58 protein-coding genes (2 of these 58 running past the window's edge) are annotated in these 54,878 nt (G+C 60.3%); 31 read left to right on the top strand and 27 right to left on the bottom strand.

Annotation, left to right across the window (positions count from 1 at the left end; all coding sequences use genetic code 11):
- The 13 genes from mdcH to pilG form a co-directional block, all read right to left on the bottom strand.
- On the bottom strand, nucleotides 1-598 hold the 5' portion of the coding sequence (gene mdcH, locus FQ185_RS04225) for a malonate decarboxylase subunit epsilon (protein ID WP_149416389.1). 314 nt of this gene lie to the left of the window's left edge; the window shows 598 of its 912 coding nt (coding positions 1-598); the start codon lies at nucleotides 596-598; its stop codon lies off the left edge, out of view.
- A complete protein-coding gene (locus FQ185_RS04220) occupies nucleotides 595-1,215 on the bottom strand; it encodes a malonate decarboxylase holo-ACP synthase (RefSeq protein WP_149416388.1) in 621 nt (206 codons plus the stop codon). The genes mdcH and FQ185_RS04220 overlap by 4 nt, the downstream gene beginning before the upstream one ends.
- Nucleotides 1,209-2,012: a biotin-independent malonate decarboxylase subunit gamma gene (gene mdcE, locus FQ185_RS04215; RefSeq protein ID WP_149416387.1), complete on the bottom strand. Its 804-nt coding sequence runs from the start codon at nucleotides 2,010-2,012 to the stop codon at nucleotides 1,209-1,211. The genes FQ185_RS04220 and mdcE overlap by 7 nt, the downstream gene beginning before the upstream one ends.
- The gene (locus tag FQ185_RS04210) at nucleotides 2,009-2,851 is read right to left on the bottom strand and encodes a biotin-independent malonate decarboxylase subunit beta (RefSeq protein WP_149416386.1); all 843 of its coding nucleotides are present in this window, start codon (nucleotides 2,849-2,851) and stop codon (nucleotides 2,009-2,011) included. The genes mdcE and FQ185_RS04210 overlap by 4 nt, the downstream gene beginning before the upstream one ends.
- Entirely contained in the window at nucleotides 2,844-3,143 is a 300-nt protein-coding gene (locus FQ185_RS04205) for a malonate decarboxylase subunit delta (RefSeq protein WP_149416385.1), read from the bottom strand. Before FQ185_RS04205 ends, FQ185_RS04210 begins: the two co-directional genes overlap by 8 nt.
- The gene (locus FQ185_RS04200) at nucleotides 3,143-4,018 is read right to left on the bottom strand and encodes a triphosphoribosyl-dephospho-CoA synthase (RefSeq protein ID WP_149416384.1); all 876 of its coding nucleotides are present in this window, start codon (nucleotides 4,016-4,018) and stop codon (nucleotides 3,143-3,145) included. Before FQ185_RS04200 ends, FQ185_RS04205 begins: the two co-directional genes overlap by 1 nt.
- Nucleotides 4,018-5,688, bottom strand: coding sequence for a malonate decarboxylase subunit alpha (gene mdcA / locus FQ185_RS04195; protein WP_149416383.1), 1,671 nt, complete (start codon nucleotides 5,686-5,688; stop codon nucleotides 4,018-4,020). The genes FQ185_RS04200 and mdcA overlap by 1 nt, the downstream gene beginning before the upstream one ends.
- A gap of 229 nt (nucleotides 5,689-5,917) precedes the next feature.
- A complete protein-coding gene (locus FQ185_RS04190; protein WP_149416382.1) occupies nucleotides 5,918-6,376 on the bottom strand; it encodes a chemotaxis protein CheW in 459 nt (152 codons plus the stop codon).
- Nucleotides 6,369-12,269, bottom strand: a complete 5,901-nt coding sequence (locus tag FQ185_RS04185) for an Hpt domain-containing protein (protein WP_149416381.1) — start codon at nucleotides 12,267-12,269, stop codon at nucleotides 6,369-6,371. Before FQ185_RS04185 ends, FQ185_RS04190 begins: the two co-directional genes overlap by 8 nt.
- A gap of 50 nt (nucleotides 12,270-12,319) precedes the next feature.
- Complete coding sequence (locus tag FQ185_RS04180; RefSeq protein WP_149416380.1) at nucleotides 12,320-14,377, bottom strand: methyl-accepting chemotaxis protein; 2,058 nt, start codon at nucleotides 14,375-14,377, stop codon at nucleotides 12,320-12,322.
- A gap of 144 nt (nucleotides 14,378-14,521) precedes the next feature.
- A complete protein-coding gene (locus tag FQ185_RS04175; protein ID WP_149416379.1) occupies nucleotides 14,522-15,061 on the bottom strand; it encodes a chemotaxis protein CheW in 540 nt (179 codons plus the stop codon).
- Nucleotides 15,062-15,071: 10 nt separating this feature from the next.
- Entirely contained in the window at nucleotides 15,072-15,437 is a 366-nt protein-coding gene (gene pilH / locus FQ185_RS04170) for a twitching motility response regulator PilH (protein ID WP_008068134.1), read from the bottom strand.
- Nucleotides 15,438-15,493: 56 nt separating this feature from the next.
- A complete protein-coding gene (gene pilG, locus FQ185_RS04165; RefSeq protein WP_008152601.1) occupies nucleotides 15,494-15,898 on the bottom strand; it encodes a twitching motility response regulator PilG in 405 nt (134 codons plus the stop codon).
- 234 nt (nucleotides 15,899-16,132) lie between these two features.
- Here pilG and gshB point away from each other — a divergent pair, with 234 nt between their 5' ends.
- The 7 genes from gshB (at nucleotide 16,133) to FQ185_RS04130 (ending at nucleotide 22,164) form a co-directional block, all read left to right on the top strand.
- Nucleotides 16,133-17,086, top strand: a complete 954-nt coding sequence (gene gshB / locus FQ185_RS04160; protein ID WP_149416378.1) for a glutathione synthase — start codon at nucleotides 16,133-16,135, stop codon at nucleotides 17,084-17,086.
- Nucleotides 17,087-17,163: 77 nt separating this feature from the next.
- Nucleotides 17,164-18,063 (top strand): energy transducer TonB, encoded by a 900-nt coding sequence (locus tag FQ185_RS04155; RefSeq protein WP_149416377.1) that lies wholly within the window; start codon nucleotides 17,164-17,166, stop codon nucleotides 18,061-18,063.
- Between the two features lie 189 nt (nucleotides 18,064-18,252).
- Nucleotides 18,253-18,825: a YqgE/AlgH family protein gene (locus FQ185_RS04150; RefSeq protein WP_149416376.1), complete on the top strand. Its 573-nt coding sequence runs from the start codon at nucleotides 18,253-18,255 to the stop codon at nucleotides 18,823-18,825.
- Nucleotides 18,825-19,262: a Holliday junction resolvase RuvX gene (ruvX, locus tag FQ185_RS04145; RefSeq protein WP_005792259.1), complete on the top strand. Its 438-nt coding sequence runs from the start codon at nucleotides 18,825-18,827 to the stop codon at nucleotides 19,260-19,262. Before FQ185_RS04150 ends, ruvX begins: the two co-directional genes overlap by 1 nt.
- Nucleotides 19,263-19,360: 98 nt before the next feature.
- Nucleotides 19,361-19,864 carry a bifunctional pyr operon transcriptional regulator/uracil phosphoribosyltransferase PyrR gene (gene pyrR, locus FQ185_RS04140; RefSeq protein WP_149416375.1) on the top strand — a complete coding sequence of 168 codons (504 nt, stop codon included), beginning with the start codon at nucleotides 19,361-19,363 and terminating at the stop codon, nucleotides 19,862-19,864.
- Between the two features lie 27 nt (nucleotides 19,865-19,891).
- Complete coding sequence (locus FQ185_RS04135) at nucleotides 19,892-20,896, top strand: aspartate carbamoyltransferase catalytic subunit (RefSeq protein ID WP_149416374.1); 1,005 nt, start codon at nucleotides 19,892-19,894, stop codon at nucleotides 20,894-20,896.
- Complete coding sequence (locus FQ185_RS04130; RefSeq protein ID WP_149416373.1) at nucleotides 20,893-22,164, top strand: dihydroorotase; 1,272 nt, start codon at nucleotides 20,893-20,895, stop codon at nucleotides 22,162-22,164. Before FQ185_RS04135 ends, FQ185_RS04130 begins: the two co-directional genes overlap by 4 nt.
- A gap of 110 nt (nucleotides 22,165-22,274) precedes the next feature.
- On the opposite strand, the gene FQ185_RS04125 is transcribed toward FQ185_RS04130, so the two are convergent.
- Entirely contained in the window at nucleotides 22,275-22,706 is a 432-nt protein-coding gene (locus tag FQ185_RS04125) for an NINE protein (RefSeq protein WP_149416372.1), read from the bottom strand.
- A 250-nt stretch (nucleotides 22,707-22,956) separates the two neighbouring features.
- Here FQ185_RS04125 and FQ185_RS04120 point away from each other — a divergent pair, with 250 nt between their 5' ends.
- Nucleotides 22,957-23,574 carry a C40 family peptidase gene (locus tag FQ185_RS04120; RefSeq protein ID WP_149416371.1) on the top strand — a complete coding sequence of 206 codons (618 nt, stop codon included), beginning with the start codon at nucleotides 22,957-22,959 and terminating at the stop codon, nucleotides 23,572-23,574.
- Nucleotides 23,575-23,599: 25 nt separating this feature from the next.
- Here FQ185_RS04120 and FQ185_RS04115 read toward each other — a convergent pair whose 3' ends face one another.
- The gene (locus tag FQ185_RS04115; protein WP_149416370.1) at nucleotides 23,600-24,634 is read right to left on the bottom strand and encodes a type IV pilus twitching motility protein PilT; all 1,035 of its coding nucleotides are present in this window, start codon (nucleotides 24,632-24,634) and stop codon (nucleotides 23,600-23,602) included.
- Nucleotides 24,635-24,690: 56 nt separating this feature from the next.
- On the opposite strand from FQ185_RS04115, the gene FQ185_RS04110 reads away from it, so the two are divergent.
- The 10 genes from FQ185_RS04110 to FQ185_RS04065 all read left to right on the top strand — a co-directional run bounded on the left by FQ185_RS04110 (nucleotide 24,691) and on the right by FQ185_RS04065 (nucleotide 31,688).
- Complete coding sequence (locus FQ185_RS04110) at nucleotides 24,691-25,377, top strand: YggS family pyridoxal phosphate-dependent enzyme (RefSeq protein ID WP_149416369.1); 687 nt, start codon at nucleotides 24,691-24,693, stop codon at nucleotides 25,375-25,377.
- A 33-nt stretch (nucleotides 25,378-25,410) separates the two neighbouring features.
- Complete coding sequence (proC, locus tag FQ185_RS04105; RefSeq protein ID WP_149416368.1) at nucleotides 25,411-26,229, top strand: pyrroline-5-carboxylate reductase; 819 nt, start codon at nucleotides 25,411-25,413, stop codon at nucleotides 26,227-26,229.
- 24 nt (nucleotides 26,230-26,253) lie between these two features.
- Entirely contained in the window at nucleotides 26,254-26,841 is a 588-nt protein-coding gene (locus FQ185_RS04100) for a YggT family protein (RefSeq protein ID WP_149416367.1), read from the top strand.
- Complete coding sequence (locus tag FQ185_RS04095; protein WP_076029425.1) at nucleotides 26,841-27,137, top strand: DUF167 domain-containing protein; 297 nt, start codon at nucleotides 26,841-26,843, stop codon at nucleotides 27,135-27,137. The genes FQ185_RS04100 and FQ185_RS04095 overlap by 1 nt, the downstream gene beginning before the upstream one ends.
- Nucleotides 27,138-27,318: 181 nt before the next feature.
- Complete coding sequence (locus FQ185_RS04090; RefSeq protein WP_149416366.1) at nucleotides 27,319-28,458, top strand: homoserine O-acetyltransferase; 1,140 nt, start codon at nucleotides 27,319-27,321, stop codon at nucleotides 28,456-28,458.
- 7 nt (nucleotides 28,459-28,465) lie between these two features.
- Entirely contained in the window at nucleotides 28,466-29,086 is a 621-nt protein-coding gene (gene metW, locus FQ185_RS04085) for a methionine biosynthesis protein MetW (protein WP_149416365.1), read from the top strand.
- 26 nt (nucleotides 29,087-29,112) lie between these two features.
- Nucleotides 29,113-29,547, top strand: a complete 435-nt coding sequence (locus FQ185_RS04080) for a DUF4426 domain-containing protein (protein ID WP_149416364.1) — start codon at nucleotides 29,113-29,115, stop codon at nucleotides 29,545-29,547.
- Nucleotides 29,544-30,140, top strand: a complete 597-nt coding sequence (gene rdgB, locus FQ185_RS04075) for an RdgB/HAM1 family non-canonical purine NTP pyrophosphatase (RefSeq protein WP_149416363.1) — start codon at nucleotides 29,544-29,546, stop codon at nucleotides 30,138-30,140. The genes FQ185_RS04080 and rdgB overlap by 4 nt, the downstream gene beginning before the upstream one ends.
- Nucleotides 30,137-31,342 (top strand): radical SAM family heme chaperone HemW, encoded by a 1,206-nt coding sequence (gene hemW, locus FQ185_RS04070; protein WP_149416362.1) that lies wholly within the window; start codon nucleotides 30,137-30,139, stop codon nucleotides 31,340-31,342. The genes rdgB and hemW overlap by 4 nt, the downstream gene beginning before the upstream one ends.
- Nucleotides 31,343-31,364: 22 nt before the next feature.
- Nucleotides 31,365-31,688 (top strand): DUF3392 domain-containing protein, encoded by a 324-nt coding sequence (locus FQ185_RS04065; protein WP_033060485.1) that lies wholly within the window; start codon nucleotides 31,365-31,367, stop codon nucleotides 31,686-31,688.
- Between the two features lie 131 nt (nucleotides 31,689-31,819).
- On the opposite strand, the gene trmB is transcribed toward FQ185_RS04065, so the two are convergent.
- From trmB to FQ185_RS04045, 4 genes are all read right to left on the bottom strand, one after another.
- On the bottom strand, nucleotides 31,820-32,545 hold the full coding sequence (gene trmB / locus FQ185_RS04060; RefSeq protein WP_149416361.1) for a tRNA (guanosine(46)-N7)-methyltransferase TrmB: 726 nt from the start codon (nucleotides 32,543-32,545) through the stop codon (nucleotides 31,820-31,822).
- 9 nt (nucleotides 32,546-32,554) lie between these two features.
- Nucleotides 32,555-33,349: a thiazole synthase gene (locus FQ185_RS04055; protein ID WP_008068101.1), complete on the bottom strand. Its 795-nt coding sequence runs from the start codon at nucleotides 33,347-33,349 to the stop codon at nucleotides 32,555-32,557.
- A 60-nt stretch (nucleotides 33,350-33,409) separates the two neighbouring features.
- Complete coding sequence (gene thiS / locus FQ185_RS04050; RefSeq protein ID WP_165557463.1) at nucleotides 33,410-33,610, bottom strand: sulfur carrier protein ThiS; 201 nt, start codon at nucleotides 33,608-33,610, stop codon at nucleotides 33,410-33,412.
- Nucleotides 33,611-33,700: 90 nt separating this feature from the next.
- Nucleotides 33,701-34,072: a DUF423 domain-containing protein gene (locus FQ185_RS04045; RefSeq protein ID WP_149416360.1), complete on the bottom strand. Its 372-nt coding sequence runs from the start codon at nucleotides 34,070-34,072 to the stop codon at nucleotides 33,701-33,703.
- 74 nt (nucleotides 34,073-34,146) lie between these two features.
- Here FQ185_RS04045 and mtgA point away from each other — a divergent pair, with 74 nt between their 5' ends.
- The gene (gene mtgA, locus FQ185_RS04040; RefSeq protein ID WP_149416359.1) at nucleotides 34,147-34,869 is read left to right on the top strand and encodes a monofunctional biosynthetic peptidoglycan transglycosylase; all 723 of its coding nucleotides are present in this window, start codon (nucleotides 34,147-34,149) and stop codon (nucleotides 34,867-34,869) included.
- A 205-nt stretch (nucleotides 34,870-35,074) separates the two neighbouring features.
- Here the strand turns inward: mtgA and rpoH are convergent, their stop codons facing one another.
- From rpoH to ftsY, 4 genes are all read right to left on the bottom strand, one after another.
- On the bottom strand, nucleotides 35,075-35,929 hold the full coding sequence (gene rpoH, locus FQ185_RS04035) for an RNA polymerase sigma factor RpoH (RefSeq protein ID WP_007897890.1): 855 nt from the start codon (nucleotides 35,927-35,929) through the stop codon (nucleotides 35,075-35,077).
- Between the two features lie 113 nt (nucleotides 35,930-36,042).
- On the bottom strand, nucleotides 36,043-37,065 hold the full coding sequence (gene ftsX, locus FQ185_RS04030; RefSeq protein WP_149416358.1) for a permease-like cell division protein FtsX: 1,023 nt from the start codon (nucleotides 37,063-37,065) through the stop codon (nucleotides 36,043-36,045).
- On the bottom strand, nucleotides 37,062-37,733 hold the full coding sequence (gene ftsE, locus FQ185_RS04025) for a cell division ATP-binding protein FtsE (protein WP_064680267.1): 672 nt from the start codon (nucleotides 37,731-37,733) through the stop codon (nucleotides 37,062-37,064). Before ftsE ends, ftsX begins: the two co-directional genes overlap by 4 nt.
- On the bottom strand, nucleotides 37,730-39,253 hold the full coding sequence (gene ftsY, locus FQ185_RS04020) for a signal recognition particle-docking protein FtsY (protein WP_149416357.1): 1,524 nt from the start codon (nucleotides 39,251-39,253) through the stop codon (nucleotides 37,730-37,732). Before ftsY ends, ftsE begins: the two co-directional genes overlap by 4 nt.
- Nucleotides 39,254-39,597: 344 nt before the next feature.
- Between ftsY and FQ185_RS04010 the strand changes: the two genes are divergently transcribed.
- The 7 genes from FQ185_RS04010 (at nucleotide 39,598) to FQ185_RS03980 (ending at nucleotide 47,889) form a co-directional block, all read left to right on the top strand.
- The gene (locus FQ185_RS04010; RefSeq protein WP_149416356.1) at nucleotides 39,598-40,953 is read left to right on the top strand and encodes a pitrilysin family protein; all 1,356 of its coding nucleotides are present in this window, start codon (nucleotides 39,598-39,600) and stop codon (nucleotides 40,951-40,953) included.
- Nucleotides 40,946-42,436 (top strand): pitrilysin family protein, encoded by a 1,491-nt coding sequence (locus FQ185_RS04005; RefSeq protein WP_149416355.1) that lies wholly within the window; start codon nucleotides 40,946-40,948, stop codon nucleotides 42,434-42,436. Before FQ185_RS04010 ends, FQ185_RS04005 begins: the two co-directional genes overlap by 8 nt.
- Entirely contained in the window at nucleotides 42,436-43,035 is a 600-nt protein-coding gene (rsmD, locus tag FQ185_RS04000; protein ID WP_149416354.1) for a 16S rRNA (guanine(966)-N(2))-methyltransferase RsmD, read from the top strand. Before FQ185_RS04005 ends, rsmD begins: the two co-directional genes overlap by 1 nt.
- Before the next feature lie 112 nt (nucleotides 43,036-43,147).
- Entirely contained in the window at nucleotides 43,148-44,494 is a 1,347-nt protein-coding gene (locus FQ185_RS03995; protein ID WP_149416353.1) for a pitrilysin family protein, read from the top strand.
- The gene (locus FQ185_RS03990; protein WP_149416352.1) at nucleotides 44,487-45,959 is read left to right on the top strand and encodes a pitrilysin family protein; all 1,473 of its coding nucleotides are present in this window, start codon (nucleotides 44,487-44,489) and stop codon (nucleotides 45,957-45,959) included. Before FQ185_RS03995 ends, FQ185_RS03990 begins: the two co-directional genes overlap by 8 nt.
- A 99-nt stretch (nucleotides 45,960-46,058) precedes the next feature.
- Complete coding sequence (locus FQ185_RS03985) at nucleotides 46,059-47,054, top strand: hydrolase (protein ID WP_149416351.1); 996 nt, start codon at nucleotides 46,059-46,061, stop codon at nucleotides 47,052-47,054.
- A gap of 4 nt (nucleotides 47,055-47,058) precedes the next feature.
- Complete coding sequence (locus FQ185_RS03980; protein WP_149416350.1) at nucleotides 47,059-47,889, top strand: AraC family transcriptional regulator; 831 nt, start codon at nucleotides 47,059-47,061, stop codon at nucleotides 47,887-47,889.
- A gap of 129 nt (nucleotides 47,890-48,018) precedes the next feature.
- Here FQ185_RS03980 and FQ185_RS03975 read toward each other — a convergent pair whose 3' ends face one another.
- Nucleotides 48,019-48,873 (bottom strand): sulfurtransferase, encoded by an 855-nt coding sequence (locus FQ185_RS03975; RefSeq protein ID WP_149416349.1) that lies wholly within the window; start codon nucleotides 48,871-48,873, stop codon nucleotides 48,019-48,021.
- 33 nt (nucleotides 48,874-48,906) lie between these two features.
- A complete protein-coding gene (locus FQ185_RS03970; protein WP_149416348.1) occupies nucleotides 48,907-49,578 on the bottom strand; it encodes a TetR/AcrR family transcriptional regulator in 672 nt (223 codons plus the stop codon).
- A 147-nt stretch (nucleotides 49,579-49,725) separates the two neighbouring features.
- Between FQ185_RS03970 and FQ185_RS03965 the strand changes: the two genes are divergently transcribed.
- The 5 genes from FQ185_RS03965 (at nucleotide 49,726) to FQ185_RS03940 (ending at nucleotide 54,335) form a co-directional block, all read left to right on the top strand.
- Nucleotides 49,726-51,156: a coniferyl aldehyde dehydrogenase gene (locus FQ185_RS03965; RefSeq protein ID WP_149416347.1), complete on the top strand. Its 1,431-nt coding sequence runs from the start codon at nucleotides 49,726-49,728 to the stop codon at nucleotides 51,154-51,156.
- Nucleotides 51,157-51,184: 28 nt separating this feature from the next.
- Nucleotides 51,185-51,730, top strand: coding sequence for a twin-arginine translocation pathway signal protein (locus FQ185_RS03960; RefSeq protein ID WP_149416346.1), 546 nt, complete (start codon nucleotides 51,185-51,187; stop codon nucleotides 51,728-51,730).
- Nucleotides 51,731-51,790: 60 nt separating this feature from the next.
- A complete protein-coding gene (locus FQ185_RS03955; protein ID WP_149416345.1) occupies nucleotides 51,791-53,386 on the top strand; it encodes a GMC family oxidoreductase in 1,596 nt (531 codons plus the stop codon).
- 115 nt (nucleotides 53,387-53,501) lie between these two features.
- Complete coding sequence (coaD, locus tag FQ185_RS03950) at nucleotides 53,502-53,981, top strand: pantetheine-phosphate adenylyltransferase (RefSeq protein ID WP_074871700.1); 480 nt, start codon at nucleotides 53,502-53,504, stop codon at nucleotides 53,979-53,981.
- A gap of 102 nt (nucleotides 53,982-54,083) precedes the next feature.
- Complete coding sequence (locus tag FQ185_RS03940) at nucleotides 54,084-54,335, top strand: YfhL family 4Fe-4S dicluster ferredoxin (RefSeq protein ID WP_010466792.1); 252 nt, start codon at nucleotides 54,084-54,086, stop codon at nucleotides 54,333-54,335.
- A 130-nt stretch (nucleotides 54,336-54,465) separates the two neighbouring features.
- On the opposite strand, the gene FQ185_RS03935 is transcribed toward FQ185_RS03940, so the two are convergent.
- Both FQ185_RS03935 and mutM read right to left on the bottom strand, forming a co-directional pair.
- Nucleotides 54,466-54,789, bottom strand: coding sequence for a multidrug transporter (locus tag FQ185_RS03935; protein WP_149416343.1), 324 nt, complete (start codon nucleotides 54,787-54,789; stop codon nucleotides 54,466-54,468).
- Between the two features lie 53 nt (nucleotides 54,790-54,842).
- Nucleotides 54,843-54,878 carry the end of a bifunctional DNA-formamidopyrimidine glycosylase/DNA-(apurinic or apyrimidinic site) lyase gene (gene mutM, locus FQ185_RS03930; protein ID WP_149416342.1) on the bottom strand. Its footprint extends 777 nt past the window's final position, so 36 of the gene's 813 nt are visible here — the last part of the coding sequence; its start codon lies off the right edge, out of view; its stop codon occupies nucleotides 54,843-54,845.

Here is a 54,878-nt window from a genome sequence, read left to right as displayed (position 1 = left end):
CGGCCAGGGTTTTCGCAGGTGCGTCCAGCAGAGGGCAGTGGGACGGCACGCTGACGGCCAGACGTTTGGCCAGACCTGCACCGCGACCTTTGGCCAACGCGGCAACCGCCTTCATCGCGCCATCGCTGCCGGCAATCACCACCTGGTTATCGGCGTTGATGTTGGCCAGGTAAACCGGTGTCGCGTCGCTGTGAACCTGTGCCAGCAAATCTTCCACCGTGGCCAGATCCAGACCGATGATCGCGGTCATGCCATAGCCTTGTGGATAAGCCTGTTGCATCAGCTCACCGCGCAGGCTGACCAGATGCAGAGCATCGCTGAAGCTCAAAGCACCGGCGACCACCGCTGCCGGGTAAGCGCCGATAGAAAGCCCGGCCACGTAATCCGCCGCCAACAGCAACTGGCGTGAAGTAGCGACGCCGGCAATCAGCAGGCAGAGCTGAACAGCCCTTGTCGACTTCAGCGCTTCAGCAGAATCAAGAAGTAAAGTGTCTTCGCCGAGCACGTCACTCGCCTCGATCACCGTCTCGCGAGGCAAACGATGGAGCATGCCCGGCTGCTGCGCGCCCTGGCCCGGGAACACCAGCAAGCTGCTCACGCTGCTTGCTCCTGCGGGTTCCACGGATTGGTTACCAGACAGGCTTCAGTGGCGTTTTTTAGCAGGACCCGTTCCGAGGACCCGGCCCATTCGCGCAGGGCCACAGCGCCGTTTGGCGTTTGCAGTTGCATGTCCACCCAGCACACCGAGGCATCGAGACGTTTCACCAGTTCTTGCGCCTGCACACGATCCAACGGCTGCGGTGTACGCAGGATCAAGTCGAGATCGCTGCCCTCATGCAACGCCTGAAAACCGCTGGCCAATTCAAACCCGGCGCTGCCGCTGACACCCCAAACCCACTCACAGGAATCGAGCATCGACCGCAGTTGTTTGAGGGCGCGCACTGCCGGCAAACCCCGATCAATCGAGACATTGCAAAGCGCTTCCGGCCGGACTTGACGCTGGATCGCATCGACCGACATCACCGTTGCATAACGCTGCTCACGCAAACACCCACGCACGCCGACCGCGATCTGATCCGCCGCGCTCAACGCACGCCGAACCACCACCGGTTGACCCGCACTGATCGACTCGATCACCCACGAAGGTGCATCCGCGGGCAATTGCTCCGGGGTCATCCCCCAGAGCAGGTCGTGGGCCAGAAGCGTGTTCACCACTGCGCTCTCAACAGTTGGCGCACCTGGCTCGACGCCGCGCGGTTGGTGGCGCCCAAGCGGCTGCTCAGGTCTCGGCCACTGGTGGCGACATCACCAATCGCCTGGCTCAGGCATTCAGCCACCCGCGTCAGATCCGCCGCCGTCGGCTGCTCGATCTGTTCCACCGACAAGGTTTCCCACAGCAAACCAAGGGTCGCGTAACTGTCGATGTCATATGCCATCGGCGGCACGCTGGCGGCCAATGCTTCCAGCTCTTCGACGCTGCGCAAGGTCACCCGCGCCGCCGAAGCCTTGCCCATCGCATGAACCATCACGCCCGGATCGCGCAGGGCGATCAGCCGATTGGCCTGATAACCATGAGCCAGAAACGCCCCGGACATCGCTTTGCCCACCAGCAAACCGATCACTGCGTGACCGGCCAACCGGGCACGGGCATAACTGTCCGCAGCACCGGCCAATGCCTGATGAATCCCGAGCGCTTCTTCGCGCCGACCGTAAGCCTGACTCGGCACATCGACGATGGCGATCAAGGCACGTTTGTGCGGTTTGTCCAGATCGGCTGCGATGACTTCGTCCACCGCTTTGGCCAAACCCCAGCCTTCCAGCAAACCGACCTCGCCGTTTCGGGCGCGGACGAAACGGTTGTCGGGATCAGCCACCACCGCGATAAACCGCACGGGCTGCTCACCCAACACACCATCGGCAACCATCAACGATGCCGGCAAACCTTCGACCGGTTTCGCACCTGCACTCAAGGCGTTGAACCAGCTCAAGCCTCTCAGGGAATACGAACTCATGAGCGCTCTCCTTGATACAGATCGCGAACCGTTGACGGCTCGATTTGCGGCTCGGTGTCCAGACGGGCCAGCCGTTGCAGGAACCATTCGGCCTGACGGCTGCGTTGCTGTTTCGGTAAACCTTGCTTAAGCAATTCACTGACCTGCTGCTGAACCTGCGCCACGTCGTCAGCGACAAAACGATCCACCAGACCACTGGCGAAACGTTGCTCGCCACCGGTCAGGCTCCAGATAAAAGGACGATCACGGGAGTCGTATTCCTCAAGCCCGGCTTCCTGTTCGATCACTTGCGGGCCGTTCAGGCCAAGCCTCGCTTCCTGAGTTACCAGCAAATAGCTGCACAGCCCGGCGGCAATCGACATCCCGCCAAAGCAGCCAACGCTGCCCGCCACCACGCCAACGACTGGCTGGTACTGGCGCAGATCGACAATCGCCGCATGAATATCGGCAATCGCCGCCAGCCCAAGATTGGCTTCCTGCAAACGCACGCCACCGGTTTCCAGCAGCAGCACGGCGCGGGTCGCGATGCCTTTACGGTTGTCTTCGGCGGCCAGTTCCAGCGCACCGGCAATCTTCGCCCCGCCGACTTCACCGAGGCTGCCCCCCTGGAACGCGCCTTCGATGGCCGCGATCACCACCGGCAATCCACCGATGCTGCCCTTGGCGATCACCACACCGTCATCGGCTTGCGGCACTACGCCCTGACGCGACAGCCATGGCGACATGACGCGCTGAAACGGGTCGAGCAATTCGCGGAAGGTGCCGGCGTCGAGCAAGGCCTTGGCACGTTGCCGGGCGCCGAGTTCGACGAAGCTATGTTTGTTTAGGAGATCAGTCATGGCCGATCTCCTCAAAGCCTTGTTCCAGACGCAAGCGCACCACACCCGGCGTCGCCCCGAAATCGTGGATATCGATGGCCATCGCCGGCGGTGTCTGACCGTCGAACATTCGCGCAAACAGATGCTGCCAGCGTTGTTCGGCGCCGTTGACCGAGGTCTGCACCTTGATCGTCAGTTTGCCGGCCTGCCCTGGCTCGATCAGCACTTCCAGATCGCCCGAGCCGACACAGCCCACCAGCGTCCGGCCGTGTGGCGGCTGCCCGGCGGGGAATTCAAAAGATAAGGTTTCCATCAGAAAGCTCCCTGGATGAGGGCGTCGCCAGACTCGATGCGGTCGACGAACAGGCAGGCTGCGAGCAAATCGGCAGCACCGCCGGGCGAGGCATTCAACGCGATGAGTTGTTGGTCCAGCTCATGCAAACGGCGGCGGCCGGCGAGGCTGGCACTGCCGCCCGCATCGAGCACGGCTTGCGCGCCGAGTTGCATGGTCTGCAGGCCGTGTTCGCCTGCGCGGTAGAGCACGCAGGTGTCGGCCAGATTCGTCATGATCGCCAGCAAGGCATCGAGCCGAGCGTTCTGCTCGCCATGACCGGTGGAGCGGCTGCGTTTGAGTTGTGGCAGTGCGCGTTGAATTACTGCCGGGAAACCCAGCTGCGCTTCTTCACGCGCACCGCGAGCGCCGTAGCGTTGGGCGACTTGCGCGCCGTGGCTCAACAGACGTGGCGCGTAACGATCGTCGAGCAGGGCCAGGCGTGCGGCGCGTAATGCGATAGAACTTGCGGCGGTAGACTCAGGTTCCAGCGCGGCTCCAGCGACTAACAGGCCCAAAGCCCAGATCGCCCCGCGATGAGTGTTCACGCCATCGGTGGTGGCGAGCATCTGTTGCTCCCCTTCCCGACCGATCAGGCCAATGGCTTCGCGCATCGGTAATCCGATTTCGCCAAACTCGATGGCGGCCTCCGCCATTTCCTTGAACGCAGGCCACAGGGACAGCGCCGAGGCGTGCATCAGCCCGAGATGCAAATCGGTGTGAGCACCATTGCCACGACGATCAACCAGCGCCGGTTTCGGTGACAGATCCGCTTCGTCGATCAGCGCGTCGACTGCCATATCCGCCAGCCGTTCGGTCAGCGATAGAGGTTTGGGTTGCAGGTTAAATGCGTGCATTACCAGCTCCTGAACTTGGCGGGCGGGTTGTAGAGGCCACCGGACCACTCGACCAGATCGGCCACGCTTTTCGCTGCGAGCAGTTCGCGGGTGGCGTCGGTGCGGCGGATGCCGAGGTCTTCGGGCAAGGCGATCAGGCCTTCGCGGCGCATGCGGGCGGTGTCTTTCGGGTTGTGGCGCAGACCGATGACGGTGACTCCGGCCACGGCCGCGATCATTGCCTGACGCTCTTCCAGCGAACGCGCCTTGTACAAATAGGCGATGCCTTCTTCGGTCAGCAGGTGGGTGACGTCGTCGCCGTAAATCATGATCGGCGCCAGTGGCATGCCGCTTTTTCTCGCCACCTCCACCGCGTCGAGGGTTTCGACGAAGGTCGGTTTGCCGCCCTCCTGGAAAGTCTCGACCATTTGCACCACGAGTTTTTTGCCGCGTTCGAGCAGCGCTTCGGGAGCGTCATCGTGGCGCATATCGAGCCAGGCCGGTGTGCCGTGGCGGCGACCGCGCGGGTCATGGCCCATGTTCGGCGCACCACCGAAACCGGCCAGGCGGCCGCGCGTCACGGTGGAGGAATGACCGTCGCCGTCGACTTGCAGGGTGGCGCCGATGAACAGGTCCACCGCGTATTGCCCGGCCAGTTGGCAGAACATCCGGTTGGAACGCAGGGAGCCGTCGCGCCCGGTGAAGAACACGTCGGGGCGAGCGGCGATGTAGTTTTCCATGCCCAGTTCAGTGCCGAAGCAATGCACGCTTTCGACCCAGCCACTTTCGATGGCCGGGATCAAGGTTGGGTGCGGATTGAGGGTCCAGTTGCGGCAGATCTTGCCCTTCAGGCCCAGGGATTCGCCGTAGGTCGGGAGGATCAATTCGATGGCGGCGGTGTTGAAACCGATGCCGTGGTTCAGGGACTGGACGTTGTGTTTTTCGTAGATCCCGCGGATCGCCATCATCGCCATCAGCACGTGCACAGGCTTGATGTGGCGAGGGTCGCGGGTGAACAGCGGTTCGATGTAGAACGGCTTGTCGGCCACCACCACGAAATCTACCCAGGAGGCCGGGATATCGACGCGAGGCAGTTCGCTGACATCGTCCACCAACTGATTGACCTGGACAATGACGATGCCGTCGCTGAAGGCGGCCGGTTCGATCAATGCAGGGGTGTCTTCGGTGCTCGGGCCGGTGTAGATGTTGCCGGCGCGGTCGGCCATGAAACCGGCGGAGAGCACGACGTTGGGAATCAGGTCGACCACCAGCCGCGCATAGAGCTCGATGTAGGTGTGGATCGCGCCGATTTCCAGCAGGCCGTCTTCCAGCAGCTGGCTGATGCGCAGGCTTTGGGTGCCGGCGAAAGAGAAGTCGAGTTTGCGGGCGATGCCGCGTTCAAACAGGTCCAGGTGCTCGGAGCGTCCGACGCTGGGCATGATCATGTGCAGGTTATGCAGTTTCGCGGGATCGGCCTTGGCCAGGGAGCGGGAGAGGAAATCCGCCTGCTTCTGGTTATTGCCTTCCAGCACCACACGGTCGCCGGGCAGGATCAACGCCTCCAGCGCCGCAACGATCTTGTCGGTGGGCAACACCACACCGTCGGCGATACCCCGTACCAGCTCGAGCCGTCGCTGCTTTTCGCTGCGCCGCCGCGTCCATCGCGAGTCGGGGGATATTGTTGTTGTCATGACCACTCCACGGGTTCGCTGTCGTGGGAGTCACCTTAGGAGCGTTGGGTGGGGGACATCAATCAAGCAGAGAGACGGATCGTTACGGTCGCCGTAATGATTGACAGACGACTTTCGCTGCCAGTGCTGACGTCATCGCGGGCAAGCCCGCTCCCACTGGTTTTGCGAGTGACTCAAATACTGGGGGAGCGGGCTTGCCCGCGATGACGCCGGTGAAATCACCGCCGAATCAATTGGCGAGCCCGGCCTTTATCAACAACTCCTCCAGCGCCAATAAGTCAGGGACTTTGGCCACTTGCTCCCCCACCTGCACCGCCGCCTGTTCCAGCGAGCACAACGGCACATCCACATAGCTCAACTGACTGTCGAGCTTGTACGAGCGCGGAATCCCCTGCACCAGCAAGGCGATGAATTTCAAATCGGGCCGCCCACCGAGCGCATTGAGAATGACAATCCGCGCCCGCTCACCGATGACGATTTTCTGCCCACACGCCGACTCGAAACTGAGCAACGGAATCTGCCGGTTCCGCCACATGACCCGCCCGAGGTACCACGGCGGAGTGTCGAGGTCGAAGGCGCTGGGTTGGTAATCAATAAGCTCCGCAACGGCGACGTTGGGCAGGATCAGGTTGCGGTCAGCCAGGGGCAACAGCAGGCCGGTCAGGTTGCTGGTGCGGTGCTCAAGCATGGGTTTTGCTCCACAAGGCGATGCTTTCGAGCAGCACCGATTCCTGGTACGGCTTGCCGAGGTAGTCGTTGACGCCGATGGACATGGCGCGGTCGCGGTGTTTCTGGCCGGTTCTGGAAGTGATCATGATGATCGGCAGGTGTTGCAATCGTTCATCGCTGCGCACCTGGGTTGCCACTTCGAAGCCGTCCATGCGCGGCATTTCGATGTCCAGCAGCATCAGGTCAGGCAGGTGCTCTTCGAGCAGCAGCATGGCGTCGACACCGTCCTTGGCGGTCAGTACGTTCATGCCGTGGCGCTCGAGCAAACGGCTGGTGACCTTGCGCACGGTGACCGAGTCGTCGACCACCAACACCAGCAATGGCTTGTGCGGCTCGACCTCCGCGTCCTGAGTCGCTGACTGTTGCGGCACGCGGGCCTGCATCGCGCGAATAGGTGCCAGCAAATCGAGAATCAGCACCACCCGGCCATCGCCGAGAATCGTGGCCCCGGACAAACCCTGCACCGCTGCAAACTGCGGGCCGAGGCTTTTGACCACGATCTCGCGAGTGCCGGCCATGGAGTCGACTTGCACCGCGATGTGCCGCTCATTGCACTGCACCAGCAACACCGGCAGCGGCAGGCTCTGGCCCAGCAGTTTCGGACGGTGGCTGGTTTTCAGCAGTTCGCCGAGATAGCACAGTTCATAGTGTTGCCCGGCGTATTTGTAGGTCGGCGGATCGAGCCGGTAATGCCCTTCGAGTTCGTTGGGCAGCACGCGCACGATGCCGTCGATGGTGTTCAGCGGGATCGCGTATTGATCGTCCCCGCACTGCACCATCAGCGCGCGGTTGACCGACACGGTGAACGGCAGACGAATCCGGAAATGCACGCCTTGCCCGGGCACAGAGTCGATGCTCATACTCCCGCCCAGCTGCCGGACTTCTTCGTGAACCACGTCCATGCCGACGCCGCGCCCGGAAATCTGGGTGATTTTCTCGGCCGTGGAAAACCCCGGTTGCAGGATAAACTGCAACACATCGCGGTCGCTGAGGTCGTTGTCCGGGGCGAGTAATCCGCGCTTGATCGCCTTGCGCCGCACCGCGTCCAGCGGCACACCGGCGCCATCGTCGCGGATGTCGAAAATGATGTCGCCGCCCTCTCGCGACAGATCAAGCGTGATTCGACCTTGCGCCGGTTTACCTGCCGCGATACGCACCTCGGCGGATTCCAGCCCATGGTCCACAGCGTTACGCAGCATGTGTTCCAAAGGCGCGGCCATGCGTTCGAGGACGTTGCGATCCATCTCGCCTTCGGCATTGCCAACGATGAATTCCACGTCCTTGCCCAACTCGCTGGAGACCTGACGAACAATGCGCTTCAAGCGCGGCATCATCCGTTCGAACGGCACCATGCGCGTACGCATCAGGCCTTCCTGCAACTCGGTGTTGATGCGGCCTTGCTGTTGCAACAGGTTTTGCGCTTCCTGATTGCGCCGGTCGAGGGTTTCCTTGAGGTCGAGCAGGTCGGAAGCCGACTCGAACAGCGCCCGAGACAATTGCTGCAACAGCGAATGACGGTCCATTTCCAGCGGGTCGAATTCTTCGTAACCCAGGCGTTCGGCTTCGACTTGCTGACGACTGAGAATCTGCCCCTGGGTTTGCGTATCCAGGCGACGCAACTGATCGCGCATCCGTTCGATGGTGGTTTCCATCTCGTTCAACGCGACTTGAGCGTCGTTGGCCTGTTGTTCGATCCGGCCACGGAAGATCGACGTCTCGCCAGCCAGATTGACCAGGTCGTCGAGCAGTTCCGCCGAGACCTTGACCATGTCCGCACTGGCATCGGGTTGCAGCGCGGGCGGCTCGGGTTTAAGCACCGCAGGTGTCGCAACCGGCGCTTCGAGCACGGCCGGATGACTGAAATTCTTGATCGCATCGATCAGTCGATCGGCCGGCGGTAACGGCTGGCCAGCGCGGGTTGCGTCGAGCATCTGCGCCAGGCGGTCGTGGCTGCTTTGCAACAACTCGAACAACGCAGCCGTGGATTGCAGCACGCCAGCGGAGAGGCCTTCGTAGAGGAATTCCAGCTCATGGGCCAGGTCGCCGATCGGGGCGATTTCCACCATCCGCGCGCCTCCCTTGAGGGTGTGCAGGTCGCGCAGCAGGGTTTCCACTTCCTGGCGATTCGAAGGTTCGGCCTGCCATCGCACCAGCGCCGCACCGGAGTTTTCGATGATGTCGAAACCTTCCTCGAGGAAGATCTCCAGAAGCTCTGGATCATGGCCCGGTGAATCCTCAGCCCTGGCCGGCTCGGCCACTTCAACAGCGTTGGCATTGCCTTGGCGATACTCGCGAATGGCCTGGATCAGCTCACTCGGATCGCCCAATGGCTGTTGGTTCTGCAACTGTTCGAGCAACTGCGCGAGCCGGTCGTGACTCTGTTGCAGCAGGTGCGCAAGCGCTTCGCTGTGGGTGTAGCGGCGGTCCACCAGACCTTCGTAAAGACTTTCCAATTCATGGGCCAGGTCACCGACCGGCTCGATCTCGGCCATCCGCGCGCCGCCCTTGAGGGTGTGCAAATCTCGCTGCAAGGACAACAACGGCGCGGCATTGTCCGGGTCGCTCAGCCAGCGCTGCAAGGCCTGGCCGACGCTTTCGAGGATATCCACTGCCTCTTCGAGGAAGATCGAAACGATTTCATCGTCCAGCTCGACTTGGGTGGCAGTCTGCTCCAGTTCGGCGGTGGCGCTGCCCAGTTCGCGGATGCTCAAGGTTCGGCTGCCGTCGCTTCGAATCAGCCCCATTGCCGACGGATCAAGACTGGCGTCGAGCAACCCGTGCAAGGCCCGGATGCGTTCCGGTTGCGGGCTGACTTCCTGGCCGGCAGCCAGTTCGTCGAGCATGTTGATCAGCGCTTCGTGGGCACTTTGTGCCTCATGGAAAAACGCTTCGCTGACCGCCAGGCTGCTTTCTTCGACCGCACCATAGAGGTCGAGCAAGGCTTCGCAAAGCTCATCCACCGGGTGCAAATCAGCCAGGTGCGCGCCTTCGCCGAGGGTGGTCAATTCGTCCAGCAGCGCACTGAGTTCCTGACGCTCGCCGGGGTGCTGCTGCCAGCGCTGCAACAGGCTTTCGGCGTCGAGCAGGATGTCCATGCCTTGGGCGAGAAAGTTATTGATCAGCTGCGGATCGCGCTTGGTGCGCAGGCCGGTATTCGGTGCACTCAGCAAGGTTTGCAGACGCTCGGCCAGCAACGCCTGGGTGCGCTCGATCAACGAGCGGGCGCCGGGAATGTCCCCCAGCGGGTCGCGCGTGAGCTGTCGCAGCCCGAGACGAAACAGTCCTTCGGCTTCCAGCAGCAGCTCGACTTCGTCCAGGTCCAGGGCAATCAGGTGGGCCTTGTACTCCCGGGCCAACTGATCCAAGGGCGCGGCCAGCTCGGCAATCGGCAAGACGCCGGCCATGGAAGCGCTGCCCTTGAGGGTGTGCAATGCCCGCTGCAATTCGTCGTTGGCCTGCAACGGTACGTGTTCGGCTGCCTGGTCGAGAAAGCGGTTGAGACTGCTTAAATGGGTCTCGGCTTCTTTGCGGAAAATCTCCAGCAACAGCGGATCGAGAGCAGCAACATCTTGCGTGTCCTCATCGCTGGCAGGCGCATCACCCTTGGCCAAGGCATGCGCGCGGGCGGCCAATTGATCGACATCGTTGCGCTGACGTTGGGTATTAGCGGCAAATTCAGCCACCAGTTCCGGCAACAGGTTCAACGTCTCCGCCAGCAACTGCTGCACTGCCGCCCCGGGTGGCACGCTCTGTTCAAGCACCCGGTTGAGCAGGTTTTCCACGGCCCAGGCCAGTTCGCCAAGGATCAGCGCACGCACCATCCGGCCACTGCCTTTGAGCGTGTGGAAGGCCCGGCGTAGTTCACTCAAGTCCGATTTGTTGTCGGGATTGGCCGACCAGCGCGGCAGGTATTCACCCAGAATTTCCAGGACTTCGTCGGTCTCCTCGAGGAAGACTTCCCGCAGCTCATCGTCTACCGGCTCCTCGCCCACTGGCGGCGGCAACAGGCTGCCGGGTGTGGTCAGGGCTGGCGGATTGACCGCAGACACGGGGCTGGCGAGTACGTCGGCCAAGGTCTGCACGACCTCAGGATCGTCCAGCGCCTGAAGGTCCTGCATGACCTGCGCTTCACTGGGGCTGAGCACATCCTCAAGCACCGGCACCTGCTGCTCGCTGGGGAAAAAACCGAGCGCGGCCAGGCTTTTTTCCGCAACGTCGAGCAACTGTTCGCCAAGCGCTTCGGGGTCGTCGCTGAGGCGCTCCAGGTAATACTCGATGCTGGTGACGACGTCAGCCAGGCTGTCCAGTTCCTGCCAGCCGGGGTGATCCGGGTCCAGCAGCAGGTGCTCGCGGATGAAGTTGTTGCACGTCTCGATCAGATTCGCCGCTCGGCTTAGCGGAATCATCGCCAGCGCACCGCGCACCTGGGTCAGCAAGGCCGGCAATGGCTGCAAGTGCTGACGGTCCCAGTCGGCGTCGATGTAATCGACGATCATGTCCTTGGCCTGTTGCAGGCAGATGCGTGCTTCCTTGATCACGATCTGGTGAATCTGCGTCAGGTCGGTGGTCGGCAGACGGCTTTCATCCTGGCTTTCCGGCTCGACGGTACCGACCATTCCGGCCAGGGTCGCTTCGACATAGAGCAAGGCGCCGGCGACGTCCATGAGGATCGCGTCGTTGGGTTCGCGCTGGCCCTGGGCCAGGCTCAGCACCACCGCCAGTTGATCGATGATGACCTTGCGCGGCTGACCGAAACCCAGCACCGCCAGGGTGTCGGCAATTTGCCGCAGGGGCGCCAGCAGGCTTTCGAGGTCGGAGGTGTGCTGCCGGTCGCTGCGCACGAACAGGTCGAGGCGCTCCTTGACCCGCACCAGCTCTTCGCACAGCGCCGCCAACACCGAGCGCATCGCGTCGCGGTCAGGGCCGGCCAGCCGTGCTCGTTCTTCGTCGACCATCGCGCTGTCAGGCAGCGCATCGTCAAGTGAGTAGCGATCTTTCATGGTCAGCATCTGCCCGGTGGGGTGTTCGGACTTGGCAATGTAGAACAGCAAGCTTTTGAGTAACTCCGGCGGCGCCGGCTGATTGATTCCGGGCATGCCCTGTTCGAGCAGGCGCTTGAGCTCTTTGTCGGCGTCCTTGAACAGGCTGCGCAGCGCCGGACTGTTAGCGATCGCACCGCCGCGCATGCCTTCGACCAGCGCCGAGGCGACTTGCCACAACGGGCTCAGGGGCGCATTTGCGCATAAGCCTTCGAGCCGTGCGAAAACCTTGGTCAGATAATCGAGGTTGGTTTCCCCATCCTGCTCACGCAGCAACCCGACCAGGGCCATCTGCAACATTTGCCGCAATTTACGCAGCACGTTCGGTAAATCCGCAGGTTCCAGCAGCGCCAGCGACGCTTCGTCCAGGGGTGGCAAGTGGGGCAATTGCGGACTGAACAGGCTGGTTTCCGACAACAGGCTTTCGCCACGGGCACTGCGTAGATCGTTGATCAGCGGCAACACCACCAGCGGCAAATCACGACGGGCGCCTTGCACCCGGTCGAGGTAGATCGGCAATTGCCCGAGGGCTTGCATCAAGAGATGGATCGCCTCATCGCGATGGCTGACACGGTTGTGCTGCAAGGCCGTGGTCAGCTGTTCCATTTCTTCGGCAAGAAGCGCCGCGCCGTAGAACTCGACCATCTGCAAACTGCCGTGAACCTGATGGACGCACGCCAGACAATCGCTCAGGGCGTGCGTCGCCTGCGGGTCATCCAGCAGGTCTTCGATTGCCTGATGAGCCTGCTTCAGCGTTTCGGCAATCTCGCCTTTGACCCACTCGAGGGCCACATAGTCGTGCCGATCACCCATAAACCACTCCAATCCTCACTTCAGTCAAGAAGCATGCGCCCGGGGGCGGTTCAAGCTTTGTCCACAGCCTGCGCCTTCGCGGCCGGCAAGGTGAAGCCGGACACCGAACGCCGCAACTGACTGGCCATTTTAGCCAGGTTACCGATGCTCTCGGCAGTGGCGGTGGAGCCGGACGAGGTCTGCGTGGTGATCTGTTGGATCACGTTCATCGTCAGGGAAATCTGCCCGGCCGAAGACGTCTGTTGCTGCGCTGCATTGGAAATACTCTGGATCAGCGCCGCGAGGGTCTTCGATACGCCCTCGATTTCTTCCAGGGCCACTCCGGCATCCTGCGCCAGACGGGCGCCGCGCACCACTTCGGTGGTGGTCTGTTCCATGGAAATGACCGCTTCGTTGGTGTCGGTCTGGATCGCCCGCACCAGGGTTTCGATTTGCCGGGTCGCCGCGGATGAGCGTTCGGCCAGCCGTTGCACTTCATCGGCGACCACCGCAAACCCGCGCCCGGCGTCACCGGCCATGGACGCCTGGATGGCGGCGTTGAGTGCGAGGATATTGGTTTGATCGGCGATGTCATCAATCAGGCTGACAATGTCGCCGATTTCCTGAGAAGACTCGCCGAGACGCTTGATGCGTTTGGCGGTGTCCTGAATCTGCTCACGAATGTTGTCCATACCGTGGATGGTGTTGTGCACCACCTCGTTGCCCTTGTTGGCGATTTCCACCGAACGCTCGGCCACCGCCGACGATTCCGCCGCGTTGGCCGACACCTGATCGATGGACTGAGCCATCTCGTTGATCGCCGTGGAGGCCTCGGAAATCTGTTGAGCCTGATGTTCCGAGGCCTGCGCCAGGTGCATGGCGGTAGCTTGAGTTTCCTGCACCGCCGCAGCGACCTGGCCGGCGGTGAGGTTGATGGTTGCCACCAGGTCGCGCAGCTGGTCCACGGAATAGTTGATCGAGTCGGCGATGGTCCCGGTGAAGTCTTCGGTCACCGACGCCGTCACGGTCAGGTCGCCGTCGGCCAGGTCTTCGATCTCGTCCAGCAGCCGCATGATCGCGTTCTGATTGCGCTCGTTCTTCTCGGCGGTCTCGCGCAGCTGACGATTGGTTTCGCGCACCATCACCAACCCAATGAGGATGATCGACATCAACGCCGCCAGGCCCAGCACGTAGCCACCGATTTCGTCGGTGTTTCGCCCGCCGGCGAGGTTTTCGAAACCGCCAGCCAGATGCGAGGCTTCGTCGAGCAGGGTTTGCGACAGGGTGAATATGTTGGTCGCCGATTCGCGGACCTTGAACAGCTCCGGCGAGGTTTCGAGGATTTCATCCACCGAGCCCGAAACGAACTCGAACAGCTCGGAAATTTCGATCAACCGTGCGCGCGCATCGCGATCTTCGACCTGGCTGACCTTCAGCGACGGATTGCCCTGGAGCATGCCGTTGAGCACCTGACCGAAACGTGCGGCATCTCGACCGAAGGCGTCGGCGGCCTGCTGCGAATTTTCATCACCGGACAACACGGTGTTCACCGCGCCCAAAATGCGCTCGGCCAACAGCGATTGACGCTGGGCCATCGCGACCTGGGCGGCCGGGGCACCGCGTTGAAGAAGGGTTTCGATGACTTTTTCGTACTCGACCTGCAACTGCGGCACGGTTTCGGCCAGTGTGGCGGCGACCTGATGCAGCGACAGCACGGTCTGTTCGCTGGAGAGAATGGCATCGGTGTTTTTCAGCAGACGCTCCCAGTCGAGCTGCACGGCGCGCATTTCCGGGCGCACGGTGGACGGCGCCGGCGGCAGGCCGGTGGACGGGTCGCCCTTCTTCAGATAGCTCCAGCGTTGGGCAAAATCATTGCGCGCATCACTGAGCAATTTGAACGCCGCCGCTTTGCCGGCAGCGGCTTCGGTGGCGTACTTGGCGATGCGCTGGGACAAGACGCGCAGCTCACCGGCGTGGCTGATGTACTGTTTATCGTATGTGGCTTGGGTGTTGAGGTAAGCGAAGTTGGCGAACAGCAGCATGATGAAGATGATCAGCGCGATGAACAGCGCGATGATCTGCGAGCGGCTGCGCGACCCTTCTGGCTTGCCTGTTTTTGCTTTTATCATCGGTCCTCGCCTGTTTACCAACACCTGTGAACCTTGCCGAGAACCTTGTGGGAGCTGGCTTGCCTGCGATGGCATCAACTCGGTTCGACGTCAGGCCGCGTCGCCTGCATCGCGGGCAAGCCCGGCGCCCACAGGGATCCGCGTTTACACCGCTACATGCATAAAGCTTTGTGACTGCACCAACGCAAACGGGCTGAACACCTGCCAAATCTGCTCACGCTGAAACCGGCCTTTGACGAAGGCGCCGATGGCGCCGTTCAGCTCGCTCGATGGCACCGGCTCAAGACTGTCCTGGGCAAAGTGCTGCAACCCGAAAACTTCATCGACCATCAGCCCGGTGAACACATCGCTATGCTCTACCACCAACACCCGCCGCTGTTTGCGCAAGGCCGACAGTTCATGACCGAAGAAGCCGCACAAATCCATGACCGGCAACAATCGCCCGCGCAAGTTGGCCACGCCCTTGACCCAGGGTTTGACCCCCGGCAATTGCGTGAGCCGCAGCTCATGCAACACTTCGCTGACTTCACCCATGGGCGCGACGTACCAATGTTCGCCCAAGCGAAAACCGATGCCGCTCCAGCTGTCCTGGCGGGTCGGCTGTGACGGCAAGTCCGCCGCCAGCAGGCGGCAGCGCCGGTCGATCTGCAGCAGCAGTTCGAAAGCCGTCAGTGACTCGGTCATGGCCGGACGATCAACCGGCCAGCACGTTGTTCAGGGTTTTGATCAGCGTTTCTTCATCGACTGGTTTGGTCAGGTAGTCCTTGGCGCCCTGGCGCGTGCCCCAGACCTTGTCGGTCTCCTGATCCTTGGTGGTGATGATGATCACCGGGATGTGCCCGGTTTCCGGGTCTTTAGTCAGCTGGCGGGTCGCCTGGAAACCGTTGAGGCCGGGCATGACGATGTCCATCAACACCGCGTCGGGTTTTTCCTGACGGGCCAGGGCCACGCCGTCGGCGCCGTTTTCGGCTTTCAACACTTCATGACCGTGCTTTTCCAGCATGCCGGTCAGTTTGTACATTTCAGTCGGCGAATCATCGACGATCAGAATACGTGCCATGGTCTTCCCCATTCTTGTCGACACCGGGCCCGCTGGCCGAGCGTCCTGTGCGTGTCCTACTGCGGCAAAACGGCGGCGAAGCCCGGTACATGGGCCTGGATCGCGTTCAGCAGCTCTTCCTTGCTGAAAGGCTTGGTCAAAAACTGGTCGGAGCCAACGATGCGCCCTTTGGCCTTGTCGAACAGCCCGTCCTTGGACGACAGCATAATCACTGGCGTGGACTTGAACGCACTGTTGTTCTTGATTAAAGCGCAGGTCTGATAGCCATCCAGACGCGGCATCATGATGTCGACAAAGATGATGCCGGGGTGATTGTCGGCAATCTTGGCCAGGGCATCGAAACCATCGATGGCCGTAATGACCTCACATCCCACATTCTTCAGTAGCGTTTCGGCGGTGCGGCGAATCGTTTTCGAATCGTCGATTACCATGACCTTCAGGGCGCTGGAATGCTGTTCCATAAATGCTCTGCCGTCGCCTTTGCGAATCAAATTGTCCATTTCCGATAACCGGAGGCTCGAAACCCTTGATGTTTAAGGGCCGGAACGATGTGGCAGCCTTTTTAGCACAGTCTCCAAATGCAATCTATCGGGGGACCGGCGCGGTGGTTTTTCCTTGACCGGGAACACACTGAGCGCCAATCTGACGCCACTTTTTCGTGTCCAGTCGGACCACCCAAATTCGAGGAAAAACCCATGAGCGTTCGCGTCGGGATTGTCATGGATCCTATTGCCAGCATTTCCTATAAAAAGGATAGCTCGCTGGCCATGCTGCTGGCCGCACAGAAGCGCGGCTGGGAACTGTTCTATATGGAACAGAGCGATTTGTACCAGGCCGAAGGTGAAGCGCGTGCGCGGATGCGTCCGCTGAAAGTCTTCGCCAACCCGGAAAAATGGTTCGAGCTCGAAGCCGAGACCGACGCGCTGCTGAGCGATCTGGACGTGATCCTGATGCGCAAGGATCCGCCGTTCGACATGGAATTCGTCTACTCCACTTACCTGCTGGAGCAGGCCGAGCGCGCTGGCGTGCTGGTGGTCAACAAGCCGCAAAGCCTGCGTGACTGCAACGAAAAACTGTTCGCCACGCTGTTCCCGCAGTGCACGCCGCCAACCATCGTCAGCCGTCGCCCGGACGTACTGCGCGAATTCGCCGACCATCATGGCGATGTGATTCTCAAGCCGCTGGACGGCATGGGCGGTTCGTCGATCTTCCGTCACACCGCCGGCCACCCGAACCTTTCGGTGATCCTCGAAACCCTGACCCTGCATGGCAAACAGCAGATCATGATCCAGGGTTACCTCCCGGCAATCGTTGACGGTGACAAGCGCATTCTGATGATCGACGGCGAACCGGTGGATTACTGCCTGGCGCGGATTCCAGCTGCTGGCGAAACCCGTGGCAACCTCGCCGCCGGTGGCCGTGGCGAAGCGCGTCCGCTGACCGAGAAAGATCGCTGGATCGCCGCCCAAGTCGGCCCGACCCTGCGTGAGAAAGGTCTGCTGTTCGTCGGCCTCGACGTGATCGGCGAGCACCTGACGGAAATCAACGTCACCAGCCCGACCTGCATTCGCGAGATTGATAATGCGTTCGGCACCGACATCGGCGGGATGCTGATGGATGCCATCGATCAGAAGCTCAAGGCCCGTTGATATAGAACAGCCAAGAAACGACCAACATTGCGTTATCATCCGCGGCCTGTGAAAAACGCGATGTTGGTTTTTTTGTCATGACGCTCCCGTCCGATCTGCCCGCTGATCTCGCCCACCGTGGTGTGCGCCCGGCCGATCGCCTCGGTTTTACCCTGTTTCTCGCGGCACTGATTCACCTGGCCTTGCTGCTGGGCGTGGGGTTCGCCGTGGTCGAACCCAAGCAAATCAGCAAAACCCTGGAAATCACCCTCGCTACGTTCAAGAGCGAAAAAAAGCCTGAAAAAGCCGATTTCCTCGCGCAAGAGAATCAGCAAGGCAGCGGCACGCTGGATAAAAAGGCGACTCCCAAGACCACCGAGGTCGCGCCTTTCCAGGACAACAAGGTGCAGAAAGTCACGCCACCGCCAGCGGCCAAGCCTGAAGTTCAGGAAGCCGCACCCAAGGCTGCCGTGACGACTGTCGCGCCGAAGCCGAAAAAAGCCGCGACCAAAACCGAAGAGCCCAAACCCGTCACCAAACCAGCAGTGACGGCGCCGACGTTTGACAGTGAACAGCTGTCCAGCGACATCGCCAGCCTGGAAGCCGAACTGGCCAATGAACAACAGCTGTACGCCAAGCGCCCGCGTATCCACCGCCTGAGCGCCGCGTCGACCATGCGTGACAAAGGCGCCTGGTATAAAGACGAATGGCGCAAGAAGGTCGAGCGTATCGGCAACCTCAATTACCCCGACGAAGCGCGGCGCAAGCAGATCTACGGCAATTTGCGCCTGATGGTTTCGATCAACCGTGACGGCTCGCTGTATGAAGTGCTGGTGCTCGAATCCTCCGGGCAACCGCTGCTGGATCAGGCGGCCCAACGGATTGTGCGGCTGGCGGCGCCGTTTTCGCCGTTTACCGGGGATTTGTCAGACATCGATCGTCTGGAAATCATCCGCACCTGGAAGTTTGCGCGTGGGGACCGGTTGTTCAGTAATTGACCGCCACAAAACCTTGTGGGAGCGGGCTTGCCCGCGATAGCAACAAGTCCGACACATGAATTTCGAATTTACCGCCGTCATCGCGGGCAAGCCCGCTCCCACAGGGAACAGGTTGTTTGCGGAGATTTGAGGCATTTGCAACGCATCCCCAGCTTGTCAGTTCGCCCCTCCAACGCCACACTAGCGCTCATGAAGAACGTCAGCCCAAGCTACCTTAAGCATCACTTCCTGATCGCCATGCCTCACATGGCCGACCCGAACTTTGCGCACACCTTGACCTACATCGTCGAGCACACGGCCAATGGTGCCATGGGGCTGGTGGTCAACCGTCCGCAAGACTTGAACCTGGCCGATATCCTCGAGCAATTGCGCCCCGATATCGCCCCCTCGGTACTCTGCCAGCATGTGCCGATCTTCATCGGCGGGCCGGTTCAGACCGATCGCGGCTTTGTCCTGCACCCTTCGGGGAAAACATTTCAGGCAACCGTTGATCTGGAAGGTGAGCTGTCCTTGTCGACCTCCCAGGACGTGCTGTTCGCCATCGCCGACGGCGTCGGCCCGGCAAAAAGCGTGATCGCCCTCGGTTACGCTGGCTGGGAAGCCGGGCAGCTTGAGGCCGAACTGGCGCAGAACGCCTGGCTGACCTGCCCGTTCGATGCCGACATCCTGTTCAACACCAGCAGCGAACTGCGTCTGGAAGCGGCCGCCAAGCACCTGGGCGTCAACCTCAGCCTGCTCACCAGCCAGGCGGGGCACGCCTGATGGCCCTGCGCCTTATTCTGGGTTTCGACTACGGCACCAAACAGATCGGCGTTGCGGTCGGCCAGGTGATTACCGGCCAGGCCCGCGAGCTGTGCACCTTGAAGGCACAAAACGGCATCCCCGACTGGAATCAGGTCGAAGCCTTGATCAAGGAGTGGAAGCCCGACGCCGTAGTGGTCGGCCTGCCACTGAACATGGACGGCACGCCGAGCGACATGTGCCTGCGCGCCGAGAAATTCGCCCGCCGCCTGAACGGCCGCTACAACCTGCCCTTCTATACCCACGACGAACGCCTGACCACCTTCGAAGCCAAAGGTGAGCGACGTGACCGTGGCGGGCAAAAAGGCAGTTACCGCGACAACCCGGTCGATGCCATCGCCGCCGCCCTGCTGCTGCAAGGCTGGCTCGACGAAAACACCGCACTGTTCGAATCCTGACTGCATTTAATTCTGAAGAGCCGCTGCTAGCGACTCTCTATAGCTACAACCCGAGCCAAACCCCGCACGCACCGGCTCGGGCCCAAGAAGGAGCAACCATGAGCCTGCCCAATCCCGCCGAACTGATCAGCCAGATGGCGATCCGTCTCAAGGCACACCTGGAACACCGTGGCATCAGCGAACCGCGTTACATCGGCATTCGCACCGGCGGCATCTGGGTCGCCCAGGCGTTGCTCGAAGAACTGGGCAGCGATTCGCCGCTTGGCACCCTGGACGTCTCCTTCTACCGCGACGACTTCAGTCAGAACGGCCTGCACCCACAAGTGCGCCCATCGGCGCTGCCATTCGAAATCGAAGGCCAGCACCTGGTGCTGATCGACGACGTGCTGATGAGCGGCCGGACCATCCGCGCAGCCCTGAACGAACTCTTCGACTACGGCCGCCCGGCCAGCGTGTCGCTGGTCTGCCTGCTGGACCTGGACGCCGGTGAGCTGCCGATCCGCCCGAACGTAGTCGGTGCGACCCTGGCGCTGGCGGCCCACGAGCGGGTGAAACTGTCTGGCCCGGAACTCAAGCTCGAACTGCAAGACCTCGCCCTTTAATTCGCCCTATTGAGAGTCCCCCTCGCGATGACGCCTCTAGAAACCAAGCGCCCGCTGCAGCTCAATGATCAGGGCCAGCTGCGTCACTTCCTCTCGCTCGACGGTTTGCGCCGCGAGCTGCTGACGGAAATCCTCGACACCGCCGACTCGTTCCTTGAAGTTGGCGCCCGGGCGGTGAAGAAAGTCCCGTTGCTGCGCGGCAAGACCGTGTGCAACGTGTTCTTCGAGAACTCCACGCGCACCCGCACCACCTTCGAACTGGCGGCCCAGCGGCTGTCGGCGGACGTGATCACCCTGAACGTGTCCACGTCGTCGGCGAGCAAGGGCGAAACCCTGCTCGACACCTTGCGCAACCTGGAAGCCATGGCCGCCGACATGTTCGTCGTGCGCCACGGTGATTCCGGCGCGGCGCACTTCATCGCCGAGCATGTTTGCCCGCAAGTGGCGATCATCAACGGCGGCGACGGCCGTCACGCCCACCCGACCCAGGGCATGCTCGACATGCTCACCATCCGCCGACATAAAGGCGGTTTCGAAAACCTCTCGGTGGCCATCGTCGGCGACATCCTGCACTCGCGGGTGGCACGCTCGAACATGCTGGCGCTGAAAACCCTCGGCTGCCCGAACATCCGCGTGATCGCGCCGAAAACCCTGCTGCCAATCGGCGTCGAGCAGTACGGTGTGAAGGTTTACACCGACATGACCGAAGGCCTGAAAGACGTCGACGTGGTGATCATGCTGCGCCTGCAGCGTGAACGCATGACTGGCGGCCTGCTGCCGAGCGAAGGCGAGTTCTACCGTTTGTTCGGACTGACTACCGCGCGCCTGGCCGGGGCTAAACCGGATTGCATCGTCATGCACCCAGGGCCGATCAACCGAGGGGTGGAAATTGAGTCGGCGGTGGCCGACGGCCCGCACTCGGTGATCCTCAATCAGGTCACCTACGGCATCGCGATTCGTATGGCTGTGTTGTCCATGGCCATGAGCGGGCAGACTGCCCAGCGCCAATTCGAGCAGGAGAACGCCCAGTGAAGCTCAGCATTCTCGGCGCACGCGTTATCGACCCTACAAGCGGTCTGGATAAAGTCACCGACATCCACGTTGAAGCCTGCAAGATCGTCGCCCTTGGCAACCCGCCAGCCGGTTTTGTCGCCGTCGACACCATCGACGCCAAAGGCCTGGTGGCCGCGCCTGGCCTGGTTGACCTGAACGTCGCCCTGCGCGAGCCGGGCTATAGCCGCAAAGGTTCGATCATCAGCGAAACCCGTGCCGCCGCAGCCGGTGGTGTCACCAGCCTGTGCTGCCCGCCAAAAACCAAACCGGTGCTGGACACCTCGGCCGTGGCCGAACTGATCCTCGACCGCGCGCGTGAAGCCGGCAACACCAAGGTGTTCCCGATCGGTGCCCTGAGCAAAGGCCTGGACGGCGAACAACTGGCCGAGCTGGTCGCTTTGCGCGACGCCGGTTGCGTGGCCTTCGGCAACGGTCTGGAGAGCTTCCGCAACACCCGCACGCTGTGTCGCGCGCTGGAATACGCCGCGACCTTCGACCTGACGGTGATTTTCAACTCGCAAGACCATGATCTGGCCGAAGGTGGCCTGGCCCACGAAGGCCCGACTGCCAGTTTCCTCGGCTTGCCGGGCATTCCGGAAACGGCCGAGACCGTGGCCCTCGCCCGGGATCTGCTGTTGGTCGAGCAAAGCGGCGTGCGCGCTCACTTCAGCCAGCTCACCAGCGCTCGCGGCGTGGCCCTGATTGCTCAGGCCCAGGCTCGCGGCCTGCCGGTGACGGCCGATGTGGCCTTGTATCAGCTGATCCTGACCGACGAAGCGCTGATCGACTTCAGCAGCCTCTATCACGTCCAGCCGCCGCTGCGCACCCGCGCCGACCGCGATGGTTTGCGTGAAGCGGTGAAATCGGGTGTGGTGTCGGCCATTTCCAGCCATCACCAACCCCACGAGCGGGATGCCAAACTGGCGCCGTTCGGGGCCACCGAACCGGGCATCAGCAGCGTTGAACTGCTGCTGCCGCTGGCGATGACGCTGGTGGAAGACGGTTTGCTGGACCTGCCAACGCTACTGGCGCGTTTGAGTACCGGACCTGCCGAGGCATTGCGCCTGCCGGCGGGCAAACTGGCGGTAGGTGGTGCAGCGGACATTGTGCTGTTCGACCCGGCGGCTTCGACGGTGGCCGGTGAAACATGGCTGTCCAAAGGTGAAAACTGCCCGTTCATTGGCCACAGCCTGCCCGGCGTGGTGCGGTACACCTTGGTGGATGGACGCATCAGCCACCAGGCGTAAGACCGCGTTGCCTGCCTTCGCGAGCAGACTCGCTCCCACATTGACCTTCAGCGAACACAGCGTTTGTGTACGACCGGGATCACTGTGGGAGCGGGCTTGCCCGCGATGACTTACCGGAAGGCACCTCGGTTCTGCGCATTGCGAATCGACACCTGGTCATTCAGCGTCCAGAAGTCATACAAAACCCCCAGAAAGAACACCCCGCCCGTCACCAGGTACAGCAACCCGCTGATCCACTTCCCCTGATACATACGGTGTACGCCGAGTACCCCAAGAAACGTCAACAGAATCCAGGCAACGTTGTACTCGATAGGCCCGGCGGTAAAACGCAAGTCTGCCTCACGATCCATGGCCGGGATTAGAAACACGTCGATCAGCCAGCCGATACCCAACAAACCAAAGGTGAAGAACCAGATTGTCCCGGTCACCGGCTTGCCGTAATAGAAGCGATGAGCCCCGGTAAAACCGAGAATCCACAGCAGGTAACCAATTACTTTGCTGTGGGTATCTTGCTGCGGATCGGACTGTTGATAGGTGTTCATGAAGGACCTCGATTCACACGATAGATAAATATTCTTTAAATCTTTGTGACTTTTTTACAAGTGGCCGACGTATGGCAAATGCTACCTTGTGTCCCGTCAAAGCCTTGTACCACAAGCGTTGTGTCCGACAATCGCGTCTATTTTCTGCTTATTTGGTTCCGTTGACCCCAAGGTTGAATCGACCAACGGCCTCGGAAGGGGCAAAAAAGCTGTTATAAAGTTGCGCGCTAACTTATATGAGCCTTGCCTAATGCGTCCATTTTTCAAGACATGGCTAACCATTTGCCTTTTGATGCCACTGGCCGCCCACGCCACCAATCGTGAGCAACGTCTTCCAAACGTTAATGGTTACACCCCGAAATCTCATGTTTCTGCTCCGTCGAGCAAAAACAAACACGCCGTAAAACGCGCTCCCCAGTTGAGCAGCAAAAGCAGCCTGGTTCCGCCAATGGCGACCAAGGAAAGCAGCAACGTGCTGAGCCGCGCCGTGAACGTCCTCGGTACTCCTTACCGTTGGGGCGGCAGCAGCCCAAGTAAAGGCTTCGATTGCAGCGGTCTGGTGAAATACGCGTTTAACGACGCCACGTTCGACCTGCCACGCACCTCGAGTGCGATGGCCAGGGGTCATGGCGAGAAAGTTGATCGCAAGGATCTGAAGCCCGGCGACCTGATTTTCTTCAACATCAAAAGTCGTCGGGTCAATCACGTTGCCATTTACCTGGGCAACGACCGCTTCATCCACGCACCGCGTCGTGGCAAGTCGGTGACCATCGACACCCTGAAGAAGCCGTATTGGGAAAGCCACTATGTGGTTGCCAAGCGGGTTCTGCCGAAAGAGAAGAACACCCTTCAGGTCGTTCAACGCTGATTTGAAGTGACCTGATCGTTCCCCCTCAAAAATTATCCGGCGACCGCGCCTTCTCTCGCGCGTGATCCCGGCTGATCAAGCCCTTGTTCACCAGATCCTTCAAGCACACATCCAGCGTCTGCATCCCCAGAGACCCTCCCGTCTGAATCGACGAGTACATCTGCGCCACCTTGTCTTCGCGGATCAGGTTACGGATCGCAGAGGTGCCAAGCATGATTTCGTGGGCCGCAATGCGCCCGCCACCAATCTTCTTGACCAGTGCCTGGGAAACCACCGCCAGCAGCGATTCGGAAAGCATCGAGCGCACCATCGACTTCTCATCCCCCGGAAACACGTCCACTACTCGGTCGATGGTTTTCGCTGCCGAGGTGGTGTGCAGCGTGCCAAACACCAGGTGACCGGTTTCGGCGGCGGTCAGCGCAAGGCGAATGGTTTCCAGGTCGCGCATCTCCCCCACCAGAATCACGTCCGGGTCTTCACGCAGCGCCGAGCGCAGGGCAGTGGCAAAGCTGCGGGTATCGCGATGGACTTCGCGCTGGTTGATCAGGCATTTGCGCGATTCGTGGACGAACTCGATCGGGTCTTCGATGGTGAGAATATGGTGATGGCGATGGTTGTTCAGGTAATCAATCATCGCCGCCAGGGTGGTGGATTTGCCGGAACCGGTCGGCCCAGTCACCAGAACCAGCCCACGAGGCGATTCGGTAATCTTGCGAAACACATCCCCCATGCCCAACTCATCCATGCTCAGGACCTTGGACGGAATGGTACGGAACACCGCGCCGGCACCACGATTCTGGTTGAACACATTGACCCGAAAACGCGCCACACCGGGCACGTCAAAGGAAAAGTCGGTTTCCAGGTGCTTCTCGAAGTCCACCCGTTGGGTGTCATTCATGATGTCGTAGATCAATGCCTGAACCTGTTTGTGGTCCAGGGCCGGCAGATTTATGCGCCGCACATCGCCATCGACCCGAATCATCGGTGGCAGGCCGGCCGACAGGTGCAGGTCGGACGCGCCCTGTTTAGCGCTGAAGGCCAGTAGTTCAGTGATATCCATAGCGCTCCTCAATTCCAGTAGAATGCCGCGAACCTTCAGACCGCTGGCGCCTCTTGATGTCCACGATAGCAGACAACATCGCTCAGGTTAGTTCACGCATCCACGCTGCCGCCCTCGCCGCAAAGCGCGACGAACACAGTGTCCAGCTGCTGGCCGTGAGCAAAACCAAGCCCTCCGAGGCGCTGCGCGAAGCGTACGCCGCCGGGATTCGCGACTTTGGCGAGAACTATCTGCAGGAGGCGTTGAGCAAACAGATCGAATTGGCCGACCTGCCCTTGATCTGGCATTTCATCGGCCCCATTCAATCGAACAAGACTCGTGCTATCGCCGAGCACTTCGCCTGGGTGCATTCCGTGGATCGCTTGAAAATCGCACAACGCCTGTCCGAACAACGTCCCGCCGATTTGCCTCCCTTGAACATTTGCATCCAGGTCAACGTCAGCGGTGAAGCCAGCAAGTCCGGCTGCACCCCGGTCGACCTGCCGGCCCTGGCCAATGCCATCAGCGAACTGCCGCGCATCAAGTTGCGCGGGCTGATGGCGATTCCTGAGCCGACTGACGATCGCGCAGCCCAGGATGCTGCTTTTGCTGCCGTGCAGAGTCTGCAAGCCAGCCTGAACCTGCCGCTCGACACTCTTTCCATGGGCATGAGCCACGACCTCGAGTCGGCCATTGCCATGGGCGCCACTTGGGTCCGCATCGGTACGGCCCTGTTTGGCGCTCGCGACTATGGCCAGCCATAACGTGGCTGACTCCTCTCTTTATAAGGACCTGACATGAGCAAGACTCGTATTGCCTTTATCGGTGCCGGCAACATGGCCGCCAGCCTGATCGGTGGCCTGCGCGCCAAAGGTCTGGACGCCGCGCAGATCCGCGCCAGCGATCCGGGCGCTGAAACTCGCGCCAGCGTGAACGCTGAACACGGCATCGAAGTATTCGCCGACAACGCTGACGCCATTCAAGGTGCGGACGTGATCGTGCTGGCGGTCAAACCCCAGGCGATGAAAGCCGTCTGCGAAGCGATTCGCCCAAACCTGAAACCCAATCAACTGGTGGTTTCGATCGCCGCCGGCATCACCTGCGCCAGCATGAACAACTGGCTCGGCGCCCAGCCGATCGTGCGCTGCATGCCCAACACCCCGGCGCTGCTGCGTCAGGGCGTGAGCGGCTTGTTTGCCACGGCCGAAGTTTCGACTGAACAGCGCCACCAGGCCGAAGAGTTGTTGTCGGCCGTCGGCATCGCCCTGTGGCTGACCGAAGAGCAACAACTGGACGCGGTCACCGCCGTTTCCGGCTCGGGCCCTGCGTACTTCTTCCTGCTGATCGAAGCCATGACCGCCGCGGGCGTAAAGCTCGGTCTGCCAGCGGACATCGCCGCACAACTGACTCTGCAAACCGCTTTGGGCTCCGCGCACATGGCGGTTTCCAGTGACGTGGACGCGGCTGAATTGCGTCGCCGTGTGACCTCGCCTGCGGGCACTACGGAAGCGGCCATCAAGTCGTTCCAGGCCGGCGGCTTCGAAGCCCTGGTAGAAAAAGCACTCGGCGCCGCTGCGCACCGCTCGGCCGAGATGGCCGAACAACTGGGTCGTTAATCAGCTCTTACAAAGGAATCAATGATGCTCGGACTCAATGACGCTGCCATTTTCATCATTAAAACCCTAGGCAGCCTGTACCTGCTGATTGTGCTGATGCGCTTCATCCTGCAACTGGTTCGGGCGAATTTTTACAACCCGCTCTGCCAGTTCATCGTGAAAGCCACTCAACCGCTGCTCAAGCCACTGCGCCGGGTCATCCCGAGCATGTTCGGGCTCGACATGTCGTCGCTGGTATTGGCGCTGATCGTGCAGATGCTGCTGATAGCGGTCATCCTGCTGCTCAAAGGCTTCATCGTCGACTGGTTGCTGCTGGTGCCTTGGTCACTGATCGCACTCTTCTCGCTGTTTTTGAACATTCTGTTCTACGCGATGATCATCAGCGTGATCCTGTCCTGGGTCGCCCCGAGGAGCCACAATCCGGGCGCAGAACTGGTCGCTCAGATTACTGAACCGGTACTCGCCCCGTTCCGCCGGATCATTCCGAACCTGGGTGGCCTCGACATCTCGCCGATCTTCGCGTTTATCGTGATCCAGTTGCTGCAAAGCTGGCTGATTCCACGCCTTGCGTACTTCGCCCTCATGCCTCAGGGGCTGCTCGGGCTGATCTGATGAGCTACTTTCGCTGGGACGGTGACGATCTGATTCTGGAATGTCACCTGCAACCGGCGGCCCGCAGCGATGATTTCTGCGGGCTGCACGGTGATCGCCTGAAGATCCGCCTGACCGCGCCACCGGTTGAAGGCAAGGCCAATGCCTATCTGATGGCGTTTCTGGCCAAGGCGTTTGGGGTATCCAAGAGCCAGGTGAGTTTGATCAGCGGCGAGTTGAACCGGCAGAAGCGGGTGCGGATTTGCTCGCCGAAGAAGTTGCCGGATTTGCCGGATCTGGCGCGCCCGGCAGGCTGACCGCGTCATCGTTCATCGCGAGCAGGCTCACTCCCACAGGGGAATGCATTCCAATGTGGGAGTGAGCCTGCTCGCGATTGCAACACCTCGGTCCAACTGAATGAAATCAGGCCCGGCCTTTGCTTGCTGCTAGGGGCAGTGGTCTTTAGACTTACGCCTCATTTCAACGAGAGCAGGGTCGATGCCAACTGCCTTTCCCCCCGATTCTGTTGGTCTGGTGACGCCGCAAGTGGCGCACTTCAGCGAGCCCCTGGCTTTGGCCTGCGGCCGTTCGCTCCCAGCTTATGACCTGATTTACGAGACCTACGGCACGCTGAACGCCACGGCGAGCAACGCCGTGCTGATCTGTCACGCCTTGTCCGGTCACCATCATGCTGCCGGCTTCCACAGCCCCGACGACCGCAAACCCGGTTGGTGGGACAGCTGCATCGGCCCCGGCAAACCGATCGACACCAGCAAATTCTTCGTGGTCAGCCTGAACAACCTTGGCGGTTGCAACGGTTCCACTGGCCCGAGCAGCATCAATCCGGAAACCGGCAAGCCGTTCGGCGCCGACTTCCCGGTGCTGACCGTCGAAGACTGGGTTCACAGTCAGGCACGCCTGGCCGACCTGCTCGGCATCAGCCAATGGGCTGCCGTGATCGGCGGCAGTCTCGGTGGCATGCAAGCCATGCAGTGGAGCATCACCTACCCTGATCGCATTCGCCACTGCCTGGCCATCGCCTCGGCCCCCAAGTTGTCGGCGCAAAACATTGCGTTCAACGAAGTGGCGCGCCAGGCGATCCTCACCGACCCCGAGTTCCACGGCGGTTCGTTCCAGGAAGCGGGCGTGATCCCCAAGCGCGGGCTGATGCTGGCGCGGATGGTCGGGCACATCACGTACCTGTCCGACGACTCCATGGGCGAGAAATTCGGCCGGGGTCTGAAGAGTGAGAAGCTCAACTACGACTTCCACAGCGTCGAGTTCCAGGTTGAAAGCTACCTGCGTTATCAGGGCGAAGAGTTCTCCGGGCGTTTCGACGCCAACACTTACCTGCTGATGACCAAAGCACTGGACTACTTCGATCCGGCGGCAAACTTCGACGATGACCTGGCGAAAACCTTCGCCGGCGCCACAGCCAAATTCTGCGTGATGTCCTTCACCACCGACTGGCGCTTCTCCCCTGCCCGCTCGCGGGAACTGGTGGACGCGCTGATGGCGGCCAAGAAAGACGTCTGCTACCTGGAGATCGACGCTCCGCAAGGCCACGACGCCTTCCTGATCCCGATCCCGCGCTACTTGCAGGCCTTCAGCAATTACATGAACCGCATTACGTTGTGAGAAAGCCATGAGAGCTGATCTGGAAATCATCCAGGAATGGATTCCCGCCGGTAGCCGCGTACTCGACCTCGGTTGCGGTGATGGCGAGTTGCTGACCTGGCTGCGGGACAACAAGCAAGTCACCGGTTATGGCCTGGAAAACGACCCGGACAACATCGCCGAGTGCGTGGCCAAGGGCATCAACGTCATCGAGCAGGACCTGGACAAGGGTCTGGGCAACTTTGCCAGTAACAGCTTCGACGTCGTGGTCATGACCCAGGCGCTGCAAGCCGTGCACTACCCGGACAGAATCCTCGACGAAATGCTGCGCGTCGGTCGCCAATGCATCATCACCTTCCCCAACTTCGGTCACTGGCGCTGCCGCTGGTACCTGGCGAGCAAGGGCCGGATGCCGGTTTCCGATTTTCTGCCGTACACCTGGTACAACACACCGAACATCCACTTCTGCACCTTCGAAGACTTTGAAGCCTTGTGTCGCGAACGTGAAGCCAAGGTCATTGATCGGCTTGCGGTGGATCAACAGCACAGACACGGGTGGGCCAGTAAGCTATGGCCTAATCTGTTAGGTGAAATCGGTATTTACCGAGTCAGCAGCCCCGGGCTGCAAAACCACAAGGTCGCGGTCTGAACAGCGACACTTCGAGGAGAACGAACATGGGTCGTCTAGCGCTGTTTTTATTTACTGCCTGCCTGAGCGTCACCGCCATGGCCGCCGACGTCATCAAAGGTGAACGTCAGGAAAAATTTGGCGATGTGACGGTGCATTACAACACTTTCAACTCCACGTTCCTGACACCCGACATCGCCAAGGCGGCCGGGCTGACGCGCAGCAAGAATCAGGGTGTGATCAACGTCTCCGTGCTCAAGGATGGCAAGCCTCTGACCGCTGAAGTCGACGGTACAGTCAAAGACCTCACCAGCCAGAGCGTCTCGTTGAAATTCAAACAGATCACTGAACAAGGCGCGATTTATTACATCGCCCAGTTCCCGGTGGATCAGCAGGAAACCCGCACCTTCCAGATCAACGTGAAGAGCGGCGATAAAACCAACACCATTAATTTCAACCAAGAGCTTTTCCCTGGCCAATGATGAACTTCACGCAACTCGTACTGGCCAGCCACAACGCCGGCAAACTCAAGGAACTCCAGGCCATGCTCGGCGAATCGGTGCAACTGCGCTCGATCGGCGAGTTCAGCAGTGTCGAGCCTGAAGAAACCGGCTTGTCGTTCGTCGAGAACGCCATTCTCAAGGCCCGCAATGCCGCGCGCATCTCCGGCCTGCCTGCACTGGCAGACGATTCGGGGTTGGCAGTGGACTTCCTTGGCGGTGCGCCGGGTATCTATTCGGCGCGTTACGCCGATGGCCAGGGCGATGCGGCGAACAACGCCAAACTGCTCGACGTGTTGAAAGACGTGCCGCAAGCCGAACGCGGTGCGCAGTTCGTCTGCGTGCTGGCGCTGGTGCGTCATGCTGACGATCCGTTGCCGATCCTCTGCGAAGGCCTGTGGCACGGCCGTATTCTGCCTGCGGCCAGCGGCGAACACGGTTTCGGCTACGATCCGCTGTTCTGGGTGCCGGAACGCGACTGCTCCAGCGCCGAACTGAGCCCGAGCGACAAGAACCTCATCAGCCACCGCGCCCGTGCAATGGATCTGCTGCGCCAGCGTCTGGGCTTGAAATGACCCATGAATCCTCCGCGTCACCACTGATTTTCGGTGGCGACGCGCAATCGCCTCGGGCGGCCCTGCCTGTGCTGCCGCCCTTGGCGTTGTACATCCACATCCCGTGGTGTGTGCGCAAATGCCCTTATTGCGACTTCAACTCCCACACCGCCAGCCCGGTGCTGCCGGAAGAAGAATATGTGGACGCGCTGCTGGCCGACCTCGATCAGGACCTGCATGCGGTCTATGGTCGTGAACTGAGCTCGATCTTCTTTGGGGGCGGCACGCCGAGCCTGTTCAGCGCTGAAGCCCTGGGCCGTTTGCTCAAAGGCGTCGAGCAGCGCATCCCGTTTGCCAGCGACATCGAAATCACGCTGGAGGCCAACCCAGGGACGTTCGAACAAGAGAAGTTCGTCGCCTACCGGGCGCTGGGCATCAATCGCCTGTCGATCGGCATCCAGAGCTTTCAGGAAGAAAAACTCAAAGCGCTGGGACGGATTCACAACGGTGACGAAGCGGTACGTGCCGCCGGCATGGCTCGTCAGGCCGGATTCGACAACTTCAATCTGGACCTGATGCACGGTTTGCCCAATCAGTCTTTGGACGACGCCCTGAGTGACCTGCGCCAGGCCATCGCCCTGAAGCCGACCCACTTGTCCTGGTATCAGCTGACCCTCGAACCCAACACGGTGTTCTGGAACCAGCCGCCGACGCTGCCGGAAGACGACATGCTGTGGGACATTCAGGAGGCCGGTCAGGCGCTGTTGGCCGAGCACGGCTACGCGCAATACGAAGTCTCGGCCTATGCCCTGCCCGGTCGTCCGGCGCGGCATAACCTCAATTACTGGAGTTTCGGCGATTTCATCGGCATCGGTGCCGGGGCTCACGGCAAGCTCAGCCACCCGGACGGGCGCATCGTCCGTACCTGGAAGACCCGTCTGCCGAAGGACTACCTCAACCCGGCCAAAAGCTTCAAGGCTGGGGAGAAAGCCCTGACCAATGAAGAACTGCCGTTCGATTTCCTGATGAACGCCTTGCGCCTGACCGAGGGCGTGGAATCGCGACTGTACCCGGAACGCACCGGGCTGAGCCTGGAAAGCCTCGCCGAAGGCCGCCGCGAAGCAGAACAAAGTGGCTTGTTGCAGGTCGAACCGTCACGTCTGGCGGCCACGACGCGCGGACAACTCTTCCTCAATGACTTGCTGCAGACATTTTTGAGCTGATTTCAGCCTTAAGGGAAAACGAATGGATTTGATACTCGACCTGCTCGCCACCGCGTCCCGCTGGAGCCGTAGCAACCTGTCTGAAATCGCTCTGGCCCTGGTGGGCTGTCTGCTGGTGTTGTTTGGCGCGGATATCAAAGGCTGGGTCGACGCACGTCTGGGCAGCATCGCCGGCGCCTTGCGCGTCCCGCTGATGGCCCTGTTGTGCATGGTCGGCAGCGGCGTCGCACTGATCTACGCCACGCCGTGGATCATCAAAGGCCTGAGCCAGTTCAACAACTACAGCCTGGCGCCGGTGTTGTTGGTGGTGCTGGTGTTGATCGGCGTCGTCGCCGACCGCCGCTGAGGGCTGATGATCGTTCCCATGCCCTGCGTGGGAATGCAGCCAGGGACGCTCCGCGTCCCATTCAGAGCCGAACGCAGAGCGTCCGTTGAGGCATTCCCACGCGGAGCATGGGAACGATCATTGCGTATGGCTTAGGACTGTTTTTCGAACTTCAAATCCCACACGCCATGCCCAAGACGTTCGCCGCGTCGTTCGAACTTGGTGATCGGGCGCTCGGCCGGGCGTGGGACGCATTTGCCGTCTTCGGCCAGGTTGCGATAACCCGGCGCAACGTTCATCACTTCCAGCATGTACTCGGCGTACGGTTCCCAGTCGGTGGCCATGTGCAGCACCCCGCCGACCTTTAACTTGCTGCGCACCAGCTCAGCGAACGACGCCTGAACGATACGGCGCTTGTGGTGACGGCTTTTGTGCCACGGGTCCGGAAAAAACAGCATCAGGCGATCAAGGCTATTGTCGGCCACGCAGCGGTTGAGCACTTCAATCGCATCGCAATCGTAGACTCGCAGGTTGGTCAGGCCCTGAGTCAGCACGCCATTAAGCAGCGCGCCAACACCCGGCCGGTGCACTTCCACGCCAATGAAATCCTGCTCTGGCGAGGCCGCGGCCATTTCCAGCAGCGAATGGCCCATGCCGAAACCGATTTCCAGGGAACGCGGCGCCGAACGGCCGAACACTTGGTCGAAGTCCACCGGCGCATCGGCCAGAGGCAGCACGAACAGCGGCGTGCCTTGGTCCAGACCGCGTTGCTGGCCTTCGGTCATGCGACCGGCGCGCATCACGAAACTCTTGATGCGGCGGTGTTGGCGCTCGTCGCCTTCTTCCGTCTGGATAGGCGTGTCGTTTGATTCAGTCATCAATGGCTCTTACTTGATCAGACCATCCAGCGGCGAGGAGGCGCTGGCATAGAGTTTTTTCGGCATGCGGCCGGCGAGGTAGGCCAAGCGACCTGCAACGATGGCGTGTTTCATGGCTTCAGCCATCATGATCGGCTGCTGGGCGTGGGCGATGGCCGAGTTCATCAGCACCGCTTCGCAACCCAGTTCCATGGCGATGGTGGCGTCGGAAGCAGTCCCGACACCAGCATCCACCAGCACAGGAATCTTGGCTTCTTCGAGGATGATCTGCAGGTTGTACGGGTTGCAGATCCCCAAGCCTGTGCCGATCAGACCGGCTAGCGGCATGACTGCGATCACACCGATTTCCGCCAGTTGACGGGCGATGATCGGGTCATCGCTGGTGTAAACCATCACGTCGAAGCCTTCCTTGACCAGCACTTCGGCGGCCTTGAGGGTTTCGATCACGTTGGGGAACAGGGTTTTCTGGTCCGCCAGCACTTCCAGCTTCACCAGGTTGTGGCCGCCGAGCAGCTCCCGCGCCAGGCGGCAGGTGCGCACAGCCTCGGTAGCGTCGAAGCAACCGGCGGTGTTTGGCAGGAAGGTGTAGCGATCCGGCGACAGGACTTCGAGCAGGTTCGGTTCGCCCGGGTTCTGGCCGAGGTTGGTGCGGCGCACGGCGAAGGTGACAATCTCGGCACCCGAGGCTTCGATGGCCAGGCGGGTTTCTTCCATGTCGCGGTATTTGCCGGTACCTACCAGCAGACGCGACTGGTAAGTACGACCGGCCAAGACGAAGGGCTTGTCGCTACGAACGATGCTCATGGGAAATCCTCTGTAGGGGTGAGGTTCTTGCAGAATTCTGTGCCCTTGCGGGCCGGGCGACTAGCCGCCGCCGATGGCGTGTACCACTTCGACATTGTCACCGTCGTTCAGCGTGGTGTCGGCATGCTGGCTGCGCGGGACGATATCCAGATTGAGTTCGACCGCCACCCGGCGTCCGGTCAGTTCCAGACGGGTCAGCAGGGCCGCAACGGTTTCACCGTCGGGCAGTTCAAGGGATTCGCCGTTCAACTGAATGCGCATACCGAATGCCGCCATCATTTTTAGGGGCTGGCATTCTAGCCCGATCAGTCTTGGCGACCCAAGCCATTCGTCATGAAATGGACTGCTCGGTCAGCTCAACCGCCAGGCGGCAAGCCCCAGGCACAACCAGCCGACCAGAAATGCCAGCCCGCCGAAGGGGGTGATGATCCCGAGCTTGCTGATGCCGGTCATGGTCAGCAGGTACAGACTGCCGGAAAACAGCAGAATGCCGATGACAAAGGACGCGCCGGCCCAAGCGACCAAACGACCGGGAATCTGTGTGGCCAGCAGCGCCACACCCAGCAAGGCCAGGGTGTGCACCAGTTGGTAGGTGACGCCCGTATGGAAAATCGTCAGATATTCGGGCGTCAGGCGGTTTTTCAAACCGTGGGCCGCGAACGCACCCAGGGCAACGCCGGTGAAGCCGAAAAAAGCGGCCAGCATCAGAAAGCCACGCAGCATGAAGAACTCCAGTCAGACTCGATCCACAGGGTCTGTATAATGGCCCGCTCAACGGGTTCGGCCAAGCCATCTCTATGCTGCGTTTATTTTTGCGACGATTCACGAAAGCCCTGCTCTGGTTCGCGGGCGGCAGCGTATTGCTGGTTCTGATTTTTCGCGTGGTACCGCCACCGGGAACGGCCTTGATGGTCGAGCGCAAGGTCGAATCCTGGTTCGACGGCGAGCCCATCGACCTGCAACGCACCTGGAAACCCTGGAATGAAATCTCTGACGACCTGAAAGTCGCGGTGATTGCCGGGGAGGATCAGAAATTCCCGGAGCATTGGGGTTTTGACTTTGGTGCGATCCAGAAAGCATTGGCCCATAACGAGCTCGGCGGTTCGATTCGCGGTGCCAGCACCTTGAGCCAGCAAGTCTCGAAGAATCTGTTCCTGTGGTCTGGCCGCAGCTGGCTGCGCAAAGGCCTGGAAGCCTGGTTTACCGGGCTGATCGAGGTGCTCTGGCCCAAGCAGCGGATTCTGGAGGTGTATCTGAACAGTGTCGAGTGGGATGACGGGGTATTTGGCGCCGAAGCGGCGGCACGGCATCACTTTGGCGTTGGCGCTCGCTCGCTATCCCGCCAGCAGGCCAGTTTGCTGGCGGCGGTGCTGCCTAACCCGCGAGTATGGAGCGCCAGTCATCCAACTAACTACGTCGCACGGCGAGCGGGATGGATTCGACAGCAGATGAGTCAGCTGGGTGGCGATAGCTATCTGGTCGGGATCAACGATTCACGCCGCGCACCTTGGTCTCAATAACACTGCAGATCCCCTGTGGGAGCGAGCCTGCTCGCGATAGCTATTGATCATTCAATATTTATAGCGACTGACCTGACGCCATCGCGAGCAGGTCGAATCGTCGCACCGTCGCTCCCACATTGGTTTATGGTGATTCAGGAAAAACGGACACAAACAAAAACGCCCCGATCAATGATCGGGGCGTTTTCTATTGCCTTCGCGCAGGTTAAGCCGCGATCGACAACTTGAGCTTGTTCATCGCGCTCTTCTCAAGCTGACGAATACGCTCGGCCGACACGTTGTACTTCTGCGCCAGGTCGTGCAGCGTGGCTTTCTCTTCTGCCAGCCAGCGCTGGTAGAGGATGTCACGGCTGCGGTCGTCCAGCACTTCCAGTGCTTCGTGCAGGTTGTGGTTGGAGTTGTCGCTCCAATCGGCATCTTCCAGTTGACGGGCCGGGTCGTACCGGTGGTCTTCCAGATAGTTGGCCGGCGACTGGAAAGCACTGTCGTCGTCCGCTTCCGCAGCCGGATCGAAGGCCATGTCATGGCCGGTCAGGCGGCTTTCCATCTCACGCACTTCCCGCGGCTCTACGCCGAGGCTTTCCGCCACACGGTGGACTTCCTCATTGTTCAGCCACGCCAGACGTTTCTTCTGGCTGCGCAGGTTGAAGAACAGCTTGCGCTGGGCCTTGGTGGTCGCGACTTTCACAATGCGCCAGTTGCGCAGGATGAACTCGTGGATTTCCGCCTTGATCCAGTGCACGGCAAAGGACACCAGGCGCACACCCATTTCAGGGTTGAAGCGCTTCACGGCCTTCATCAGGCCGACGTTGCCTTCCTGGATCAGGTCAGCCTGAGCCAGACCGTAGCCGGAATAGCTACGGGCGATATGTACGACAAAACGCAGGTGGGCGAGCACCATCTGCCGAGCCGCCCCCAAATCCTGCTCATAATAGAGACTCTCGGCCAGTTCACGCTCCTGCTCCGGCGTCAGCAATGGAATGCTGTTCACCGTGTGCACATAGGCCTCCAGGTTTGCGCCTGGGACCAGAGCATATGCAGGTTGCAAAGAATTGGTCATACGAAAAAACCTCCGACTTACATAACTCGTGCAGTTCAGCACTGCGAAAATTGACCGAAAACCGAAAGACAAGTTCCCATAAACGCTGAAAGGTCAATACGAGCAAAATGATACTACTTAGGCGCAAGCTCCCTCAGGTGGCGTGCGACTGCAATCCATGCACCGATATACCCCAACAGCACCGCGCCAAGCAAGAGAGACAGACCGTCGGCAACTGGCACTCCGGCCAGCGCAAAATCGCTGCCATACAAACCGGCCAGTCCAACCACCGCGTCGTTCAGCCAGTCCAGGCCAAACGCCAATACGCCCCACGAAAGAATCCCAGCACCAAAGCCATAAAGCGCGCCCATGTACAGAAAGGGCCTGCGCACATAGCTGTCAGTGCCGCCGACGAGTTTAATCACTTCTATCTCTGTGCGGCGGTTTTCAATATGAAGACGAATGGTATTGCCTATCACCAAAAGTAATGCAGAAACCAGAAGCACGGTGAGACCGAAGACAAAACGGTCGCCCAGCTTGAGAATCGCCGCCAGACGCTCGACCCAGACTAGATCAAGCTGTGCCTGTTGTACCTTCGGCAACTCGGAAAGTTTTTGTCTTAATGCTTCAAGCGCCGGCTTGTCGACTTCGTTCGGCGTCACCAGAACCACGCCTGGCAGTGGGTTCTCGGGTAATTCCTTGAGCGCCTCGCCCAGACCGGACTGCTGTTGAAACTCTTCCAGCGCCTGATCGCGACCAACATATTGCGCATCGGCGACGCCGGGCATGCCCTTGATCTGCTCGCGCAGCGCTTCACCCTCGCTCGGGCTGGCCTCAAGTTGCAGGTACAGGGAAATCTGCGCCGCACGCTGCCAGGAACCGCCCAGACGCTCGACGTTACTTAGCAAAAGTGACAGGCCCATCGGCAAACTCAGGGCAACCGCCATCACCATGCAGGTGAAAAAGCTGCCGATCGGCTGTTTGCCCAAGCGACGCAAACTGTCCAGCAGACTGGCACGGTGGCTTTCGACCCAGGCGTGGAACAATGTGGCGAAGTCCGGGCCATCGTCATCGTCGCGTTTTTTCTTCTGCGGTTGCGGGTCGGCGGCTTTCGGCGCCACACGTTCGGAAACCTTGGGGCTGCGTGTCGCACTCATACCGCAGCCTCCCCGTCGCCGATCAAGCGGCCGCGTTGCAGGGTCAGCATGCGGTGACGCATACGGGCGATCAGTGCCAGGTCGTGACTGGCGATCAGCACGCTGGTGCCCAAACGGTTGATGTCTTCGAATACGCCCATGATTTCAGCGGCCAGACGCGGGTCGAGGTTACCGGTCGGTTCGTCCGCCAGCAGCAAAGCCGGGCGGTGAACAATGGCGCGTGCAATGCCGACACGCTGTTGCTGACCGGTGGACAGGTCGCCAGGGTACAAGTCGGTCTTGTCCGAAAGCGCCACGCGCTCCAGGGCCGAGTCCACGCGCTTGACGATCTCGGCCTTGGACAGGCCCAGGATCTGCAACGGCAACGCGACGTTATTGAACACCGTACGATCGAACAGCAGCTGATGGTTCTGGAACACCACGCCAATCTGCCGACGCAGGAAAGGAATCTGCGCATTACTGATGGTGGCCAGATCTTGCCCGGCCAGCAGCAGCTTGCCGGTGGTCGGTCGCTCCATGGCCAGCAGCAGACGCAACAAGGTGCTTTTACCGGCGCCGGAATGGCCGGTGACAAACAAGAACTCGCCACGACGGACCCGAAAGCTCAGCTCATGCAAGCCAACGTGTCCGTTCGGGTAGCGTTTACCGACCTGCTCGAAACGAATCATGAACGCTCCCGCTCGGCAAACAGCGCCTGGACAAAGGGTTCTGCTTCAAAAGTACGCAAATCGTCGATGCCTTCACCGACGCCGATGTAGCGAATCGGCAAGCCAAATTGTTTGGCCAAGGCAAAAATCACCCCGCCCTTGGCGGTGCCGTCGAGTTTGGTCAGCGCCAGGCCGGTCAGCTCGACGGTCTGGTTGAACTGCTTGGCCTGGCTGATCGCGTTCTGACCGGTACCGGCATCGAGCACCAGCAGCACCTCGTGCGGCGCATCGGCGTCGAGTTTGCTGATCACCCGGCGAACCTTCTTCAACTCTTCCATCAAATTGTCTTTGGTGTGCAGGCGACCGGCGGTGTCGGCGATCAACACGTCGATGCCACGGGCCTTGGCGGCTTGCACGGCGTCGAAGATAACCGAAGCCGAGTCGGCGCCGGTGTGCTGGGCGATGACCGGGATCTTGTTGCGCTCACCCCAGACCTGCAATTGCTCGACCGCTGCGGCACGGAAGGTATCACCCGCCGCGAGCATGACTTTCTTGCCTTCGAGTTGCAGCTTCTTCGCGAGTTTGCCGATGGTGGTGGTCTTGCCGGCGCCGTTGACGCCAACCACCAGAATCACGAACGGCTTGTTCTGCGAGGTGATTTTCAGCGGCTGTTCAACGGGCTTGAGCATCGCCGCCAGTTCAGCTTGCAGGGACTTGTAGAGCGCATCGGCGTCGGCCAGCTCTTTGCGGGCAACTTTCTGGGTCAGGTGCTGAATGATCACCGAGGTCGCTTCAACACCGACGTCGGCCGTCAGCAGGCGGGTTTCGATGTCTTCGAGCAACTCGTCATCGATGATCTTCTTGCCCAGGAACAGACTCGCCATGCCTTCGCCGATGCTGGCGCTGGTCTTGGACAAACCCTGCTTGAGACGGGCGAAGAAGCCGGCTTTGGTCTCTTCGGTGCGCGGTGGCTCGACCGGGGCTTCGACCGGTGCGGCGACAACGGGAGAGATGACCGGTGCAGGTGCAGGCTCTGGCGCTTGAACAACTGGAGCAACCGGAGCAACCGGAGTAACCGGAGCAACAAATGCAGGCGCCACAGGCTCTGGAACAACTGGCGCAGGCTCGGCCACAACGATCGGCGCGACAACCGGCGCCTGTACCGGCTCAGGGCTAAACGCAGTCGGCGCCGGAATTGGCGGCGTAATGTGCGGCGCCAGCTCATCTTCGACCAGTGCTACCGGTTCTTCCGCCACCGGCAATGTCAACCATGGCTCGGCAACAGGCGTCAGCGGCGATTGGGCCATCACTTCAGCGACAACATCAGGGGCCGTCTCGACTACCGGTTGCAGCACCGGTTCGGCGATCGGCAAGACAATCGGCGCGATCTCTTCTTCTATTACCGGCGCAGGCACTGGCTCAGGAAGTGGCTGTGGCTGTTCGACGACGGGTTCCTGCGGCTTTTTGCGCAGCCATCCGAACAGGCTTTTCTTCTCGCCAGCCGCAGCTGGGGTCTTCTTGTCGTCGTTGGAACCAAACATGGAGGACGGCTATCTCACGGTAGCGACGCGCCAAATGGCGCCTCGGCAAATAAATATTCGATGCAGAACAGACTGCGATTGACCCAGCTTGTTCACGCGCAACATTTTGTCGAGGTGCAAACGGCACCTCAAAGGTCGATTAATACGAAGGACTGGAACGGTAACGTCGGCGAAAACGCAGAGTTTAGCTGACAAACTCAAAGCTTCAGCCTCCAACCCAAACAACCTGCTGACCGATCAAAGGCCTGATAGGCGTGGCCGCCAGTAAAACGGATCAGTATCCTAGCACCCTCTCGCCCGCTGACGCTAAGAACAAGCGGGCAGCTCAACAGGTTTAAAAACGAATGAATGCTCTAGCCCGCCGCGCTGCAGGCCTGCTGCTCAGCACAGTTTGTCTGCCCCTCTCGGCCCTGGCTGCCGATCCACAACCCACCCACGAATTCACCCTCGACAACGGCCTGAAGGTCGTCGTGCGCGAAGACCATCGTGCGCCGGTGGTGGTTTCCCAAGTCTGGTACAAGGTCGGCTCAAGCTACGAGACGCCGGGCCAGACCGGTTTGTCCCACGCGCTGGAACACATGATGTTCAAGGGCAGCGAGAAAGTCGGCCCCGGCGAAGCGTCGCTGATCCTGCGTGACCTCGGCGCCGAAGAGAACGCGTTCACCAGCGATGACTTCACGGCCTATTACCAGGTGCTGGCCCGCGACCGTCTGGGCGTGGCCTTCGAACTGGAAGCCGACCGCATGGCCAGCCTGCGCTTGCCGGCCGACGAGTTTGCCCGCGAAATCGAGGTCATCAAGGAAGAGCGGCGTCTGCGCACCGACGACAAACCGATGTCCAAGGCCTACGAACGCTTCAAAGCCATGGCCTACCCGGCCAGCGGCTACCACACGCCGACCATCGGCTGGATGGCCGACCTTGAACGGATGAAAGTCGAAGAGCTGCGTCACTGGTACCAATCCTGGTACGTGCCGAACAATGCCACGTTGGTGGTGGTCGGCGACGTGACCCCGGACGAAGTCAAAACCCTCGCCCAGCGCTACTTCGGCCCGATCGCCAAGCGTGATGTGCCGGCAGCGAAAATCCCACTGGAACTGGCCGAGCCCGGCGAGCGACAGATCACCCTGCACGTGCAGACTCAACTGCCAAGCCTGATGCTCGGCTTCAACGTGCCGAGCATCGCCACTGCCGAAGACAAGCGCTCAGTGAACGCCTTGCGCCTGATTTCGGCGCTGCTCGACGGCGGCTATAGCGGGCGTATCCCGACGCAGCTGGAACGCGGTGAAGAACTGGTGTCCGGTGGTTCGTCGAGCTACGACGCCTATACCCGTGGCGACAGCCTGTTCACCCTGTCGGCGACACCCAACACCCAGAAGAAAAAAACCATGGCCCAGGCCGAAGCTGGTCTGTGGAAGCTGCTCGAACAGCTGAAAACCACCGCGCCGTCCGCCGAAGAACTGGAACGCGTCCGCGCGCAGGTCATCGCTGGCCTGGTCTACGAGCGTGACTCGATCACCAGTCAGGCCACAGCCATCGGCCAACTGGAAACCGTCGGTCTGTCGTGGAAACTGATGGACACCGAACTGGCCGAGCTGGAAAGCGTGACCCCGCAAGACATCCAGAACGCCGCCAAGCTGTATTTCACCCGCGAACGTCTCAGCGTCGCCCATGTACTGCCACAGGAGACGACTCATGAGTGAGCGTAAAAAACCTCGCTTGGCCCTGATTGGCCTGATCGCTGTCGCCCTGATCGGGTCTGCCGCGTTCTACTTCTCCAAGACCGACGAGTCCAAGGCCAGCGAAGCCCTCGACAAGGCCAAGGCCAGCCAGAAGCTGCAGTCTCTGGCGGAACTCGATGGCAAAGCCCCGACTCACCGGTCGATGGACGTGCAGACCTGGAAAACCGCCGAAGGCGCCAAAGTGATGTTCGTCGAAGCCCGGGAGCTGCCGATGTTCGACATGCGCCTGATCTTCGCCGCCGGCAGCAGCCAGGACGGCGACGCGCCTGGCTTGGCCTTGCTGACCAACGCGATGCTCAACGAAGGTGTGGCCGGTAAAGATGTCGGTGCCATCGCTCAGGGTTTCGAAGGCTTGGGGGCCGACTTCAGTAACGGCGCTTATAAGGACATGTCGATTGCTTCCCTGCGCAGCCTCAGCGCCGCGGACAAACGCGAGCCTGCACTGAAACTGTTCTCGGAAGTGGTGGGCAAACCGACCTTCCCTGCCGACTCCTTCGCACGCATCAAGAACCAGATGCTCGCCGGTTTCGAATACCAGAAACAGAACCCGGGCAAACTGGCCAGCCTGGAACTGATGAGCCGCTTGTACGGCGATCACCCGTACGCGCATTCCAGCGACGGCACGGCGAAAACCGTTCCTGCTATCACGCTGGCGCAGTTGCGAGCCTTCCATGAGAAAGCCTACGCCGCCGGCAACGTGGTCATTGCATTGGTGGGCGATCTGTCCCGCGCCGAAGCCGAGGCAATTGCCGCTCAGGTGTCCAGCGCGCTGCCAAAAGGCCCGGCGTTGCCGAAAATTGCGCAACCGACCGAACCGAAAGCCAGCATCGGTCACATCGAGTTTCCGTCCAAGCAGACCAACCTGATGCTCGCGCAACTGGGCATCGACCGTGAAGATCCAGACTACGCGGCACTGTCCATGGGCAACCAGATCCTTGGCGGCGGTGGCTTCGGCACCCGCTTGATGAGCGAAGTGCGCGAGAAGCGCGGCCTGGCTTACGGCGTGTATTCGGGCTTCACCCCGATGCAGGCGCGCGGCCCGTTCATGATCAACTTGCAGACCCGCGCCGAGATGAGCGAAGGCACCTTGAAATTGGTGCAGGACGTACTCGCCGACTACCTTAAAACCGGCCCGACCGAAAAAGAACTCGACGACGCCAAGCGTGAACTGGCCGGCAGCTTCCCGCTGTCCACTGCCAGCAACGCCGACATCGTCGGTCAACTCGGCGCCATGGGTTTCTACAACCTGCCGTTGAGTTACCTGGAAGACTTCATGCAACAGTCCCAGAGCCTGACCGTCGAACAGGTCAAAGCGGCACTGAACAAACACTTGAGCACGGACAAAATGGTCATCGTCAGCGCTGGCCCGACCGTGCCGCAAAAGCCGTTACCGGCCCCCACTGATAAACCTGCCGAGCAACCGCTCGGGGTTCCGGAGCATTAATGGCCACTCGTCCTAAAAAACCCGTTCACAACGTGCATAACGGCGTGAACCAACTGCGCATCATCGGCGGCGAATGGGGCAGCCGAAAGCTTAGCTTCCCGGATGCCCCGGGCCTGCGCCCAACCCCGGACCGGGTGCGTGAAACCCTGTTCAACTGGCTCGCGCCGTATGTCGCGGGCGCCAAGGTGCTTGATCCGTTCGCCGGCAGCGGTGCGCTGTTCCTCGAAGCCTTGTCGCGTGGCGCGGCCATGGGTCAGGCGCTGGACGCCAGTAACATCGCGGTCGCAAGCATCAAGGAACATCTGGGCACGCTGCGTTGCACCACCGGCCAGGTGCAGACTGCCGATGCCTTGCGCTACCTGGAAACCCAGACCGCGACGGCTTATGACGTGGTGTTCCTCGATCCGCCGTTCAACCAGGACCTGTTGCCTGCCGTTTGCACGCTGCTCGAAGAGCGTCAGTGGCTGGCCAACGAAGCCTGGATCTACACTGAAAGCGAAAATGCGCCGTCGTCCCTTGGCTTGCCGAGCAGCTGGCGCCTGCACCGCGAGCAGAAATCCGGGCGGGTTTACTACGCGCTGTGGCAACGCAGTGTCTGAAGCACTGACGTCATCTGCCGGAATGTGCACTACATAGTTACCGCCAGATACCCAGCCAAATGATCCACAGTGGTTTGCGCAAATACCTGCAAACCACTGAGGATGTACACGGATGAACATCTCCCGCTGCACGTTTGTGCTGCTTTTTATCGGATGGCTGCCGCTTATGGCTGTCGCCGCCTCTCCCCCTTCGACCCACGAATTTGTTCTGGATAACGGACTCAAAGTCCTGGTGCGCGAAGACCACCGCTCGCCGGTGGTGACCTCCCAGCTTTGGCTGAAGGTCGGCGCAAGCTATGAACCGCCCGGTCAATCAGGTCTGTCCCACGCCCTCGAGCACATGGTCTACAAAGGCAGCAGCAAAGCCTGCGCCGGAGAGTTCGCCATGGCGCTGGAAAAACTCGGCGCCACACAAAACGCATTCACCGGCAAGGACTTCACTGTCTATCACCAGACGTTGATCCCCGGTCGGCTAGGCGTCGCTTTTGAAATAATGGCCGACCTTATGAGCACCGCAGAGCTGAGCGCTGAGGACTTCAGGACGGAGTTGACTGTCATTCAGGAGGAGCGTCGACTGCGCATCGATGACCAAGTAATGGCACGCAGTTTTGAACGACTGGACACCATCGCTTACCTGGCCAGCGCATATCGCACCCCGACGATTGGGTGGATGCACGACCTGCAACGAATGAAAGTCATTCAATTGCAGGAGTGGTATCAGGCCTGGTACACGCCGAACAATGCCACGCTTGTGGTGGTAGGAGATGTAACGCCTGATCACGTAAAAGCGCTGGCACAGCAATACTTCGGCCATCTTGATCGGCGCCCGACGCCCAGTGCCTTGGCGCCTGTCGAACTGGCTGAGCCGGGGGAAAGGTCGTTGATACTGCACGCACCGTTATCAGCCCCGCGACTGATCATCAGTTTCAATACGCCTACCCTGACCACCGCCAAAGACCGTCGGACTGCTCACGCCCTGCGCCTGCTCAACACACTTTTGGCAGATTCCGAAAGCTCCCGGATCAAACAGCAATTGCAGTTACGTGAAGCGATATTCTCCGAAGTCGCATCGGAATACGACGCCTTCACTCGCGGCGATTCAGTGCTGACGATCAGCACCCACCTCAATTCCGACAAAATAAAAAAGCCGGAAGATGCACTCGCCCGCGTATGGCAAATGATCGATGAACTGAAAGACAAAGCGCCGGAAAAGGCAGAGCTGGATCGCGCCAAGACCCTCCTGATCACCAACTCGGTTTATGCAAAGGACGATCTGGACAACCAGGCCAACACCCTCGGTTTACTGGAAACGATTGGCCTGGACTGGCGGCTCGCGGATCAGGAGTCGGACGAGCTGAACAAGGTCACACCAGAGGATATTCAACAAGCTGCAATCACTTACCTGACACGAGCGCGCATGAGCACTACGCAAATCCTGCCGGAGAAAAACAATGAATAAGTTCAGATGTGTCACCGGCATAGTGAGCACGTTGTGGTTAATGCTGGTCGGCCTGTCCCTGAGTGGGCAGCTCTGCGCGGCGCCTGCTGCCCTTTCGTCCACGCCATCCAAACCCTCTTTGCAATCACTGAGTGAACCTCTGGTTCCGTCACTCCGCAGGCCGCTGGCGATCAAGGGGTATAAAACGCTGTCCGGCACCAAGATTCTATTCATCCAGACCACTGGCCTGTCGATGTTCGATGTCCATGTAAGTTTTGCCGCCGGCAGTGCTCACACGGCGCACAAACCCGGCCTGGCAGCACTGACCTTTAGTCTTTTGAATGAAGGCGTGGACGGCAAGGATCGTGACGTTATCCAGGAGACCTTCGACAACCTGGGGGCGAAGCTGGGCATGAGCATCAGCCAGGACCGGGCCAGTTTTTCATTGCGCAGCTTGAGCGATGAAACCCGGCGCGCGCCAGCCCTTGAACTGTTCGCCCAAGTGCTCGGCAAGCCTTTGTTGTCGGAAAATGCCCTGACTGGCGTAAAGTCCCAGCTGCTGCACTTTCTGGATTTGCAGGACCAGTCTTACGAATTACAGGCCAATCAGGCCCTCGTTGGTTTGTTGTTACCTGGCCATGGTTATGCGCAGTCCATCTATGGAACGAGGACCGGACTTGCCTCCATCACCCAAACCCAGGCGCAGGATTTCCACCGCGAAGCGTATGGCGCGGGCAACGCACTGATAACGCTGGTTGGCGATCTATCGGAGGAAGAAGCCCAACGCATTGGCGCACAAATTTCCAATGCATTGCCTCAGAGTCCGGCCATCGCCCCCCTCAAGAAACCGGTCAGTTCCACCACCTCCCAAAGTCTTTTGCGCGTGGAACGGTCGTCGGCCCAGGCTTACCTTCGACTTGCCCAGCCAAGCGTCCTGCGAAACAGTCCCGACTATGTCGCACTTGAGATAGCGAGCCAGATTTTCACCACCAGACTGATGAATGATCTTCGCGAAACTCGAGGCCTGACCTATGACGTTCAAGCCAGTATCTCTGCCCTTCAAGCACAAGGCACTCTGACTATCGACTTGCAGACTCGACCGGAACTGGCCGATGCAACGGTGGCGCGAATCAAAGAGATGTTCGGCGACTTCCTCGCCTATGGTCCGACACAAGAAGAACTCGATAACACCAAAACGCGTCTGACCGGCAGCGCACCCTTGAATAGCGCCTCCAATGCACAGATTCTGGGCCAGCTCCACAGCATTAGTGCCCACAATCTACCGCTGGAACTCGATTCCTCCACCGAAACGGCCCTTGAGCTGAACCTCGAATCGGTCAAAACCGCGCTCAACCAGCATTTCGACGCGCAGGGATGGAGTGCTGTAATTCTGGGTCCGAAGACAAATCAGGAACCGTTGCCGAGCCCCATCGAAAGCGCCGCGAATGCCATGTGTCGCGCATCAGGCGACTTTGTGGCAAGTTAGTTTTTGCATGGGCGACGCGGTCATGGCGAAGGCCCGCCGCGTCGTTGTGCAGCCTCACGAAGACCTTTACCGAGAATTGATGTGCAACCGCGCTCCGCAATGACTCAACCGCCGTCCTTCAGACCAGCCTTAGGCCTCGGCAACCCGCACTTGCAGACTTTGTGGGGACCGCTGTGGCGCAAAACCACGCATGTCGAACGCCAGCGCGAACGTTTGTGGCTTGAAGATGGCGACTTCCTCGACCTGGATTGGCACGGCCCTCATAGCGCCACTGCTCCATTGGTGCTGGTGTTGCACGGTCTGACCGGTTCGTCGAATTCGCCTTACGTGGCCGGAGTGCAAAAAGCGCTGGGTGCCCAAGGCTGGGCCAGTGTTGCGGTGAACTGGCGCGGCTGTTCGGGCGAGCCGAATCTGTTGCCGCGCAGCTACCATTCCGGTGCCAGTGAAGACCTGGCCGAAGCCATCAAACACCTGAAAGCCAAACGACCTCTGGCGCCACTGTATGCGGTCGGCTATTCCCTGGGCGGCAATATTTTGCTCAAGTATTTGGGCGAGACCGGCAGCGACAGCGGTGTGATCGGCGCAGTGGCTGTGTCGGTGCCCTTCCGCCTCGATCATTGCGCCGACCGTATCGGTATGGGTTTCTCCAAGGTCTATCAGGCGCATTTCATGCGTGAAATGGTGGCTTACATCAGGAACAAGCAGCGGCAGTTCCAGCATGACGGGCGCGAGGATGGACTGGCTGCATTGGCCGCCCTGGGCTCGCTGGAAAACATGCGCACGTTCTGGGACTTCGATGGCCGGGTGACGGCGCCGCTGAACGGTTTCGTCGATGCCGAGGATTACTATCGCCGCGCCTCGAGTCGTTATTTCCTTGGGGAGATCCGCACGCCAACCCTGATCATTCAGGCGGCCGACGACCCCTTTGTGTTTCCCCACAGCCTGCCGCAAGCCGACGAATTGTCCGCCTGCACTCAATTCGAGTTGCAAGCCAAGGGTGGGCATGTCGGCTTCGTCGATGGGACGTTCCGGCAACCGGGCTACTACCTGGAACGGCGTATTCCTCAATGGTTGACCGCTGTAGGCCGCGAGTAAGGCTATGGAAACCGATCAGGGCGAGTCGATCCGTTTCTGGCAAACAGCGCCGTTGGCCGGGGTCGAGTTGTTGTCTGCGCGCTACATCGAACATCGCTTCGCGCCCCATGTGCATGACGGCTACGTGATCGGCATGATCATGGCAGGGGCCCAGCGTTATCGCTATCGCGGTGCTGAACACCTGGCGGGCAGCGGCACGCTTGTGCTGATCAACCCCGACGAACTGCACACCGGCCATAAAGGCACGGAAGACGGCTGGTTGTATCGGGCGTTTTATCCCGATAGCGGGCAAATTCTCTCGTTGCTGGCCGAGCTTGAACTGCCGGCCAACAACTTGCCGGCGTTCGGCGCCACGCTGTATCGCGATCCGGATCTGGTAAAGGGTTTCTGCCAACTGCATCGCTTGCTCGAAAGCCCTTCCACGGCCCTGCAACAACAGACGGTCTGGCGAGAAATGATGCTGTCGCTGCTGCAGCGCCACGCGGCCGTGCCGATTGCCGGCAAACCCGGCAAGGAACACCGGGCGGTGGCCCTGGCCAAGGACCTGCTGCAAACGCAACTGGCGGCACCGCCGTCTCTGGAAGAACTCGCGGCAGCGGTCAACCTCTCCCCTTTCCACTTCGCTCGGGTGTTCCGCCGCGCCACCGGCATGCCGCCGCACACCTGGCTGATGCAGCAGCGCATCGCCCGGGCGCGGGTATTGTTACAGGGTGGTTGCTTGCCGCTGGAAGTCGCCACGCAATTGGGATTTGCCGATCAGAGTCATCTGAGTCGGCAATTCAAGCAGGTTTACGGGGTGGGGCCGGGGGCGTATCGCAGCGCCCGGCTTTGTTAAATCTCACAAAGCACACTGATACCCCATGTGGGAGCGAGCCTGCTCGCGAAAGCGGTACAACAGTCAGCATCAATGTTGAATGTTAATCCGCCTTCGCGAACAGGCCCGCTCCCACATTTGGATCTGCGTTTATTCGCCGAGGGCGATGCCGTGCGCGGGGTTATTGATCCACTCGCTCCACGACCCGGCATACAACGACCCCAACGGATAACCCGCCAGGCACAACGCAAACAGGTTGTGACAGGCCGTCACGCCAGAACCGCAATACGCCACCAGATCGGTCGACGAACGATTGCCAAGCTTCGCGGCAAAACGCTGCTTGAGCTGATCGGCCGGCAGGAAACGCCCGTCGCTGCCCAGGTTGTCGGTGAACGCCGCACATTGCGCGCCGGGGATGTGCCCGGCAATCGGGTCAATCGGTTCTACTTCGCCCTTGAAGCGCGGCAAGGCCCGGGCATCGATCAAGGTCAGCGCTGGCTGACCGAGACGCTGCTGAAGCTGTTCGGCACTCAGGATCAGCGCATCGTCCTGTTTGCCAGTGAAAGTGCCACGCTCAACGCCTGGCGCATCAAGGCTCAGCGGCAATCCGGCCGCGTGCCAGGCCTTGAGCCCGCCATCGAGGATGAATACGCCATCGCGCTTGCCCAGCCAGGCCAGCAACCACCAGGCCCGCGCCGCATAGGCACCCGGACCGTCGTCGTACAAAATCACTTCGCTGTCGGCGTTGACACCCCAGGCTTGCAGGCGCTCGATCAAGTCTTCGGGTTCAGGCAGCGGATGGCGCCCGGTCACACCCTTGACCACTGTCCCGCTCAAATCACGCTCAAGATCGGCAAAGCTCGACCCGGCGATATGCCCTTCGGCATAACTGCGCTGACCGTAATCCGGGTCTTCGAGGGCAAACCGACAATCCAGAATCACCAGCCCTGGCGCCTCCTTTTTCAGGTCCAACGCTTGCGGGCTGATCAGTTGCGCAATGGGCATAACGGGCTCCTGTGATTAAGGCGATGTTCGATCCTACTGCACTTCTTCCAGCGCTTGGGCCAGCGGCACATAAAACTCTTCGAACAACGCATTCACCGCGTCGCGCGATTGATCGGTAACGAACCCGGCTTCAAGCACCAGCACCTGATACACCCCACGTTTAATGGCCTGCTCGCTCAGGTGATTGGAGTTTTCCCGCGTGGTGCACAGAAAACGTACCCAGGACGTAAGAATGATCCAGGCATTCAGGGTCAGGGATTCGATCTGGACCTTATCCATGCGCAGGATGCCGGCCTCGACGAAGCCCGCGTAGATGTGTGTGCCATGAATCAGGCAGCGCTGGGAAAAGCGTCGATACCGCGCGGCCAGCTCGGGATCGCTGTCGAGCAAGTGCTCAAGGTCGCGATGCAAAAACCGGTAACGCCACATCGCCGCCAGCAATTCCTGGAGATAGAAACGCTTGTCTTCGACCGTGGCGGCGCGGCCCTGGGGCGGGCGCAGGAAGCTGTCCACCAGGCTTTCGTACTCACTGAACAGCACGGCGATGATCGCCTGCTTGTTGGGGAAGTGATAGTACAGGTTACCCGGGGAAATTTCCATGTGGGCTGCAATGTGGTTGGTGCTGATGCTGCGCTCACCCTGCTGATTGAACAGCTCCAGGCTGTTCTGCACGATGCGCGCGCTGGTTTTGATCCGTGGGGCCATGGCTTTGAGCTTTAATTCAGAGGGCGATGACGGGCATCTTACGACCTATCCGGGAGCGGATAAAACAAAGCCGCGCCAGGATGTCATTTGACTTTCTAGAGCTTAGACTCTAAAAAGTTCCTCATTACAATAAATCCGGAGCCGACAATGACTGCTGACATCGCCTACCTGCAGAACCTACAGCAGCCTCTGGAAGAACTCCAAGCCCTGTTCGATGCCCAGCGAGCAGCGTATGCCGCCAACCCGATGCCGCCGGCAGCCCAGCGTCAGCAGTGGCTTAAAGCCCTGCGCGATCTGTTGAGCAATGAACGGCAAGCTCTGATCGACGCTATCAGCCAGGACTTCAGCCACCGCAGCGCCGATGAAACGCTGCTCGCCGAACTGATGCCCTGCCTGCATGGCATTCACTACACCCGCCAGCATCTCAATAGCTGGATGAAAGCTTCCCGGCGCAAGGTCGGCATCGCCTTTCAACCCGCCTCGGCCAAAGTCATTTACCAACCGCTTGGCGTGGTCGGGGTGATCGTGCCGTGGAACTACCCGCTGTATCTGGCCGTCGGGCCATTGGTCGGCGCGTTGTCGGCGGGTAATCGGGTGATGCTCAAACTCAGCGAGTCGACCCCCGCCACCGGTTTACTGCTCAAGGAATTGCTGGGGAGGATCTTCCCTCAAGACCTGGTCTGCGTGGTGCTGGGCGAGGCCGATATCGGCATGGCGTTCTCCAAATTGCGTTTCGATCACCTGCTGTTCACTGGCGCCACCAGCATCGGCAAACACGTGATGCGCGCCGCGGCCGAGAACCTGACGCCGGTGACCCTTGAGCTGGGTGGCAAGTCCCCGGCCATCGTCTCGCGCGATGTGCCACTCAAGGACGCCGCCGAACGGATCGCTTTCGGCAAGACGCTCAACGCCGGGCAAACCTGTGTCGCGCCGGACTACGTGCTGGTACCGGAAGACCGCATTGGTGCTTTCGTTGAAGCGTATCGACAGGCGGTTCGCGGGTTCTATCCAACCCTGACCGACAACCCGGACTACACCGCCATCATCAATGGCCGACAACTGGAGCGTCTCAACGGCTACATCAGCGACGCCACCAGCAAGGGCGCGCTGCTGATTCCGCTGTTCGATCAGGGTCAGGGTCGCCGCATGAGCCACAGCCTGTTGCTCAATGTCACCGATGACATGCTGGTGATGCAGGATGAAATCTTCGGTCCGCTGCTGCCGATCGTTCCCTACAAGGATCTGGATCAAGCCTTTGCCTACATCAACCAACGGCCTCGTCCGCTGGCGCTGTATTACTTCGGCTACGACAAGCGCGAGCAAAACCGCGTACTCCACGAAACCCATTCCGGCGGCGTGTGCCTGAACGACACGCTGTTGCACGTTGCTCAGGACGACATGCCGTTTGGCGGCATCGGCGCCTCGGGCATGGGGCATTACCACGGCCACGAAGGTTTCCTGACCTTCAGTAAAGCCAAAGGTGTGCTGATCAAACAACGGTTCAACGCGGCGAAATTGATCTACCCGCCGTACGGCAAATCCATTCAGAAACTGATCCAGAAGCTGTTTATCCGCTAACGATCATCACCGCTGGGTAATAACAATAATGAGCCCAAGCTTGTCCGATACACCCGCGCTGTCACGGCGCGGCCTGCTTAAATTCAGCCTCGGCGCCAGCGCCTTTCTCGCCACTGCCGGTTTGGGAGCGAGCCTGAGTGGCTGCTCGTCGAGCATCCCGGCCAATGGTTTCGCGACTCTGCGCAGCGGCGATCTGCTGTTCTTGCGGGCACTGATTCCGGTGATGCTTGATGGCGCCGTGGCCGTCGAGCACCTGCAGGCCGCCGTCGATGGCACCCTTGAAACCCTGGATAACGGCCTGAATCACCTGTCGCCGGAAATGCTCAAACTGACGCGGCAATTGTTCGATGTACTGGGAATGGCCGTGACTCGCGGGCCACTGACCGGGATCTGGGGCAGTTGGGAAAACGCCAGTGCTGATGAGATCAGGCTCTTTCTGGATCGCTGGGAAAACAGCTCGCTGAGCCTGCTGCGCATGGGTCATAGCTCATTGCTGCAATTGGTGATGATGGCGTGGTACAGCCGCAGGGAATCGTGGGTGCATTGCGGGTATACCGGACCGCCTACCGTCTGAAACCGAGTCGACCCTATCGCGGCCTCACCATCACATTCAAAATAAAAAGAGAACCTGAAGATGCCCGTACCCGATCCGTTCCGCGAAGGCCTGGCCCGTGGCTGGAAAACCTACAACGGTTCGCAATTGACCCAGGACCTGACCCTCGACGCGGACGTGGCAATTATCGGCAGCGGCGCCGGTGGCGGGACCACCGCTGAAATCCTCAGTGCTGCCGGTTACAAGGTGCTGCTGATCGAGGAAGGCCCGCTCAAAACCAGCAGCGACTTCAAGATGCTCGAAGATCAGGCCTACACCAGTCTTTATCAGGAAGGCATCGGCCGCATGAGCAAGGACGGCGCGATCACCATCCTTCAGGGCCGGGCGGTGGGCGGCACCACGCTGATCAACTGGACTTCCAGCTTTCGTACCCCGGACCCGACTCTTGAGCACTGGGCCAGGGAGCACAACGTCAAAGGCCACACGCCGGCCGAGATGGCGCCGTGGTTTGAGAAAATGGAACAGCGCCTGGGCGTCGCGCCGTGGATGATCCCGCCCAACGCCAACAACGACGTGATCCGCAAAGGCTGCGAAAAACTCGGCTACGCCTGGCATGTCATTCCGCGCAACGTGCGCGGCTGCTGGAACCTCGGCTACTGCGGCATGGGCTGCCCGACCAACGCCAAGCAGTCGATGCTGGTCACGACTATCCCGGCGACCCTGGAAAAAGGTGGCGAGTTGCTCTATCTGGCTCGCGCCGAAAAGCTCTTGATCACCGGCGACAAGGTCACGGGGTTGCAATGCGTGGCGATGGACGAGCGCTGTGTCGCGCCTACGGGCAAGAAAATTACGGTCAAGGCGCGGCATTACGTGCTGGCCGGCGGCGGGATCAACAGCCCGGCGCTGCTGTTGCGCTCCGAGGCGCCCGATCCGCACAAACGGCTGGGAAAACGGACATTCCTGCATTTGGTGAACATGTCCGCCGGGCTGTTCGACGAGGTCATCAACCCGTTCTATGGTGCGCCGCAGTCAATCTATTCCGACCATTTCCAATGGCAGGACGGCACCACCGGCAAGATGTCTTACAAACTGGAAGTGCCGCCGCTGCACCCGGCATTGGCCACCACCCTGCTCGGCGGTTTCGGCCAGCAAAACGCCCGGCACATGGAAAACCTGCCCCACACCCACGCCATGCTCGCTTTGCTGCGAGACGGCTTTCATCCAGACAGCCCCGGCGGTAGCGTCGAACTGCGCGGTGATAACACGCCGGTGCTCGACTACCAGGTTTCACCTTATGCCTGGGATGGACTGCGCCGAGCCTTTCACAGCATGGCCGAGATCCAGTTCGCCGGTGGCGCCAACGCGGTGATGCCCATGCACGCCGACGCTCGCTACGTGAAAACCCTGGCCGAAGCGCGGACGCTGATCGACGGTTTGAGTCTTGAGTTGTACCGCACACGCCTGGGCAGTGCCCATGTGATGGGCGGTTGTGCGATGGGCGAAGACCCGAAAAACACCGTGACCGACAGCCTTGGCCGCCACCATCAACTGGGCAATCTGTCGATTCACGACGGCTCTCTTTTCCCCACCAGCATTGGCGCAAACCCGCAATTGTCCGTCTACGGACTAACGGCTCAGCTGGCAACTTCGTTGGCCGAACGTTTGAAAAACTCGTGAAAATGGAGAATATTCCAATCGTCTATAGTGCTTTCTTACCCAAAAGGCGACTTGGCCGACCGGGAATGCTGCGATACCATCCGACTCCCCAACGGACTCCCGCCAGGACGACGCGATGAACCGAGTGTTGTACCCAGGTACCTTCGACCCTATTACCAAGGGCCATGGCGACTTGGTCGAACGCGCCGCGCGCCTGTTCGATCATGTGATCATCGCCGTCGCCGCCAGCCCGAAGAAAAACCCGTTGTTTCCCCTGGAACAGCGTGTGGCGCTGGCCCGCGAGGTCACTAAACATTTGCCGAACGTTGAAGTCGTCGGCTTCTCGACGTTGCTGGCGCATTTCGCCAAAGAGAAGAACGCCAACGTGTTCCTGCGTGGTTTGCGCGCGGTATCGGACTTCGAATACGAATTCCAGCTCGCCAACATGAACCGTCAGCTGGCGCCGGATGTGGAAAGTCTGTTTCTTACGCCATCCGAGCGTTATTCATACATTTCCTCGACGCTGGTGCGTGAAATCGCGGCCCTGGGCGGCGATATCACCAAGTTCGTCCACCCGGCAGTGGCGGACGCCCTCACCGAACGCTTCAAGAAGTAACGACCGCTTAAGCGGCGCCCGCGTGCACTGCGGGCGTCAATGCTGCACAATTGTGCGCATTGGTTTATTGCGCCCGGGCTTAGCGCCCCGGCTGGAGTTAGCATGTCCCTGATCATCACCGACGATTGCATTAACTGCGACGTCTGCGAACCCGAGTGCCCGAACGCCGCCATTTCCCAGGGCGAAGAGATCTACGTGATCGACCCGAACCTGTGCACTCAGTGTGTCGGCCACTACGACGAACCTCAGTGCCAGCAAGTGTGCCCGGTGGATTGCATTCCGCTGGATGAAGCGCATCCGGAAACTGAAGAGCAGTTGATGGCGAAGTATCGGATCATTACCGGTAAGGCTTGATTCAGATAGTTTTTAGCGACTGTGCCGGCCCTATCGCGAGCAGGCTCGCTCCCACAGTTAATCGCGGTCTACTGTGGGAGCGAGCCTGCTCGCGATGAGGCCATCAGCCACACTAAAGAAGTGACTGACCTCACTCGCGCTGCTCAAACCCCTCCCCGACGCAACCCAGACACCGCACGAACGCCGCTTTCGCCGGGTCGACCACCAAAGCCTGCCCCGCATCGCCTACACCGCCGCCGAACGCGGTAAACGGCAACGACATCACAAACGCCCCGGCGCCGATCACCGTCGCCACGACCAACAAGGGTCGGGCAATCAGCAAATCGCCGATCATGGCGTACGCCGGGGGATTCTGGATGGTGTATCGCGGATCGCCACTGCCACTGTTTGCCGCCAACGCTGGAGCACCAACGCTCAGCAGCAGCGCAACGACAAGGGTTCGAAACAGGTTCATGGCAGGGCCCTTCGGTCAGGCAACAAGAACACTGACTATAGACCTTTGGTGCCTCAGCTCTGACAACGTGGGCAAAAGACGCTGGCGCG

Source organism: Pseudomonas sp. ANT_H12B (assembly GCF_008369325.1).
Lineage (GTDB): Bacteria > Pseudomonadota > Gammaproteobacteria > Pseudomonadales > Pseudomonadaceae > Aquipseudomonas.
Note: the sequence above shows the minus strand (reverse complement) of the source record. Positions and strands in the feature narration are given on the sequence as shown.

What these genes read in the sequence shown, in the direction of transcription:
- mdcE (WP_149416387.1), bottom strand. Translation starts at nt 2,012, where the DNA reads ATGAGTTCGTATTCCCTGAGAGGCTTGAGCTGGTTCAACGCCTTGAGT.
- FQ185_RS04210 (WP_149416386.1), bottom strand. Translation starts at nt 2,851, where the DNA reads ATGACTGATCTCCTAAACAAACATAGCTTCGTCGAACTCGGCGCCCGG.
- FQ185_RS04205 (WP_149416385.1), bottom strand. Translation starts at nt 3,143, where the DNA reads ATGGAAACCTTATCTTTTGAATTCCCCGCCGGGCAGCCGCCACACGGC.
- FQ185_RS04200 (WP_149416384.1), bottom strand. Translation starts at nt 4,018, where the DNA reads ATGCACGCATTTAACCTGCAACCCAAACCTCTATCGCTGACCGAACGG.
- mdcA (WP_149416383.1), bottom strand. Translation starts at nt 5,688, where the DNA reads ATGACAACAACAATATCCCCCGACTCGCGATGGACGCGGCGGCGCAGC.
- FQ185_RS04190 (WP_149416382.1), bottom strand. Translation starts at nt 6,376, where the DNA reads ATGCTTGAGCACCGCACCAGCAACCTGACCGGCCTGCTGTTGCCCCTG.
- FQ185_RS04185 (WP_149416381.1), bottom strand. Translation starts at nt 12,269, where the DNA reads ATGGGTGATCGGCACGACTATGTGGCCCTCGAGTGGGTCAAAGGCGAG.
- FQ185_RS04180 (WP_149416380.1), bottom strand. Translation starts at nt 14,377, where the DNA reads ATGATAAAAGCAAAAACAGGCAAGCCAGAAGGGTCGCGCAGCCGCTCG.
- FQ185_RS04175 (WP_149416379.1), bottom strand. Translation starts at nt 15,061, where the DNA reads ATGACCGAGTCACTGACGGCTTTCGAACTGCTGCTGCAGATCGACCGG.
- pilH (WP_008068134.1), bottom strand. Translation starts at nt 15,437, where the DNA reads ATGGCACGTATTCTGATCGTCGATGATTCGCCGACTGAAATGTACAAA.
- pilG (WP_008152601.1), bottom strand. Translation starts at nt 15,898, where the DNA reads ATGGAACAGCATTCCAGCGCCCTGAAGGTCATGGTAATCGACGATTCG.
- gshB (WP_149416378.1), top strand. Translation starts at nt 16,133, where the DNA reads ATGAGCGTTCGCGTCGGGATTGTCATGGATCCTATTGCCAGCATTTCC.
- FQ185_RS04155 (WP_149416377.1), top strand. Translation starts at nt 17,164, where the DNA reads ATGACGCTCCCGTCCGATCTGCCCGCTGATCTCGCCCACCGTGGTGTG.
- FQ185_RS04150 (WP_149416376.1), top strand. Translation starts at nt 18,253, where the DNA reads ATGAAGAACGTCAGCCCAAGCTACCTTAAGCATCACTTCCTGATCGCC.
- ruvX (WP_005792259.1), top strand. Translation starts at nt 18,825, where the DNA reads ATGGCCCTGCGCCTTATTCTGGGTTTCGACTACGGCACCAAACAGATC.
- pyrR (WP_149416375.1), top strand. Translation starts at nt 19,361, where the DNA reads ATGAGCCTGCCCAATCCCGCCGAACTGATCAGCCAGATGGCGATCCGT.
- FQ185_RS04135 (WP_149416374.1), top strand. Translation starts at nt 19,892, where the DNA reads ATGACGCCTCTAGAAACCAAGCGCCCGCTGCAGCTCAATGATCAGGGC.
- FQ185_RS04125 (WP_149416372.1), bottom strand. Translation starts at nt 22,706, where the DNA reads ATGAACACCTATCAACAGTCCGATCCGCAGCAAGATACCCACAGCAAA.
- FQ185_RS04120 (WP_149416371.1), top strand. Translation starts at nt 22,957, where the DNA reads ATGCGTCCATTTTTCAAGACATGGCTAACCATTTGCCTTTTGATGCCA.
- FQ185_RS04115 (WP_149416370.1), bottom strand. Translation starts at nt 24,634, where the DNA reads ATGGATATCACTGAACTACTGGCCTTCAGCGCTAAACAGGGCGCGTCC.
- FQ185_RS04110 (WP_149416369.1), top strand. Translation starts at nt 24,691, where the DNA reads ATGTCCACGATAGCAGACAACATCGCTCAGGTTAGTTCACGCATCCAC.
- proC (WP_149416368.1), top strand. Translation starts at nt 25,411, where the DNA reads ATGAGCAAGACTCGTATTGCCTTTATCGGTGCCGGCAACATGGCCGCC.
- FQ185_RS04100 (WP_149416367.1), top strand. Translation starts at nt 26,254, where the DNA reads ATGCTCGGACTCAATGACGCTGCCATTTTCATCATTAAAACCCTAGGC.
- FQ185_RS04095 (WP_076029425.1), top strand. Translation starts at nt 26,841, where the DNA reads ATGAGCTACTTTCGCTGGGACGGTGACGATCTGATTCTGGAATGTCAC.
- FQ185_RS04090 (WP_149416366.1), top strand. Translation starts at nt 27,319, where the DNA reads ATGCCAACTGCCTTTCCCCCCGATTCTGTTGGTCTGGTGACGCCGCAA.
- metW (WP_149416365.1), top strand. Translation starts at nt 28,466, where the DNA reads ATGAGAGCTGATCTGGAAATCATCCAGGAATGGATTCCCGCCGGTAGC.
- FQ185_RS04080 (WP_149416364.1), top strand. Translation starts at nt 29,113, where the DNA reads ATGGGTCGTCTAGCGCTGTTTTTATTTACTGCCTGCCTGAGCGTCACC.
- rdgB (WP_149416363.1), top strand. Translation starts at nt 29,544, where the DNA reads ATGATGAACTTCACGCAACTCGTACTGGCCAGCCACAACGCCGGCAAA.
- hemW (WP_149416362.1), top strand. Translation starts at nt 30,137, where the DNA reads ATGACCCATGAATCCTCCGCGTCACCACTGATTTTCGGTGGCGACGCG.
- FQ185_RS04065 (WP_033060485.1), top strand. Translation starts at nt 31,365, where the DNA reads ATGGATTTGATACTCGACCTGCTCGCCACCGCGTCCCGCTGGAGCCGT.
- trmB (WP_149416361.1), bottom strand. Translation starts at nt 32,545, where the DNA reads ATGACTGAATCAAACGACACGCCTATCCAGACGGAAGAAGGCGACGAG.
- FQ185_RS04055 (WP_008068101.1), bottom strand. Translation starts at nt 33,349, where the DNA reads ATGAGCATCGTTCGTAGCGACAAGCCCTTCGTCTTGGCCGGTCGTACT.
- thiS (WP_165557463.1), bottom strand. Translation starts at nt 33,610, where the DNA reads ATGCGCATTCAGTTGAACGGCGAATCCCTTGAACTGCCCGACGGTGAA.
- FQ185_RS04045 (WP_149416360.1), bottom strand. Translation starts at nt 34,072, where the DNA reads ATGCTGCGTGGCTTTCTGATGCTGGCCGCTTTTTTCGGCTTCACCGGC.
- mtgA (WP_149416359.1), top strand. Translation starts at nt 34,147, where the DNA reads ATGCTGCGTTTATTTTTGCGACGATTCACGAAAGCCCTGCTCTGGTTC.
- rpoH (WP_007897890.1), bottom strand. Translation starts at nt 35,929, where the DNA reads ATGACCAATTCTTTGCAACCTGCATATGCTCTGGTCCCAGGCGCAAAC.
- ftsX (WP_149416358.1), bottom strand. Translation starts at nt 37,065, where the DNA reads ATGAGTGCGACACGCAGCCCCAAGGTTTCCGAACGTGTGGCGCCGAAA.
- ftsE (WP_064680267.1), bottom strand. Translation starts at nt 37,733, where the DNA reads ATGATTCGTTTCGAGCAGGTCGGTAAACGCTACCCGAACGGACACGTT.
- ftsY (WP_149416357.1), bottom strand. Translation starts at nt 39,253, where the DNA reads ATGTTTGGTTCCAACGACGACAAGAAGACCCCAGCTGCGGCTGGCGAG.
- FQ185_RS04010 (WP_149416356.1), top strand. Translation starts at nt 39,598, where the DNA reads ATGAATGCTCTAGCCCGCCGCGCTGCAGGCCTGCTGCTCAGCACAGTT.
- FQ185_RS04005 (WP_149416355.1), top strand. Translation starts at nt 40,946, where the DNA reads ATGAGTGAGCGTAAAAAACCTCGCTTGGCCCTGATTGGCCTGATCGCT.
- rsmD (WP_149416354.1), top strand. Translation starts at nt 42,436, where the DNA reads ATGGCCACTCGTCCTAAAAAACCCGTTCACAACGTGCATAACGGCGTG.
- FQ185_RS03995 (WP_149416353.1), top strand. Translation starts at nt 43,148, where the DNA reads ATGAACATCTCCCGCTGCACGTTTGTGCTGCTTTTTATCGGATGGCTG.
- FQ185_RS03990 (WP_149416352.1), top strand. Translation starts at nt 44,487, where the DNA reads ATGAATAAGTTCAGATGTGTCACCGGCATAGTGAGCACGTTGTGGTTA.
- FQ185_RS03985 (WP_149416351.1), top strand. Translation starts at nt 46,059, where the DNA reads ATGACTCAACCGCCGTCCTTCAGACCAGCCTTAGGCCTCGGCAACCCG.
- FQ185_RS03980 (WP_149416350.1), top strand. Translation starts at nt 47,059, where the DNA reads ATGGAAACCGATCAGGGCGAGTCGATCCGTTTCTGGCAAACAGCGCCG.
- FQ185_RS03975 (WP_149416349.1), bottom strand. Translation starts at nt 48,873, where the DNA reads ATGCCCATTGCGCAACTGATCAGCCCGCAAGCGTTGGACCTGAAAAAG.
- FQ185_RS03970 (WP_149416348.1), bottom strand. Translation starts at nt 49,578, where the DNA reads ATGGCCCCACGGATCAAAACCAGCGCGCGCATCGTGCAGAACAGCCTG.
- FQ185_RS03965 (WP_149416347.1), top strand. Translation starts at nt 49,726, where the DNA reads ATGACTGCTGACATCGCCTACCTGCAGAACCTACAGCAGCCTCTGGAA.
- FQ185_RS03960 (WP_149416346.1), top strand. Translation starts at nt 51,185, where the DNA reads ATGAGCCCAAGCTTGTCCGATACACCCGCGCTGTCACGGCGCGGCCTG.
- FQ185_RS03955 (WP_149416345.1), top strand. Translation starts at nt 51,791, where the DNA reads ATGCCCGTACCCGATCCGTTCCGCGAAGGCCTGGCCCGTGGCTGGAAA.
- coaD (WP_074871700.1), top strand. Translation starts at nt 53,502, where the DNA reads ATGAACCGAGTGTTGTACCCAGGTACCTTCGACCCTATTACCAAGGGC.
- FQ185_RS03940 (WP_010466792.1), top strand. Translation starts at nt 54,084, where the DNA reads ATGTCCCTGATCATCACCGACGATTGCATTAACTGCGACGTCTGCGAA.
- FQ185_RS03935 (WP_149416343.1), bottom strand. Translation starts at nt 54,789, where the DNA reads ATGAACCTGTTTCGAACCCTTGTCGTTGCGCTGCTGCTGAGCGTTGGT.